At 58.1% G+C, this 50772-nt stretch carries 41 protein-coding genes and 2 tRNA genes; 15 read left to right on the top strand and 28 right to left on the bottom strand.

Features of this window, described 5'->3' with window-relative positions:
* Positions 1–277: 277 nt before the first annotated feature.
* From NE623_RS12520 to NE623_RS12530, 3 genes are all read left to right on the top strand, one after another.
* Entirely contained in the window at positions 278–1057 is a 780-nt protein-coding gene (locus NE623_RS12520) for a type III pantothenate kinase (RefSeq protein ID WP_256272321.1), read from the top strand.
* Between the two features lie 146 nt (positions 1058–1203).
* Positions 1204–3090, top strand: coding sequence for an LTA synthase family protein (locus tag NE623_RS12525; RefSeq protein ID WP_256272322.1), 1887 nt, complete (start codon positions 1204–1206; stop codon positions 3088–3090).
* 28 nt (positions 3091–3118) lie between these two features.
* Positions 3119–5455, top strand: coding sequence for a SpaA isopeptide-forming pilin-related protein (locus tag NE623_RS12530; protein WP_256272323.1), 2337 nt, complete (start codon positions 3119–3121; stop codon positions 5453–5455).
* 175 nt (positions 5456–5630) lie between these two features.
* Here the strand turns inward: NE623_RS12530 and NE623_RS12535 are convergent, their stop codons facing one another.
* The 21 genes from NE623_RS12535 to dnaA all read right to left on the bottom strand — a co-directional run bounded on the left by NE623_RS12535 (position 5631) and on the right by dnaA (position 28294).
* A complete protein-coding gene (locus tag NE623_RS12535; protein WP_256272324.1) occupies positions 5631–6380 on the bottom strand; it encodes a nitroreductase family protein in 750 nt (249 codons plus the stop codon).
* Between the two features lie 73 nt (positions 6381–6453).
* A complete protein-coding gene (locus NE623_RS12540) occupies positions 6454–7884 on the bottom strand; it encodes a lipopolysaccharide biosynthesis protein (protein ID WP_256272325.1) in 1431 nt (476 codons plus the stop codon).
* 51 nt (positions 7885–7935) lie between these two features.
* On the bottom strand, positions 7936–8502 hold the full coding sequence (locus tag NE623_RS12545) for a M48 family metallopeptidase (protein WP_256272326.1): 567 nt from the start codon (positions 8500–8502) through the stop codon (positions 7936–7938).
* A gap of 244 nt (positions 8503–8746) precedes the next feature.
* Positions 8747–8821: transfer RNA gene (locus NE623_RS12550), tRNA-Glu, on the bottom strand.
* Between the two features lie 91 nt (positions 8822–8912).
* Positions 8913–8989: transfer RNA gene (locus NE623_RS12555), tRNA-Met, on the bottom strand.
* Positions 8990–9139: 150 nt separating this feature from the next.
* Positions 9140–10444 carry a serine--tRNA ligase gene (gene serS, locus NE623_RS12560; RefSeq protein ID WP_256272327.1) on the bottom strand — a complete coding sequence of 435 codons (1305 nt, stop codon included), beginning with the start codon at positions 10442–10444 and terminating at the stop codon, positions 9140–9142.
* Between the two features lie 226 nt (positions 10445–10670).
* Positions 10671–11555 carry a ParB/RepB/Spo0J family partition protein gene (locus tag NE623_RS12565; protein ID WP_256272328.1) on the bottom strand — a complete coding sequence of 295 codons (885 nt, stop codon included), beginning with the start codon at positions 11553–11555 and terminating at the stop codon, positions 10671–10673.
* Positions 11556–11567: 12 nt separating this feature from the next.
* Positions 11568–12332 (bottom strand): ParA family protein, encoded by a 765-nt coding sequence (locus NE623_RS12570; RefSeq protein WP_256272329.1) that lies wholly within the window; start codon positions 12330–12332, stop codon positions 11568–11570.
* A gap of 345 nt (positions 12333–12677) precedes the next feature.
* A complete protein-coding gene (locus NE623_RS12575) occupies positions 12678–13541 on the bottom strand; it encodes a ParB/RepB/Spo0J family partition protein (protein ID WP_256272330.1) in 864 nt (287 codons plus the stop codon).
* A gap of 122 nt (positions 13542–13663) precedes the next feature.
* Positions 13664–14368, bottom strand: coding sequence for a 16S rRNA (guanine(527)-N(7))-methyltransferase RsmG (gene rsmG, locus NE623_RS12580; RefSeq protein ID WP_256272331.1), 705 nt, complete (start codon positions 14366–14368; stop codon positions 13664–13666).
* 88 nt (positions 14369–14456) lie between these two features.
* Complete coding sequence (gene mnmG / locus NE623_RS12585) at positions 14457–16325, bottom strand: tRNA uridine-5-carboxymethylaminomethyl(34) synthesis enzyme MnmG (RefSeq protein ID WP_256272332.1); 1869 nt, start codon at positions 16323–16325, stop codon at positions 14457–14459.
* 142 nt (positions 16326–16467) lie between these two features.
* Positions 16468–16827 carry a four helix bundle protein gene (locus tag NE623_RS12590; RefSeq protein WP_370866751.1) on the bottom strand — a complete coding sequence of 120 codons (360 nt, stop codon included), beginning with the start codon at positions 16825–16827 and terminating at the stop codon, positions 16468–16470.
* Between the two features lie 98 nt (positions 16828–16925).
* Complete coding sequence (mnmE, locus tag NE623_RS12595; protein WP_256272333.1) at positions 16926–18320, bottom strand: tRNA uridine-5-carboxymethylaminomethyl(34) synthesis GTPase MnmE; 1395 nt, start codon at positions 18318–18320, stop codon at positions 16926–16928.
* 202 nt (positions 18321–18522) lie between these two features.
* Positions 18523–21102, bottom strand: coding sequence for a DNA gyrase subunit A (gene gyrA / locus NE623_RS12600; protein ID WP_256272334.1), 2580 nt, complete (start codon positions 21100–21102; stop codon positions 18523–18525).
* Positions 21103–21154: 52 nt separating this feature from the next.
* Positions 21155–21658, bottom strand: a complete 504-nt coding sequence (locus tag NE623_RS12605; RefSeq protein WP_256272335.1) for a transposase — start codon at positions 21656–21658, stop codon at positions 21155–21157.
* A gap of 31 nt (positions 21659–21689) precedes the next feature.
* A complete protein-coding gene (gene gyrB, locus NE623_RS12610) occupies positions 21690–23672 on the bottom strand; it encodes a DNA topoisomerase (ATP-hydrolyzing) subunit B (RefSeq protein WP_256272336.1) in 1983 nt (660 codons plus the stop codon).
* 118 nt (positions 23673–23790) lie between these two features.
* Positions 23791–24051, bottom strand: coding sequence for an extracellular matrix regulator RemB (gene remB, locus NE623_RS12615; RefSeq protein WP_256272337.1), 261 nt, complete (start codon positions 24049–24051; stop codon positions 23791–23793).
* A gap of 3 nt (positions 24052–24054) precedes the next feature.
* Positions 24055–25146, bottom strand: coding sequence for a DNA replication/repair protein RecF (recF, locus tag NE623_RS12620; protein WP_256272338.1), 1092 nt, complete (start codon positions 25144–25146; stop codon positions 24055–24057).
* The gene (locus NE623_RS12625; RefSeq protein WP_215692645.1) at positions 25146–25361 is read right to left on the bottom strand and encodes an RNA-binding S4 domain-containing protein; all 216 of its coding nucleotides are present in this window, start codon (positions 25359–25361) and stop codon (positions 25146–25148) included. The genes recF and NE623_RS12625 overlap by 1 nt, the downstream gene beginning before the upstream one ends.
* Positions 25362–25368: 7 nt before the next feature.
* Positions 25369–26478: a DNA polymerase III subunit beta gene (gene dnaN, locus NE623_RS12630; protein WP_256272339.1), complete on the bottom strand. Its 1110-nt coding sequence runs from the start codon at positions 26476–26478 to the stop codon at positions 25369–25371.
* Between the two features lie 493 nt (positions 26479–26971).
* Positions 26972–28294, bottom strand: coding sequence for a chromosomal replication initiator protein DnaA (gene dnaA / locus NE623_RS12635; protein ID WP_256272340.1), 1323 nt, complete (start codon positions 28292–28294; stop codon positions 26972–26974).
* A gap of 415 nt (positions 28295–28709) precedes the next feature.
* Between dnaA and rpmH the strand changes: the two genes are divergently transcribed.
* The 5 genes from rpmH to jag all read left to right on the top strand — a co-directional run bounded on the left by rpmH (position 28710) and on the right by jag (position 32213).
* Complete coding sequence (gene rpmH, locus NE623_RS12640; RefSeq protein ID WP_078785104.1) at positions 28710–28844, top strand: 50S ribosomal protein L34; 135 nt, start codon at positions 28710–28712, stop codon at positions 28842–28844.
* A 275-nt stretch (positions 28845–29119) separates the two neighbouring features.
* Complete coding sequence (gene rnpA, locus NE623_RS12645) at positions 29120–29476, top strand: ribonuclease P protein component (RefSeq protein ID WP_256272341.1); 357 nt, start codon at positions 29120–29122, stop codon at positions 29474–29476.
* Positions 29473–29733, top strand: a complete 261-nt coding sequence (yidD, locus tag NE623_RS12650; RefSeq protein WP_256272342.1) for a membrane protein insertion efficiency factor YidD — start codon at positions 29473–29475, stop codon at positions 29731–29733. Before rnpA ends, yidD begins: the two co-directional genes overlap by 4 nt.
* Before the next feature lie 257 nt (positions 29734–29990).
* Positions 29991–31013, top strand: a complete 1023-nt coding sequence (locus NE623_RS12655) for a YidC/Oxa1 family membrane protein insertase (RefSeq protein WP_256272343.1) — start codon at positions 29991–29993, stop codon at positions 31011–31013.
* Between the two features lie 42 nt (positions 31014–31055).
* Positions 31056–32213 carry an RNA-binding cell elongation regulator Jag/EloR gene (jag, locus tag NE623_RS12660; protein ID WP_256272344.1) on the top strand — a complete coding sequence of 386 codons (1158 nt, stop codon included), beginning with the start codon at positions 31056–31058 and terminating at the stop codon, positions 32211–32213.
* 740 nt (positions 32214–32953) lie between these two features.
* On the opposite strand, the gene NE623_RS12665 is transcribed toward jag, so the two are convergent.
* The 3 genes from NE623_RS12665 to NE623_RS12675 are packed head-to-tail and all read right to left on the bottom strand — an operon-like array spanning position 32954 to position 36629.
* Positions 32954–34381 carry an ABC transporter permease gene (locus NE623_RS12665; RefSeq protein WP_256272345.1) on the bottom strand — a complete coding sequence of 476 codons (1428 nt, stop codon included), beginning with the start codon at positions 34379–34381 and terminating at the stop codon, positions 32954–32956.
* Complete coding sequence (locus tag NE623_RS12670) at positions 34368–35792, bottom strand: GGIII-like transmembrane region-containing protein (RefSeq protein ID WP_256272346.1); 1425 nt, start codon at positions 35790–35792, stop codon at positions 34368–34370. The genes NE623_RS12665 and NE623_RS12670 overlap by 14 nt, the downstream gene beginning before the upstream one ends.
* 27 nt (positions 35793–35819) lie before the next feature.
* Complete coding sequence (locus NE623_RS12675; RefSeq protein WP_367268939.1) at positions 35820–36629, bottom strand: ABC transporter ATP-binding protein; 810 nt, start codon at positions 36627–36629, stop codon at positions 35820–35822.
* Positions 36630–36873: 244 nt separating this feature from the next.
* On the opposite strand from NE623_RS12675, the gene tsaA reads away from it, so the two are divergent.
* Positions 36874–37551 (top strand): tRNA (N6-threonylcarbamoyladenosine(37)-N6)-methyltransferase TrmO, encoded by a 678-nt coding sequence (gene tsaA / locus NE623_RS12680; protein ID WP_256272348.1) that lies wholly within the window; start codon positions 36874–36876, stop codon positions 37549–37551.
* Positions 37552–37848: 297 nt separating this feature from the next.
* Positions 37849–41388 carry a pyruvate:ferredoxin (flavodoxin) oxidoreductase gene (gene nifJ / locus NE623_RS12685; protein WP_256272349.1) on the top strand — a complete coding sequence of 1180 codons (3540 nt, stop codon included), beginning with the start codon at positions 37849–37851 and terminating at the stop codon, positions 41386–41388.
* Between the two features lie 80 nt (positions 41389–41468).
* On the opposite strand, the gene NE623_RS12690 is transcribed toward nifJ, so the two are convergent.
* Both NE623_RS12690 and NE623_RS12695 read right to left on the bottom strand, forming a co-directional pair.
* A complete protein-coding gene (locus NE623_RS12690; RefSeq protein WP_256272350.1) occupies positions 41469–42116 on the bottom strand; it encodes a hypothetical protein in 648 nt (215 codons plus the stop codon).
* Between the two features lie 268 nt (positions 42117–42384).
* On the bottom strand, positions 42385–43143 hold the full coding sequence (locus NE623_RS12695; RefSeq protein WP_256272351.1) for a hypothetical protein: 759 nt from the start codon (positions 43141–43143) through the stop codon (positions 42385–42387).
* 177 nt (positions 43144–43320) lie between these two features.
* Here NE623_RS12695 and NE623_RS12700 point away from each other — a divergent pair, with 177 nt between their 5' ends.
* From NE623_RS12700 to NE623_RS12720, 5 genes are read left to right on the top strand one after another with little or no spacing between them, the layout of a single operon-like run.
* The gene (locus NE623_RS12700; protein WP_256272352.1) at positions 43321–44127 is read left to right on the top strand and encodes a DUF624 domain-containing protein; all 807 of its coding nucleotides are present in this window, start codon (positions 43321–43323) and stop codon (positions 44125–44127) included.
* A gap of 12 nt (positions 44128–44139) precedes the next feature.
* On the top strand, positions 44140–45453 hold the full coding sequence (locus NE623_RS12705) for a hypothetical protein (protein ID WP_256272353.1): 1314 nt from the start codon (positions 44140–44142) through the stop codon (positions 45451–45453).
* 10 nt (positions 45454–45463) lie between these two features.
* Positions 45464–46009: a phosphodiesterase gene (gene yfcE, locus NE623_RS12710; RefSeq protein ID WP_256272354.1), complete on the top strand. Its 546-nt coding sequence runs from the start codon at positions 45464–45466 to the stop codon at positions 46007–46009.
* Between the two features lie 42 nt (positions 46010–46051).
* Complete coding sequence (locus NE623_RS12715) at positions 46052–46885, top strand: MYG1 family protein (RefSeq protein WP_256272355.1); 834 nt, start codon at positions 46052–46054, stop codon at positions 46883–46885.
* Entirely contained in the window at positions 46882–47775 is an 894-nt protein-coding gene (locus NE623_RS12720; protein ID WP_256272356.1) for a GNAT family N-acetyltransferase, read from the top strand. The genes NE623_RS12715 and NE623_RS12720 overlap by 4 nt, the downstream gene beginning before the upstream one ends.
* A 275-nt stretch (positions 47776–48050) precedes the next feature.
* On the opposite strand, the gene trxA is transcribed toward NE623_RS12720, so the two are convergent.
* Together trxA and NE623_RS12730 are read right to left on the bottom strand one after the other, a co-directional pair.
* Complete coding sequence (gene trxA, locus NE623_RS12725) at positions 48051–48371, bottom strand: thioredoxin (protein WP_256272357.1); 321 nt, start codon at positions 48369–48371, stop codon at positions 48051–48053.
* A 13-nt stretch (positions 48372–48384) separates the two neighbouring features.
* The gene (locus tag NE623_RS12730) at positions 48385–50643 is read right to left on the bottom strand and encodes a glycoside hydrolase family 3 C-terminal domain-containing protein (protein WP_256272358.1); all 2259 of its coding nucleotides are present in this window, start codon (positions 50641–50643) and stop codon (positions 48385–48387) included.
* Positions 50644–50772 lie beyond the last annotated feature (129 nt).

Below are 50772 nucleotides of genomic sequence, written 5' to 3' on the forward strand. Positions count from 1 at the left end.
CGGATTTTTTGACAAATTTTGAGGGAGGTATTTGGGCAAGGTGTATATTGCGGAGGCGGGGAAGTATGACTACCAAATGTGGGTGCGGGGCCGAAGGTTTACCGGTAACAGCAGATATTGGGAAACAACCGGGCCGGGTATGCCCGGCCCCTACGGGGTGGCTGCTGGGGAAGCGGCTATGTTTTTCAACATTGTTGGGCGTGCCGTGTGGAAAACTCTTGCAATTTCTACCTTATTATAATAGTATAAAGACAACACATTGAAATGAGGGCTATCCATGATTCTGGTATTGAACATTGGCAACTCCAACATTACGTTCGGCGGGTATATGGCGGACGGCAAGCTGGTATTTTCCTCGCGGCTGTTTGCGGACACCGCGTTGAGCAGTGATGAGCTGCTCTATAAAATGGTAAATATGCTGGCGCTGTACGGCGCGGAGCCGCAGCAGATTACAGGGGTCATCTTCTCCAGCGTGGTGCCGGCGCTGACGCCGCGGCTGCGGGAGGCCCTGCGCAAAATGTGCGAGTGCCAGATTATGGAGGTCGGCCCCGGGCTGAAAAGCGGCGTGCGCATCCGGATGGACAACCCGTCCCAGCTGGGCGGCGAGCTCCTCTGCGCCATCGTGGGCGCGCTGCAGCACTGCACGCCCCCCTGCGTGGTGGTAAACTTTGATACCGCTACCACCCTGCTGGCGGTGGACGCTGCCGGCGCGCTGGTAGGCGGCAGCATCCTGCCGGGGCCGCAGTGCTCGCTGTCGGCGCTGGTGCGCAACACGGCACAACTGCCACAGGTAGAGCTGGAAGCACGCCCGCGGCGTCTGCTGGGAGCCAACACGGCCGACTGCCTGCACAGCGGCATTGTGTACGGTACGGCGGCCATGCTGGACGGCATGGTGGCCCAGATACGCGCCGCGCTTAACGCCCCTGCCGCCCCGGTGGTGGCAACCGGCACACTGCCCGTCAGCGTGCGCACGGCGTGTACGACCGAAATCACCTACCGCGACACCCTTGTTCTGGAGGGGCTGTTTGTGATTTGGCAGAAGAATGTGCGGATGTGACGCGGACGTGATTTTGCCGGGAACGTCCCCTTCCGGCTTTGCAAAGAGGAGTGTATGCTCCTCTTTATTTTTTTTTCGTGCTATGTTATAATATATTATGTATTTTTGTGTACAAATTTATTGAGAAAGGTATTTACGCAAAACCCATGCAGCATTTTAAAAACTTTGACTGGAAAAAGTTCCTGATGCAGGGGGTGCTCCCCTGCTTGCTGGCTGTGGCGGTGGGGTTCATCTCCCGCTACCAGCTGGAGCTCTCTGACGGTGTCACCGAGAGCTTTCTGGCCTTGCAGTGGCCACTGTATGCGCCGCTGAACGCCCTGACGGCCTTCTGCCTGACGTTGATTCTGTTTGCCATGCTGGGCCGATGGTGGCTATCCACGGCGCTGTCCGGCGCGGTATTCACCATCATTGCGCTGATCAACTACTACACCCGCGACCTACACGGCTCGGCGCTGATGCCGCAGGACATTCTGAACCTTGGCACCGCCGCTGAGGTCATGGGCAGCTACACCTTAAAAATCACCCATGACGTCATCAAGATTGCGCTGCTTTTCCTGCCGATTCTGGCTATCGCCTTTGTGCAGCGCCGGCTCTGCAAGGGCGCACCCAAACGCGCCAGCTGGCCCGCCCGCGGCGTGCGGGTGGCGGGCAGTGCGCTGTGCGTCTTTCTGGTGATGTTCTTTGGCTACTTCGGCCCGGTGACCGTCAAGCCCAAAACCACCTACGGCTGGGCGTGGCAGAACACCTACTACACCTACGGATATCTGGCGGGCACGATTGAGGCCACCAGCCTGATGGCCGACCCCATCATTGAGCCGGAGGGCTACAGCGACGCCGCCGCGGTCGAGGCTTTCGCCAAGGCGGACGGCTACACCGGCCCCGCCACCGCTGAAACCGCACAGGACTACCCCGATGTTGTGCTGATTCTGTCCGAGAGCTTCTATGACTTTGACCTTGTGACGGATTTGCAGGCCGACACCGACATTATGCCGGTCACGAAAAACCTGCCCAACTCGGTCTACGGCCACACCATCAGCCCCCACGTGGGCGGCGGCACCAACTCGACCGAGTACGAGATGCTGACCTCCAACTCACTGATTCTGATGCCGAGCATCACGCCGTTCAACTGGCTGAACCTGTACAACGCCAACAGCGTGGTCAGCTACCTGAAGGGTCTGGGCTACTCCACCATGGCCGCCCACCCCTACACCAACTCCAACTACCGGCGCGACTCCGCCTGGCTGGCGCTGGGCTTTGACGAAACTCACTTTGAGGACGACTTCCCCACCCAGGACCGCTACGGCGACCGCCCCTACCAGACCGACTCCGCCACGTATAAGGACTGGGAAAAACTCTACGAGGCCATGCCCGAGGACAAGCCGCGGTTCAGCTTCCTGGTATCCATCCAGAGCCACGGCGATTACGATATGAACGATGCTTCGCTGGATATTGTCCACGCCGCCACCGACTATGGCGAGTATGACGAGCTGATGGACGAATATTTAAGCTGCATCAAGATGACCGACGCCGCCGTGCAGGAGCTGTGCGACTACTTCACCGCGCAGTACGAAAAGACCGGCCGCAAGGTGATTGTTGCCATGGCCGGTGACCACGCGCCCAGCTTTGTGACCCACGTGGCCGACCCCAGCTTTGCCGCCGCGGGCAACGATTTGGAGCTTTTGCAGCGCAGCACGCCGTTCTTCATCTGGGCAAACTACCCGCTGGAGCACACAGACGCCGCCGTCAGCACGGCCGACCCGCTGAACCGTATGGACATGGTCATGCTGACCCCCACCCTGCTGCAGCAGGCCGGTCTGCCGCTGAGCGACTATTACAAGTATCTGCTGGAAATGAAGCAGAACACCCCCGTTGTGACCGCCGCCAATGACTATATGAAGGCGGACGGCACCACGGCCGTGTACGGCGTTGACCCCGCGCTGGACGCCTGGGTCAAGGGGTATCTGAATCTGGAATACAACAACATCGGCGCCCACGCCAAACGGGACCAAAGCATTTTTACCCCCGCCGATTGACCCGCCGAACGCAAGGAGGAAGTCCACAATGACTGGTCTCAAAAAAGCCTTACGCAGCCGCCACGGCTTTACGCTGGTGGAGCTGGTTGTCGTGCTGGTGATTGCAGGCATAACAGCGAGCTTTGCCGTGCCTGCGCTGACCGGGTACATCGACAACACCAAGGAGAAGCAGGCCGTCAGCGAGACGCAGGCGTGTGTGATGGCGGCGACCCGCATTGCCGCGCAGAAGTACGCCTTGGTGCAGAACGCTTCAATAACAGGAAAAAGCGATGGTGCAAATGCTCTGACAAGCTGGGCGGGCGAGTTGAAAAACGAGGCCCCCACCGTGACCGGTGATGTTGCACTGACTGAGGGCAGCGGGCAGTATCTGCTGCATATGGAAAGTGCTCCCATCGGCAGCAAAACGCCTGACGACCTTGCCTCGCAGGCAGGCGTGAGCGGTACAGTGCAATGGATGACCTGCAATGCCAGCGGGCAGGTTTTGTACTTGGTGTACACCAGCAAGGATGGCATCACCGTTGTTTATACCAACAACGGTCGTTCTTCCACTGTAAGCACAAAGGCCGATGCTGTCGTTGTGCCGACACCGGAGCCGGGCAGCAGCGGCGGCGGTACGACCGGCGGCGGGGAAACCGGCGGCGGTGGTACGACCGGTGGTGGTACAACCGGCGGCGGTGGTACGACCGGTGGTGGTACAACCGGCGGCGGGGAAACCGGCAGCACTGCTACCGCAAACGAAAAACAATTCATTATCCATATGCAGGATGTCAGCACTGCAAACTCTGCGCCTTTTGCAAACAAAAAATATCACATTGTAAGCGGTGAAAACTCCTTTGATGTGACCTCTGATAAAAACGGCGATATTCTGTTGAAAATTTCTCCTCATGAGGATGGTCGCCATCTTTCCGATACTGTTATCGGGGATACGGCGACATATATCACCGAAGATGAGGTTCCTGCCGGCTATCAAGTCATTCCCAGTGATACAAAAATCTATATCAATGTTTGCCTTAAAGAGAATGACTATTATCTCAATAGCATAAAGGATGACGGAAATTACAATTCAGGTGTTGTCGATATGGACAACAGGCGGCTTACCATTATGCGCTTTCCCGTTGCCAAATTGAATCTACGCGTCACTGACTCTGAGGGAAAAGCACTGCCCCGTGCTATTTTTGATATCACGAATGGCTCAAATACTGTTGCTACACTCACTTGTAATGATAATGGAGAATGCTCCATTCCTGTCAAACTGCATGAGGGAGATAATATCGGGGAATCTGTTTACCTGACTGCCGGAAGCCAAACTTATGATATAAAGGAAACCTATCCTCCTGCCGGATATCAGGGAGGTATCACCTGTTCTTTTAATTTATATTATGAGCCATATCCCTCTGAACCGAAACCCCACCATGAAACCTGGTTCTATATTAATCGTTTTAACGATAATCATAAAGAATTGGGTAGATATGATCTGGAAAAAACAGTTGGTAAAGACGATTCTTTTCATGTTATAAACACCAAACGCAAGCTATGTACTGTCTATATCCGTAAAATTGATGACGCCGGAAATCCTGTATCCGGCGCCAATCTAAAGCTGACAGCTGACAACAATAACAATGCTATTGTAAACACCAATGTCATGGAAAACTTTGTACAATCCAAAGAGTTCACTACTACAGGCGCTGATGCCGTATTTGAGGTGCGGCAGGGTCAGAACTATACGCTTGAAGAAATAAACGCTCCTTCCGGATACACCAAGGCTGATAACCTGACATTTTTCGTTGAATCTGGCTGTACCACAAAGGTAGTCATCATGACTGACCATAACTCTAGTGAGGATAAATCTGATATAAAGTTCGACAAGGTCACTTTTAATCAGGCAAATAACTGGGCACACAAACTCACTACGGATGACGAAATCAAATTTAGTGGCGGTGAAATTATTTGCTGGAAGGGTATCGCTTACTACAATTATGATAACATTAATACTAAGATTCCAAATAGCAAGCGTAATACCTATGAAAAGAATCCTACCGAACTGAATAACGCTCCCGACCCCATGGAATTCTTAAATGAGCATCTCAAAAAAGCGGCTGACTATATTGTTCCCCTCACGGGTAAGGCTTATCATTATAATGATGAAAATGTAACGCTCCAAAAAGGGGACATTGTTATTCCTGAAGATTATGGGAACGGGGTTCCTGAAGATAATAAGAACAAAAAAGTATATGTCTATATCGGTGATACGGATTCACCTCTTACCGGCCAAAACCTCAGCGATAAAAATAAAAACTTTACTACGCTAGAGCATAAACCACAGGATAAAGACAACAAAACATATAATTTCACCCTCAATCCATAAGAAAGCCCCCACCCAGCTGCAGAACATCTGCACTTGGGTGGGGGTGATTTTATTTGCGAAGTCTTTCCTGCAAAAGGAGGAGGCCGCGTACCTGCCCGGCACCTACAAATGCGTTTTCCATAAATGGGCAGTCGCAACAAACGCGGAGGGGTCAAGACCCCTCCCTACAATACTATCATTCAAACTCGTCCCAATACACATGGGCGCTTCTTGTCATTTCCTTGGAAAAATCGCTTTCGTACTTTCTCTTGCAGAAGGCCTGCACGGCGGTGTTGAAATCATAGTCCGGCTGGCCGTTGGCGGCGGCGCGGGCGGTGAAGTCGGCGCGCAGCTCGTCCGGCGTGCGGTCGCGGTAGGTGTTCTCACACACAATGGCCTGCTCGGCAAAGCGGGCTGGCTTGGGGCGGCGCTGCTGCTGCTCGGTCGGGCGGCCAAACACCAACATACAGGCGGGCACAACGTACTCCGGCAGGCGCAGGGCCTCGCGCATGGGCTCGGCGTTTTCAATCACGTCCCCGATATAGCAGCTGCCGATGCCCATAGATTCGGCGGCGACGACGGCGTTCTGCGCGGCAATGCAGGTGTCCGCTATGGCCAGCATCAAATCGCCGTAGCCGGGCTTGCGCGCATCCGGCATACCGGCCGCATGGTAGGCATTCAGCCAGCGGCGGCAGTCGGCCAGAAACACCAGCACCAGCGGTGCCTTGGCAATGAACGGCTGATGGTCGCACAGGTCGGCCAGTGTGGCCTTCAGCGCGGGGTCGGTGATGTCCAGAATTGTGTACAGCTGCTGGTTGCCCGCCGTGGGTGCCTGAAACGCCGCGTGCAGGATGGCCGCGCGCTCCTCAGCGGTGACGGCCTCGTCCGTGAACACCCGCACGCTTTTGCGGGCAGACAGCGCCGACAGGATTGGATTGTTTTGCATGGTGAACTCCTTTTGCATTATAAAAGTCTGGTTGTAGGGGCGGGCATTGCCCGCCCGCGGCGTTACCGGCTTATCACTTTTTCTTCTTCAAAAACTTGCCAATCAGCGTTTCCAACATACTGAGTACCTCGCGGATGTTCACCACGCAAACCACCGCGGTGATGCCCACCACCGGCACGGCCCAGTGCTCCAAGCGCATCATGCACCAGATTTCGGCCAGCACCAGCGCCAGATTCATAATCAGCCACGCCGGGTGGAAGTCGATTTCCAGCAGCCCCCGCGTGGAGTACGCACGCAGCAAAAACACCAGCAGCAGGCTCAGGAAGCTGGCCGGGGTCACGCCCCACGGCCCCCACAACAGGATAAAGAAGTAGTTCAGCACAAGGTTCAGCACCGCGCCCGCCAGCATGGTAAACAGCGAGCCCGTGCTGCGCTTATACACCACGTAGATGCTGTTCAAGAACTGGTTCAAGCAGGTCAGCATCGAGCAGAGCGTCAAAAACGGCACAAAGGTCCACGCATCAAAATACTCGGCCTTGAAAACCCGCATCAGCAGCTGGCACAGCATAATAATGCCCGCCACGCAGCAGAACAGCACGCTGGCATACACACGGAAAATCTTGGAGAAAAACGCCTCGCGGTCGGTCTCCTCCGTCACGGCGGAAAGCTGCCACGCCTCATAGAAAATGCCGCCCAGAATCGTGATAATCTGCGGCAGGAAGTACCCCGCCGACAGCAGGCCGACCCAGTGGTTGCCGCTGCGGCCGCCGTAGCCCTCGCACATACCCTGCACAAAGAACATATCGCTGGCGTTGATGACCCAGAAGCTGATGGACGCAGGGATCATCGGCAGGCAGTAGCGCAGCATATCCTTCCACAGCGCCATACTGAACGCCTTGGGCTTGAAGTAGCGCCAGCACCCGCCCGCGATAAAGACAAACACCATCGAGGTCAGGTCCGCCAGCGCGTTGGCCAGCAAAAAGCCGGTTGCCCCCAGCTTGAACACACTGAGGAAAATCAGGTAATACGCCAGCAGGCTGAGCGTGGTCAGCACACCGTCAATGGCCACCAGCCGGTTCATCAGCCGCGACCGTATAAACTGGGTACACAGCGTGCGCAGGCAGCTTGCCAGCACGCAGAGGTACAAAAAGCCGAGATATTCCGCGGCGTTGGGTATCAGCCGCACCAGCGGCATGGCCAGCAACAGCACCAGAAAGCCCACGCAGATGGTGGCCGCACCGTTGACAAAGACGCTGGATTTGTCATTTTCCTTATCCAGACCAAACCGGATGACCGCATATGCCACGCCAAGGCTGACCACCGGAATCAACAGGTTGGTGGCCTGCTGCAGCAGGCTGGACACGCCCATAACATCCGGTGAGTCCAGCGCGTAACTAAGATACGGCCGGATAAAGAAGCTGAGCAGCTTGGAGCTGAAGTTGGAAATGGCAAACAACAGCGTATTGCTGACCAGCGTTGTGTATTTTTTTTGTGAAGATGGCAAGGTGGAACCCTCCCTGTGTATGGTTTGTCTTAGTTTTGCCGCCCGCGGGTTTTACCGCATTTTCAACAGCTTTTCCCGCTGCTTGTAGTCCGGCATGGCCCTTTCCACCGCCGCCCAGAACGTGGGGCCGTGGTTGGGGTGGGCAAAGTGGCAGAACTCATGCACAACAACGTATTCCTGCGCGGGCATGGGCATCACGCAGAGCCGCCGCGCAAAGGCCAGCGTGCCGGTGCGCAGACTGCAGGACCCCCAGCGGGTGTTCATATCCCGCACGGCGATTTTAGGCATATGCCCGCCCGGGCAGATGGCCGCGAACTGCGGATAGTATGCCCGGCAAAGCGCCTGCATATGGGCCAGTGCCGCCTGCTTTGTGGGCAGTGCGGGCTGCTCGGCGGCTTCGCGTTCACGGCGAGCGGCGGCCTTGGCCTGCGCGGCGCGCACCCAGTCTGCCCGCGCCGCCACAAAGGCGTCCACGTAGCTTATCGGCACCCGCGCCGACGCACTGGCCGCAACCGAGCCATCGGCCCGGACACGCAGATTTATATTGCGCACCCGCCGCCGCGTGAGCGTATAGCATACGCCGCCCGCGCAGCGCTCCTGCACCTTTTCTGTCGCCAAGCCGCGACCCCTCCCCCATCGTCATTCCCCGGGCAATCCGTTTTGTGCCTGTTTTCTTATTATAACAGGAAATGGTCTGGTTTTCCATATTTGAGAGGAAAAGACTTGTTGGGGAAATGTGAACATTTGCAGGGGCAAAGAGTATGAGATGCCAGACCGGGAATCTCCCGCGGGCGGCCGTCCTGTTCGATTCCTCGTACGGAAGCACGAAAAAGCTCCTCAATCCTGAGATTGAGGAGCTTTTTGGTGACCCGTACGGGAATCGAACCCATGTTACAGCCGTGAAAGGGCCGTGTCTTAACCGCTTGACCAACGGGCCATATAATACAAGATTTCGCTAAAACAGCAAGCAACCTATCGGCCACTATTGCAACCGACCCCCAAGTATTTTAGCGAAACCCTGTATCATGTGGTAGCGGTAACTGGATTTGAACCGGTGACACTTCGGGTATGAACCGAATGCTCTAGCCAACTGAGCTATACCGCCACATTTGTCTGTGCGCTCTCGAGAACGCTATATTATTATAGCGGACGCGTCCCCTTCTGTCAAGTAGTTTTTCCCGAAAAATTTCAAAAAATACAAAAAAATCCCGCATTGGCAAAGAACCAATGCGGGAAAGGTCGGCGTTAATGCCGCTTACTTCTTAGGAATCAGGACTTCCTTGCCGCCCATATAGGGGCGCAGAACCTCGGGGATGGTGACGGTGCCGTCCGCCTGCAGGTGGTTCTCGAGGAAGGCAATCAGCATACGCGGCGGGGCCACGCAGGTGTTGTTCAGCGTGTGGGCCAGCTGGGTCTTGCCGTTCTCATCCTTGAAGCGGATGTGCAGGCGGCGGGCCTGTGCATCGCCCAGGTTGGAGCAGGAGCAAACCTCAAAGTACTTCTGCTGGCGGGGGCTCCATGCCTCGATGTCGCAGCTCTTGACCTTCAGGTCAGCCAGATCGCCGGAGCAGCACTCCAGCTGGCGGACGGGAATCTCCATAGAACGGAACAGCTCAACAGAGTTCTTCCACAGCTTATCATACCAGGCCATGCTGTCCTCGGGCTTGCAGACGACAATCATCTCCTGCTTCTCAAACTGATGGATGCGGTAGATGCCGCGCTCCTCAATGCCGTGGGCGCCCTTCTCCTTGCGGAAGCAGGGGCTGTAGCTGGTCAGGGTCAGCGGCAGCTTGGCGCCGTCCAGCGTCTGGTCAATGAAGCGGCCAATCATCGTGTGCTCGGACGTGCCAATCAGGTACAGGTCCTCGCCCTCGATTTTATACATCATAGCGTCCATTTCAGGGAAGGACATAACACCCTTGACCACATCGCCGTGCATCATGAACGGGGGGATGACATAGGTAAAGCCCTTGTCAATCATAAAGTCGCGGGCGTAGGCCAGCACAGCCTCGTGCAGGCGGGCAATGTCGCCCAGCAGATAATAGAAGCCGTTGCCGGAGACGCGGCCGGCGGCGTCCAAGTCGATGCCGTCGAAGCTCTCCATAATATCGACGTGGTACGGAATGGGATAGTCGGGCACAACGGGCTCACCGAAGCGCTGAACCTCGACGTTGTGGCTGTCATCGGGGCCGATGGGCACGCTGGGGTCAATCATCTGGGGAATCGTGTACATAATCTCCTGAATCTTGGCCTGCAACTCGGTCTCCTTGGCTTCCAGCTCCTTCAGACGGTCAGCCTGTGCGGTGACCTGCTTCTTGATTTCTTCAGCCTCGGCGGCCTTGCTGGGGTCCTTCTTGGCCTGACCCATCAGGGCGCCAATCTGCTTGGACAGCTTGTTGCGGTTTGCGCGCAGGTCGCTGGCCTCGCCGATGGCAGCGCGGTACTCGGCGTCCAGAGCAATGACCTCATCCACGAGGGGCAGTTTTGCGTCCTGGAACTTTTTCTTGATGTTCTCCTTGACGGCGTCCGGGTTTTCACGGACAAAACGAATGTCTAACATAGTGGTACTCCTCTATTAAAATTTCAATAATAGATACATTTAAAAAAGCGTTGTAGGGGCGAACATTGTTCGCCCGCTGCAACTTTGCGGCTGCGGGTACTTTGCGGGTCGATGACGAGCATCGACCCCTACATGTAGGGGCGGATTCCATATCCGCCCGCGAAATCGTGCGGTTGCCGCAGCTTTTCCGGGCGAACAATGTTCGCCCCTACAAATCCAACTTGCATTACCCCTCCGGGTCATACATACCCAGCAGGCTGACGAACTTCTGCAGCATCTCATCACTGTAGAAATCAATCTTCAGCGAGCCCCTGCCGTCCTTGTAATCCACGTGCACCTCGCTGCCGGTGACCTCCTTCAGGGCGGCCTCGACCTCGATGGCACGCTTCGGGCGGGTGAAGTTATCGTCCTTCGGCTTGGGCGGCTTGGCGGGCTTGGCCAGCTTTTTGCAGAGGGCCTCGGTCTGGCGGACGTTGAGATTCTGCTCCACAACCGCCTCGGCTGCCTGCAGCATCAGCTCCTCACTGGGCAGGCCCAGCAGCACCTTGGCATGGCCGAAGCTCAGCTTGCCCTCGCTGACCATGCGGCGCACGTCCTCGGGCAGGGCCAACAGGCGCAGGCTGTTGGTCACGGCACTGCGGCTTTTGCCCAAGCGCTTGGCCGCGCTTTCCTGCGTCAGGCCGTACTTTTCAATCAGTTGTTTGCACCCCTCGGCAACCTCAATCGGGTCAAGGTCCTCACGCTGCAGGTTTTCAATCAGCGCCAGCGCGGCAGCCTGCTCATCGGTCACGTCCTTGATGATGACCGGCACCTCGTCCAGACCGGCCAGCCTTGCGGCACGCCAGCGGCGCTCACCCGCAATGATGATGTACCCCGGGCCAACCTTTTTGGGCCGCACCGCAATAGGCTGCAACAGGCCGTTTTCGGTAATGCTGTCGGCCAGCTGGCTCAATGCATCATCATCAAAGCGCTTGCGGGGCTGCTCGGGGTCGGGCTCAATCTCCCGCAGCGGCAGTGTGGAGCTTGACGCCTCACTGCCGGTATCCTCAGGCAGGTCGGCAAACAGGCTGTCCAGTCCCTTGCCAAGCCCGCCCAGCTTCTTTTTGGCCATTGGCGTCCCTCCTTATCGCTCGTTGCTTGCTAAAAATTCCCGCGCCAGCTCCATATAAGCGTCACAGCCCTTGCCGTTCGGCTCATAGAAGTTGATGGGCATACCAAAGCTCGGCGCCTCGCTCAGGCGCACCGTGCGGGGAATGACTGCGCGGTAGACCTTATCGCCGAAGTATTTTTTCACCTGCGCCACCACCTGCATCGTCAGGTTCAGCCGCCCGGAATACATCGTGAACAGCACGCCCTCAATGTCCAGATAGCGGTTGTACTTTTTGCGCACGGTCTTGAGGGTGGTCATAAGCTCACTCAAGCCCTCGAGCGCAAAGAACTCGCACTGCATCGGGATGATGACCGTGTCGGCTGCGCAGAGCGCGTTGACGGTCAGCAAATCCAGCGACGGCGCACAGTCGATGAAAATGTAGTCGTACAGTGGCACGACCGGGGCCAGCACGGTGCGCAGGCGCATTTCACGCCGCGGCACGGAGACCAGCTCAATCGGCGCGCCTGCCAACTGGGTGTTGGACGGTAGAATGTCGGCGTTGTACTCGGTTTTGATGATGGCCTCGCGGACGTCATCATCGTCAATCAGGCAGGTGTAGGTGTCGGCTTCGACCTTATTTTTGGCGACACCGTAAGCGGAGGTGGTGTTGCCCTGGGGGTCAAGGTCCACGATCAGGACCTTTTTGCCCAGTGCCGCCACACAGGCGCTCAGGTTGACGGCGGTGGTTGTTTTGCCAACGCCGCCCTTCTGGTTTGCTATTGCGATGACTTTTGCCACGCCGTACCTCCTCTTTTTTTTGCATTTTTTGCGGCCAAAGGGCCGCTTGTTTCTATTATAGCACAAAGAGCATGGATAAAAAAGGGTTATTTATAAAAATGCCCCCGGTAAATGTTCCACGTGGAACATTTACCGGGGGATAAAAGCGATATAGAAGCGGGCGGGCAATGCCTGCCCCTACAAAACGTCATATTGTAGGGAGGGGTCTTGCCCCCTCCGCGCACACCAGCATACGCCGTTTTTATTCTGCTGCACGGTAGGGGCCGGGCAGCTGCGGTGAGATTGACCCTCATCCGGCCCTGCGGGGCCACCTTTTCCCACAGTAGAGGGCTTTGGGGCCAAACCCTACAACTTCACCGCAAATTCTTCCTGCTTTCCTGCCTCGCCTTCCTGCTTGCCGACTGTTCCGTCGCTGCTGACCGGTATCCGGACGATGTATTCCAGACACCCATCGTGCTTATCACACCGCGTTGTGGCGGCTATCCCCTTCTGGGTCATTAAATCCACCGCGTGCTGCAGCGTGTTCACGAAAAATCGCACATCCCGCACCATCGGTATTGTGCGGCGGCAGGGGCTGGGCGCGTTGGGTGCGGCCAGCATCTGGTCCACCAGCTTGTCGGCCTGCCGCACACTCAGCTTATCGCGAGCCATCTTTTCCAGCGCGGGGGTGCGGCGGCCTTCCGGCAGGCGCAGCGCAGCCCGGGCGTGGCGCTCGGTCAGATGGTTGGCGGTGCAGAGCTGCTGTTGTTCCGGCGTTAAGGTCAGCAGCCGCAGCTTGTTGGCCAGTGCGGGCTGGCTCAAGCCCAGACGCCGGGCGGCCTCTGCCTGCGTGCAGCCCCACAGCCGGATAACCTCCTTGATGCCCCGCGCCGTGTCAAATGGGTCAAGCTGGCTGCGCTGCAGATTTTCCAAAAGTCCCAGCGCGGCGGATTCGCTGTCATCATAGTCCGCCAGAATGGCGGGGACCTTTTCCAGCTTGGCCAGACGGCAGGCGCGCAGACGGCGCTCCCCTGCCACAAGCTGGTATTTGCGCAGCCCCACCCGCCGCACGCTGATGGGTTGTAATAGACCGTTCTGCAAGATGCTGACCGCCAGCGCGGCAATTTCGGGCTCGTCAAAGGCGGTGCGGGCCTGATAGGGGGACGGCTCAATGGCGTCCACCGGCAACATCAGGATGCGGCCCTGCTTTTGTATATCATTCTTAGGCAATTCTGATTCCTCCCCACAGGACAAATAAAATATGCTACGCTTCTTTTCTACAAAAAGCATAGCATATTTTGCATCCCCGGGAAAGAAAAATCGTTCGCCCGGATATTCATTTTTTCGCGTTATTACAGCGGTTTTTTTGCAATTTTACCGCCATTGCGGGGGTAAACCGTCGGAGTTTGCGATATTTTTCTGCACAGCACCAGCCCGCGGGCGCTGCTGTCGGGCAGGGTGAACTGCCGCGTTTCGGCATACTGGCCGCCCAGCTTTTTCAGCGCGTTGGCCGCGGCCTTGGCTTCGGCGTCCGCCTCGGGGCCCTTCATGGCGATGAACCAGCCGCCCACCTTGACCAGCGGCAGGCAGTATTCGCTCAGTACCGGCAGCGCCGCCACAGCGCGGGCGCTTGCAACATCGAACTGCTCACGCCAGATTTTGCGGGCGGCCTCCTCGGCGCGCTCCTTGGCAAATTCCACGCCGGTCAGGCCCAGCTCCGCGCAGGCGTAGCGCAGAAAATCCACCCGCTTGCCGGTCGGCTCCATCAGGGTCAGCTCCAAATCGGGCTTGTAGATTTTGGCCACAATGCCGGGAAAACCCGCGCCGGTGCCCACATCCACCAGCTTACCCTGCACCTCCGGCTGGGCGGCAAACAGCAGGCTGTCCGCAAAATGGCGGTCCTCGATGCCTTCCGGGCTGGTGATGGCCGTCAGGTTGACCTTTTCATTGTAGCTGACCAGCAGCTCCGCATATTTGTCCAGCAGATCCAGCTGGGTGCCAGTCAGGGCAATGTTCCACGTAGAACATTTTTCGGATAAGCGGTTTTTATCAATCATCGGTTTCTCCTACTCTGTTTGGGTAAAGGGGCGGATTTCGGGCGGATATGGAATCCGCCCCTACGGTGTGCACGCCGCCAAAGCTATTTTACTTGCCCTGCTTCAGCAGCACAATGCTCAGCTGGGCTAAATCGCTGGGCGACACGCCCGGTATGCGCCCGGCCTGCGCCAGCGTGCGGGGGCGGATTTTTTCGAGCTTTTCGCGGGATTCCAGCGTCATGGTTTCGATGGGTGCGTAGTCAAAGTCCTCGGGTATTTTTACATTCTCGTGGCGCTGGATGTCCCGGATGATGCGCTCCTCGCGGGCAATGTAACCCGCGTAGCGGATTTCCGTCTCGATGCGCTGTGCCATAGCGGGGGTCACGCCCTCGCCGCGGCCGATTACCTTGGCCACCAGCTCATAGCTGATGTAGGGCCGGCGCAGCAGCTCGATGGCCGTGCCGCCGATTTCGCCCAACTCGGCACCCATGGGTGCGGCGGCACGCAGGTCTGCCAGCTTGATGGAGGTTGTCTCCAACCGCTTCAGCTCGGCCTGCTTGATTTCACGGTCCCGGCAGAACAGCGCCCACCGCGCATCGTCCACCAGCCCGAACTCCCGGCCAATCGGGGTCAGGCGCTCGTCGGCGTTATCCTGACGCAGGCTCAGGCGGTATTCGCTGCGGCTGGTCATCATGCGGTAGGGGTCCATCACACCCTTGGTTACAAGGTCATCGACCAGCGTGCCAAGGTAGCTGGTATGCCGCGCCAGTACCAGCTCTTCCCTGCCCAAGGCGTGGCAGGCGGCGTTCAGGCCCGCCAACAGACCCTGCGCGGCGGCCTCCTCATAGCCGGAGGTTCCGTTGAACTGTCCCGCGCCGTAGATGCCAGCCACAACCTTGCTTTCCAGCGTGGGCTTGAGGGTGGTGGGGTCAACGCAGTCATATTCAATCGCATACGCCGGGCGCATAATTTCAAGGTGCTCAAAGCCCTTGATGGTGCGGTACATCTCGTTCTGCACCGACTCTGGCAGGCTGGACGAAAGTCCCTGCAGATACATTTCCTCGGTGTCCTCGCCGCAGGGCTCCACAAAGACCGGGTGGCGCTCCTTTTCTTTGAAGCGCACCACCTTATCCTCAATCGAGGGGCAGTACCGCGGCCCGATGCCCTGAATGTCGCCGCCATACAGGGGTGAACGGTAGAGATTATCCAGAATCACCTTGTGGGTTTCCGGGTTTGTATAGGCAATATAGCAGTTGACCTTGTTGTGCATCGGCACACGAGTCATAAAACTGAACGGCTGCAACTCGGCGTCGGGGTCACCGGGCTGACATTCGAGTTTGGAAAAATCAATGCTGCGGCGGTGGACGCGGGCGGGCGTGCCGGTCTTGAACCGGCGCAGCGTAAAGCCGTGCACCACAAGGCTTTGGGTCAGCGCCGTGGCGGCGTGGGTGCCGTCGGGGCCGCTGTCATAGTGGGCGTCCCCCACAAAGATGCGCCCACCGAGGTTGGTGCCGGTGGCCACCACCACCGCCTTGCAGGCGTAGTAGGCGTGCAGATTGGTGATAACGCCCACTATCCTGCCGTCCTGCACGTCCACACCGACGATTTCACCCTGATGAATGTCGAGGTTTTCGGTCTTTTCCAGCGCGTGCTTCATCCAGATGTGGTACCGCTTGCGGTCGGTCTGCACGCGCAGGCTGTGCACGGCGGGGCCCTTGCCGCGGTTGAGCATCCGACTTTGCAGATAGGTTGCATCCGCAGCGATGCCCATCAGCCCGCCCAGAGCATCGACCTCCCGGACCAGATGCCCCTTGGCTGTGCCGCCGATGGACGGGTTGCAGGGCATATTGCCGATGAAATCCAGCGACAGTGTAAACACCGCCGTTTTTGCCCCGACCTTTGCCGCCGCATGGGCCGCTTCAATCCCCGCGTGCCCCGCGCCAATGACAATGACGTCATAGGTTCCTAGTTTGTCCATAGTTGTTTTTTCCCTCTTGCGTAATTTATCCGTGAGTGGTTTGCAAATAAAAAATAATAAATAAGAAATAATAAATGTGGATGCGCGCCGCGCGCGCAATTTAAAATTACCTTACATTCTTCTTTAAGGTATTCTTATTTTTTTATGTTTCTGCTTTCTTTGCTTTATTTAAGGTAGAGATAAGAATTTTCTTTATTTCGGTGCAGTCTTTCAATAAAGACTTGCTCTGTGTACTTGTCAGGTACTCTGTCTTGGTCAACAGAATAATCCAATATTCCGTTTCTGAGGCTTCCTTCAGTGAGATGTGCAGCTTTGAAATAAAATCCTGCCTGCTGGAACCATAAACTGCCTCATGTGCATTTGCTCCAATGGAAGTTCCGCTACGCAGCAGCTGTCTGGACATAATATCTTCCTTCTTTTCCTTCACAAGATACTGGCAGCTTCGCACAATTCTGACGGAAAAATTCACTGTTTTATCCAGAAGCACATTGTTCTGTATCACAGCAAGCCTCCCGCCGCAGAGTATTTTGTTTGCGCCCAAAGGCGCAAACTCCACCATTTTTATTATTTATTATTTTTTATTTCTTATTTGCTTGGCTATTATTTCCCCACACAAAACGTCTCAAACACTTCATCAATCGTTGCCGCTGTCGCATCCTCGCCGGTCAAATCGAACAGTGCCTGCAGAGCATCGGTCAGGCAGACGGCGGCGGCGTCAAGGCCAAAACCGTTCTGGCGGGCGGTGATGGCCTCGGTCAGGGCGTCCCGGGCGCGGGTAGCGGCGGAAAGCTGGCGGGCACTGCACAACTGTGCGGCGGTAGGGTCAAGCCGGGCAGTTCCCAGCAAATCCGCCACGGCATCGGTCAGCGCCTGCAGGCCCACGGCATCTTTGGCACACATCGGAACAATTTTTTTGAAATAAGTCTCCAATGTTCCACGTGGAACATCGCTGCACTCCCCTGCTAAATCCTGCTTGTTCAGCACGGCAATGGCCGGGCGGCCCTTGCATTTGCGGGCCAGCTCTATATCATCCTCGCCAAGCGGCTGCGCGGCATCAAACACGGCCAGCACAAGCCCGGCCTCGTCGAGCTTTTTCCAGCTGCGGCGGATGCCCTCGGCCTCAATCGCGTCACCGTCATCACCCACATCCCGCACACCGGCGGTATCAAACAAGTTCAGCCGGACATTGCCCAGCTGCACCGCCTGCTCCACAATATCGCGGGTCGTGCCCGCCACCGGCGTGACAATGGCCCGGTCAAACCCGGCCAGCAGATTCAGCAACGTGCTTTTGCCCACGTTGGGGCGCCCCAGCAACACACAATCCACGCCGTGGCGCAGTACCGCGCCCGCGCTGTAACCTTGAATCAGTGCATCCAACTCGGCCTTCTGGTCGGTCAGAGTCTTTACAAAAGCCTCGTCGGACAGCTCCGGCACATCCTCCTCCGGGTAATCAACCCAGGCCGTCAGGTGGGCGTTCAGCGTCTGCAGGGCGGTCTGTATTTTGCCAATGCGCTTAGCCAGTCGGCCATCCAGCGCGGATTTTGCCAGTGCGGCCCCCTGCCGCCCATTGGCCGCGATAACCTCCATCACCGCTTCGGCCTGCGTCAGCGACATACGGCCGTTTTCCAGCGCACGGCGGGTAAACTCTCCCGGCCCGGCCGGGGCACAGCCCACGTCAATCAACGCTTCCAACAGGCCGTCCGCCATGGCGGTGCCGCCATGCACCGACAGCTCAATCACATCCTCGCCGGTGTAGGAGTGCGGCGCACGGAAAAACAGTGCCACACACTCGTCCATCTCCGCGCCGTGCAGCAGATAATGCCCCAGCATAGCGGTGTAGCCCTTTGCATCGGCCACGCGCTTTTCCTTGCGGATGGGCGCAAAAATCCTGCCGACAACGGCATAGCTATCCGGCCCGGAAACGCGGACCGTTGCAATGCCGCCCTCGCCCGGTGGCGTTGCCAGCGCGCAAATTGTACTGTGCAGATGTTCCATGTGCGGGTGCTCCTTTATTTGTTCTAACACTTTAGCATAGCATGATTCGGCGTTCTTTACCAGCCTTTTTCCGGCCTTTTTTATAAAAAAGGCCTCGGCGAAAAAATTTCAAACCACCAAAAAGGAGAGGCCGCCATAGCCTCTCCTTTTCTGGAAATATATTGAAAGTTTCTTTGCTTACTTTCTTTTCAAAGAAAGTAAGTTATTCGTCGTCGTTGGTGTCGGTGGCGGCGTCCTCGGCAGCCTCCTGAGCCAGCTCCTCGGCTTCAATCGCAGCCAGCTCCTCGGGGGTCGGGTCGGTTTCACCTACATCCTCGATTTTCGCGGTCTCGGCCTCGTTGTCGCGGTCAACACGGGCCACAACGGCCACCTTGTCATCCTCCACAAGGCGCATCACGCGGACACCGCTGCCGTAGCGGCTCTGGACGTTGATGTCAGCGGCATGAATCCGAATCAGAATACCGTTCTGGCTGATCAGAATCAAATCGTCGGTGTCATCCACAATCTTGATGCCCGCCACGTTGCCGTTGGAATAGTTGCGGATGCCCAGACCGCCGCGCTTGGTAATGCGGTAATCGTCAATGCGGCTGCGGCGGCCCTTGCCCTCCTCGCTGATGGTCAGCACAGTGGCACCCGGGCGGCAGACGCCTGCGCCCACAACATAATCGCCCTCGCGCAGCTTAATCACGCGGACGCCGTGGCCGGTACGGCCCATCGAGCGCGCGCCGTCCTCGGTAAAGTGGATGGCAGCACCGTCATGGGTGGCCACGATAATCTCATCGTCACCCTTGGTCAGGTGGCTCCACACAAGGCTGTCGCCCTCGTTCAAAGCAATGGCGATCAGGCCCGCCTTGCGGATGTTGCGGAACTGGGACAGCGGGGTGCGCTTAATCAGACCCTGCTTCGTCACCATCGTGGCGTAGGTGTTGTCCTCGTCCACGTCCGCCTTCTGTTGCAGCATCAGGGTTACCTTTTCGCCCTCCTGCAGCTGCAGCAGATTCACGATATGGCTGCCCTTGGCGGTGCGGCTGCCCTCCGGCACCTGATAGCCCTTCAGACGGTAGACGCGGCCCTGATTGGTGAGGAACAGCATATAGTCATGGGTGGAGCCTACATACATTTCCTCGGTAAAGTCCTCGTCCTTCTGGGTCATACCCTGCACGCCGCGGCCACCGCGGTTCTGTGCCTGATAGGTGTCCAGCGTGGTGCGCTTGATGTAGCCCTCATGGGTCAGCGTAAAGACGCAGGTCTCCTCGGGAATCAGGTCCTCAATGTCAACCTCGCCGGAGACTGCCTCAATCGAGGTGCGGCGCTCATCGCCGTACTTGTCGGCCAGCGCGGTCAGGTCCTCCTCGACAATGCGCTTCACGTGCGCATCGTTGGCCAGAATGTCCTCATAATCGGCAATCGCGGTGCGCAGCTCGCCCAATTCCTGCTCGATTTTCAGAATTTCCAGACCGGCCAAGCGGCCCAGCTGCAGCTTGACGATGGCATCCGCCTGCGGCTCATCAAAGCCGAAGTTGTCCATCACAGCCTGACGCGCCTCGGCAAAGCCTCCCTTGCAGGCGCGAATCGTGGCGATGATTTCATCCACGATGTCAACTGCCTTGCGCAGGCCCTCCAGGATGTGCTCGCGCTCCTTCGCCTTCTTCAGATCAAACGCCGTTCTGCGGCGGATAACCTGCATCTGGAACTCGATGTAGCGCTCCATCATGGTCTTGAGACTCATAATTTTGGGCACGCCGTCATCCAGCGCCAGCATAATGACACCCACGGTGTCCTGCAGCTGTGTGTAGCGGTAGAGCTGGTTCAGCACGACCTGCGGGTTGGCATCCTTCTTGATTTCGATGACGATCTTCATGCCGGTACGGCTGGAGGATTCATCGTTCAGATCGCTGATGCCCTCAATGCGCTTGTCTTTCACAAGGTCCGCAATCGACTCAATCAGGCGGGTCTTGTTGACCATATAGGGGATTTCGGTAATCAGGATTTCATAGCGGCCGTTTTTCTTCTCGACAATTTCGGCGCGGCCGCGCAGGGTGATTTTGCCGCGGCCGGTCGCATAGGCGGCGCGGATGCCGCTGCGGCCCATAATGATGCCGCCGGTCGGGAAGTCCGGGCCCTTGACGTACTCCATCAGGCCGGCCAGGTCGATTTCGGGGTCATCCATCAAGGCCACCATGCCGTTGACGATTTCCCGCAGGTTGTGCGGCGGAATGTTGGTGGCCATACCGACCGCAATGCCCTGGCTGCCGTTGACCAGCAGGTTCGGGAAGCGGCTGGGCAGTACATGGGGCTCCTTCTTGGTTTCATCAAAGTTGGGGTCCCAGTCGATGGTGTCCTTCTCAATATCGGTCAGCATCTCGCAGGCCATCTTAGACATACGGGCCTCGGTATAACGGTAAGCAGCCGGGGGGTCACCGTCCACGGAGCCGAAGTTACCCTGACCATCTACCAGCGGGTAGCGCAGGCTGAAATCCTGTGCCAGACGAACCATCGCGTCATAGACGGAGGAGTCACCGTGGGGGTGGTAGGAGCCCAGCACCGCACCGACGGTATCGGCCGATTTGCGGTAGGGGTGCTGCGGGTCATTGCCGCGCTCGTGCATCGTGTACAGAATACGGCGGTGCACGGGCTTGAGGCCGTCACGCACATCGGGCAGAGCACGCGCCACGATAACAGACATCGAGTAGTCCAAAAACGCCGTCTCGATCTCCTGCTTCACATCGCGCACAATGACCTTGGTACCGGACCCCGGCACCATGATGATGTTTTCTTCCATTGTATCACCTTAACTAACTTATCTTGTTGTGAATTGAATGCTTCGCTGTTCTCTACTTACTGTTTTTTCCATCCAAAACCCACTGTAACGGATTTCGGTCAATATACTGCCAAATTTCCTCAAAATCATGCTGGTTGCGGATGATGTGGTCGTAATAGGACCTCTGCCAAACCGGACGTCCGCATTTACGGCTGACGCCGGATTTATATTGCCCTATAATGGTTGGCACTGTAGGGAGGGGTCTTGACCCCTCCGCAGCAACCTCCCGGCAGCCCAAAGCCAATAATATATGCAGATGGTCCGGCATAAACACATAATTCAGAATTTCTACTTGCGGAAAATGCTCTGGTATCTGCAACAAATCATACTCCGCAATGTTCCCATACGGCGTCATACTAATTTCTGCCTGCACGGAGGGGTCAAGACCCCTCCCTACAATCCTGCAAAACAAGGGTTCCCTATTTTGTGTGCAAATCGTTATGAAATACACCTTTTGTGATGCGTAATCAAATTCTTGAAGGCGCATCCACCTGCGTTTTTGCCATTTGTCATCCATACAACCACCGCATAATGTTCCACGTGGAACATTACACATCCAGATTCGCGTACTTGGCGTTTTTCTCGATGAACTGGCGGCGGGGCTCGACCTGCTCGCCCATCAGGATGCTGAACGCCTCGTCGGCACGCTCGGCGTCCTCAATCTTAATCTGGACAATCACGCGGTTGTCGGGGTTCATGGTGGTTTCCCACAGCTGGTCGGGGTTCATCTCGCCCAAGCCTTTGTAGCGGTTGACCTTTGCGCCGGGCATTTCGGCGCTCAGAATCTTCATTTCCTCGTCATTATAGGCGTACTTGACGGTCTGGCCCTTCTGCAGCTTGAACAGCGGCGGCTGTGCCACGTAGACATAGCCGTGGTCAATCAGCGGGCGCATATAGCGGAAGAAGAAGGTCAGCATCAGGGTGCAGATGTGCGAGCCGTCGACATCGGCATCAGCCATAATGAAGATTTTGTGGTAGCGCACCTTGGTGATGTCAAACTCATCGCCAATGCCGGTGCCCAACGCGGTCACAACCGGCATCAGCTTGTCATTGCCGTAGATGCGGTCGGCGCGTGCCTTCTCGACATTCAGCATCTTGCCCCACAAGGGCAGAATGGCCTGAATGTTGGAGTCTCGGCCCATCTTGGCCGAGCCGCCTGCAGAATCGCCCTCCACGATGAACAGTTCGGTCTTGGAGGGGTCTTTTTCGTGGCAGTCTGCCAGCTTGCCGGGCATACGGTTGGATTCCAGCGCACTCTTGCGGCGGACCAGCTCGCGGGCCTTCTTGGCGGCGGCGCGGGCACGGGCGGCCTGCGTGGCCTTCTCCAAAATTGCCTTCGCCACAGCGGGGTTTTCCTCAAAGAATTCGGTCAGTGCCTTATAGACCACGTTGTTGACAAGGCCCTTGATGAAGGTGTTGCCCAGCTTTGCCTTGGTCTGGCCCTCAAACTGGGCCTCCTGCAGCTTGACACTGACCACCGCAATGATACCCTCGCGGGCGTCCGGGCCGGACAGGTTCTCGTCCTTATCCTTCAGAATCCCCTTGGCGCGGCCATACTCGTTCAGCACGCGGGTCAGGGCCAGTTTGAAACCCTCCTCGTGGGTGCCGCCCTCGGGGGTGTGGACGTTGTTGGCAAAGCTCAGCAACAATTCATTGTAGCTGTTGTCATAATATTGCAGCGCAACCTCGGCCACGGCGCCCTGGCCTTCCCCCTTCATATACATAACCTGGGGGTGCAGGGGCGTAAGGTCGCGGCGCTCGCACAGATAGCTGACGAAGGAACGGATGCCGCCCTCATAGCACATCGTTTCGGCGCGCATTTCACCGTTCTGCTCGTCCTGCGGGCGGTCGGCATCGGGGCGCTCGTCCGTCAGGGTGATGCGGACACCGGCGTTCAGGAACGCCTCCTCCCGCAGACGCTTGAGCAGCGTTTCATAGCGGTAGAGCGTGGTTTCCTGGAACATCTCCGGGTCGGGCTTGAAGGTGACTGTCGTTCCGGTAGAAGCCGCCGCGCCGATTTTTTTCAGCTCGCCGTCCGGCTTGCCGCGCTTGAAGCTCTGCTCGTACTCGGCTCCGTCGCGGCGCACGCGGACAGTCAGCCACTCGGACAGGGCGTTGACAACCGACGCGCCGACGCCGTGCAGACCGCCGGCCACCTTGTAGCCGGAATCCTCGCCGCCGAACTTGCCGCCTGCGTGCAGCACGGTGTAGACAACGGTCACAGCCGGGATGCCCAGCTTGGGCTGGATGTCCACCGGGATACCGCGGCCATTGTCCGATACCTGAATGATGTTGCCGGGCTTGATGGTAACTTCGATATGGGTGCAGTACCCGGCCAGTGCTTCGTCAATCGCATTATCGACGATTTCGTAGACCAGATGATGCAGGCCGGAGGGGCCGGTGGAGCCGATATACATACCGGGGCGCTTGCGCACAGCCTCCAGACCCTCCAGAACCTGAATCTGCGCACCGCCGTAAGCGTGGTCGGTAGCCGTTTCGCGGTTGGTTTCGGTGATGATTTCTTCTGCCATGAAATGATAGCCTCCTGTCATGGGTGGGTATCTCTGCTTTACATCGCACGGTAGGGGCCGGGCACACCCGGCACGCCATTCTGCGATATTGCCCCTTGATTGGGCGATAACTTACAATTTAAAAATCCAACTTTTCAGCGCGCTTTTTCAGTGCTGCGGGGGAAAGCTGGCTGATGTAGACTGTCTCATCGGGGAAGTCTGTGACCATAAAACTCTTGGGCAGCGTGCCGGGTGCGCACAAATCGACCACGGCCCCCTCCGCCTCTGCGTGGCGGAAATATTCCTCTGTCCTGCGCGAGGCACCGGCTGTGTCCAGATCGAACACCCCGATAACGTCCCGCGTATTCAGTACAAAGTCCTGCCCTGCGTGAAAATACATAGCCTACTCCGTCACTTCTCCGTTTTTGACCATCACAATTTTACCGTTGGTACGCGCAAAAGCAGCGGTGTCGCAGGTTGTCACAATGGTCTGGTGCTCCCCCATGCGGGTGAGCAGATAGGTCTGGCGCTCATCGTCCAGCTCGCTCAGAACATCGTCCAGCAGCAGAACCGGGTGCTCGCCGAACAGCTCCCCTACCACGGTGGCCTCGGCCAGCTTCATAGCCAGCACGCAGCTGCGCTGCTGGCCCTGGCTGCCGTAAATCCTAGCGGGTTGGCCGTCCAACAGAATTTCCAAATCCTCGCGGTGGGGGCCCGCAAGGCAGAACCCGGCGCGCAGCTCCGCGGGGCGCATAGCGTGCAGCTTGGCCGCCAGTGCCTCCGGGGTGGGCGCGTCGGTGCACATCAGATAGCGCAGTTCCAGCGTTTCCGCCCCGTGGGAGATATCCCGGTAATTCTGCGCCGCCACCGGGGCTGCCTCGGCCAGAAATTTGCAGCGGTGCTCCATAATCAAGGCACCGTATTCCGCCAGCTGTTCATCGTAGGTGTCCAGCAGCATCCCGCCGTTTGGCGTTATATCGTAGCTTTTCAGCAGCGCATTTTTCTGGGCCGTCAGCCGCATATACCGCCGCAGCGCCACCAGATACGGCCTGTACACCTGGCACAGCGCCGAATCCAGAAACCGCCGCCGCCCATCCGGGCCGCCCTTGACAAGGCTCAGCAAATCCGGCTCAAACACAACGGCCTGAAAATTCCCGGCCAGTGCCGCGGCACGCCCAATGTCCGCGCCGTTCAGCCTCCCGGTACGCCCGGGCCGCTGGCTGCCTTTGCTGCCCACGGTCAGCCGGATGCTTTTTTCGACGTCCTGTGTCTCAAATGCGCCCTCCAGCACAGAAAATTCCTCGCCGCGCTTTATGAGCTCTGCATCCTTGGCACCGCGGAAGCTCTTTCCGCCGGTCAGCAGCCAGACAGCCTCCAGCAGGTTCGTTTTGCCCTGCCCATTGGGGCCGCACAGCACGGTCAGGTGGGGGTCAGGGTTCAACTCTGCGTGCGCAATATTACGATGATTCGTTAATTCAAGATGGGTCAAGCGCATTACGCGCCCTCCGCGACCTGCACGGTCTGGCCGTCCAGCTCCACGGTATCCCCCGCACGGCATTTTTTACCGCGCATGGTGCAGACCTCGCCGTTGACCTTGACCGCGCCGCCCTGAATCAGCTCCTTGGCTTCGCCGCCGGTCTCGCACAGGCCCGCAAACTTCAGCAGGGCGTCCAGCTTGATAAATTCCGTGTTGATACGTATTTTTTCCATAATTCTATCAACCCTCGTTCTTGAAGCGCACCGGCAGCACCAGATAGATGAAGTCCTTGCCGTCCTCGGGCAGGAGCTTGACCGGGCTTAAAGGGCCGTTGATTTCCAGCACCATGCGTTCACATTTGGAGTAGCGCAGCGCATCCAGCAGATAGCGGTTGTTGAAGCCAATTTCCACCGGGTCGCCGGTCATTTCGACCGGGGCAAACTCATCCAGCACCTTGCCAAGCGGCGTCTGGCAGCGCACCGTGACCTTATCCTCGCTGAAGGTAATGCGCAGAGGGTTTTTCAGTCGCTCGGTGATAACCAGGGATGCACGCTCAATCGTATCGATGAAGGTCTTGCAATCAACGGTAATACGTGTTTTTTTATCCTTCGGGATAACGCTCTCGTAGTTCAGGAAGTCGCCCTCAATCAGGCGGCTCATAATCGTGTAGCCGTTGGAGGTAAACACGACATAGCGGCGGTTGGCGTCGATTTTCACATCGTCATCCGCGCCGCCCATAATTTTCAGCAGCTCCTGCAGTGTCTTGGCCGGGATGATGATGCGGATATCACGGGTGCACTCGACATCGCGCTGAATGATGGCCAGACGGTAGCCGTCCAGTGCAACAATCGTCAGGCTACCCGGCTCAATGACGAACAGTTCGCCGGTGTGGGCCGGCTTCTTGTCATCCTGGCTGACGGCGTAGATGGTTTTTTCAATCATCTCGCGCAGCATACCGCATTTTACGGTCATGGTATTGTCTGCGCCGGTCACGGGCAGGCTGGGGTAATCGCTGGCGTTCAGCGCGGGAATCTCAAATTCTGCCACACCACCGCTGATTTTTGCCTGACCTTCATCGTTCAGCTCAATGCAGACATCGCCCGCGGGCATACGGTTGACCATCGCGCTCAGCAGTTTAGCGTCAAGAACGGTTTCACCAGGTACAAGAACGTTACATTCAATCGTAGTGGTGATGCCCATTTCCATATCGTAGCCGGTCAGGGTCAGGTTGAAGCCCTCGGCCTTCATATAGATGCCTTCCAGCACAGGGATGGCTGCGCGGTTGGTGATAGCGCGGGAAACACCGTCGATGGCGCTGGCCAGCAGCGTTTTTTCACATTCAAATTTCATAGTATCTCCTCGAAGCCGCTTTTTTGTAAAAAAGCGGCGCAAAAAACTTCAATAATCTCGGTTATCTTTACTTTTTTCTGTTTTCCACAAGGTTCGTGCTGATTTTATGGGTAGCAGAGGTTTCTTTTCAGCCTTCTGGCTGAAGAAACTATTAACTTTGGTAGTAGTAGTAGTAGGGGCTGTTAGTTTCGTGGAAAACTCTGCCGCGCTTGATTCCACCGCGGAAAATCAGGCGTTCAATGTTTTGAACAGGCTGTTGACTTTCTTGTGGAAAATTCAAAACCCGCTGTTTTTCAACACCCTTCGTGGAATACCTCACGTTGAAAACTAAAAACTCCGTTGAAAGCTTACTTTCTTTGAAAAGAAAGTAAGCAAAGAAACTTTAAAGCCACAACCCGGGGACGGGATTGCTCGATGTTACGCTTCTTTTACAGCCCTGCTCGCGGGAAAAGGCATGAAAAGTTCTTTGGGTCCTTTCTTTAAAGAAAGGACCTTAGGCGCGGACGTTTTTCATGATGTCGCTGCACATTTCTTTCAGGTGCTGATCGCGGTTGATGTTTTCTTCCATCGTTTTGATGGAATACACCACGGTGGAATGGTCGCGCTGGAATTCCTGCCCGATTGCCTCCATGCTCATGCCGGTCACCTCGCGGATGATGTACATTGTCATCTGCCGTGCGGCGCTCACATTTGCGTTGCGCTTCTTGCCGCGTATATCCGCAGGCATCACATTGTAGGTGCGCGCCACCTCGTTGAGGATTTTCTCAATCGTAACCGGAATCGGCTGGCTGTCGTTCAGCGTATCTTTGATGGCGGTCGTCGTCACGCCGATGCAGGGCTCAATGCCCTCCAGCATATAATAGGCGTTCAGCTTTTTGACCGCGCCCTCCAGCTGGCGGATGTTCTGCTTCAGATGATTGGCAATGTATTCGGCCACATCGTTCGGCAGATCAAGATTCAGCAACTCTGCCTTGCGCTTGACGATGGCCACGCGGGTCTCAAAATCCGGCGGCTGAATGTCGGCGGTCAGGCCCCACTCAAACCGGGTGCGCAGACGCTCCTCCAGCGATTTGATTTCCTTGGCCGGGCGGTCGGAGGCAATCACAATCTGGCGGCCGTCATTGTGCAGCGTGTTGAAGGTGTGGAAAAACTCCTCCTGCGTGCTCTCCTTGCCTGCCAGGAACTGGATATCGTCAATCAGCAGCACGTCTGCCTTGCGGTATTTCTGACGGAACTGCTCCATCGTTGCCGTCTTGATGGCGGAAATCGTCTCGTTGGTGAACATTTCACAATCCACATAGACAATGTTGAAATCCGGATGGTTTTTCTTGATTTCAAACTGGATGGCGTTCAGCAGATGGGTCTTGCCCAGACCGGACGGCCCATAGATGAACAGCGGATTGTACGCGCCGGACGGATTGGCCGCAACAGCCTGCGCTGCCGCAAACGCAAACTGGTTCGAGGGTCCCTTGATGAAATTCTCAAAGGTGAAATCATACCGCCCGCTGGGCAGGGACTTCTCGTCCATCTTCGGCTCGCTGCCATCGGACTTCTCGCCGTCCTCCGGCGGGGCCGCTACATAGAGAATCTCAACATCAAAGCCGAGGATGGCCTTGAAGGCCTCCTTCAGCAGCGCCGTGTAGCGGTCCGATACAATTTTCATAACGAACTCACTGCGCAGCTCCAGCGTGATGGTGTTGGAATTTTCAAAGCTGACCGCCCTGATATCCTTGATGTAAAACGCATAGGTGGCGTCGGAGGTCTTTTCCTTGCAATAGACCTTGACCGCATCCAATACCTCATTGATGGAATCCATGAATGTCGATACTCCCCACTTCCTGTTATAGATGAACGCCCAAAAACAGGGCGCAAAAATACTACATACAGTATACCACAAAATCGGGTTTTAAACAACAGCTATATATAATAAAGTAGGAATTTTTTTAAAAAGCCGAATTGTTGAAAATTTTCCCGCAGGGACGGCAGATAAAAAATTTTACCGGAAAGTTTTCCACAAGAAGTGCGATTTTCAACAGTAAATAGTACAAAATGTAGTGGATAACTTTCTGTAGCGGCAATTCTTTGACGCGGGAGCGAAAAATTCTAACAAAAAACCCTTGACAAATGGGGGTCTTATCGCGTATAATCTAACTCTGCAAGGCTGCCCCAGTGTATGGGCGAAGCCCTGAGCAAAACAGCCCATACCGGGATTTCAACAGGAGGAATGAAAAATGAAGCGTACTTTCCAGCCCAAGAAGCGTCAGCGCAGCCGCGTCCACGGTTTCCTGAACCGCATGGCTACCAAGAACGGCCGCAAGGTCATTGCCCGCCGCCGTGCGAAGGGCCGTAAGAGCCTGACTGTCTGATTCACTTCAGAAATTATGTGAACAAAAGGGCTGCCGAAGCAAAAATCGGCAGCCCTTTTTTCAAATTCACTTTACAGACGCAGAGAAAAAAGGTATTATTAGATAAATAAGCAAATAATAAAGAATAAAGCTGGTGTGCCGCCCGCGGCGGCACATTTTAAACAATGGGAACCCCTTTTGTTGAAAACGCTTGTTATTTTAGTTTTCGCCCCCGGGCGAAAACTCCACCAAATTTATTATTTCTTATCTAGTATTTAAACAAAGGATTTCCACCCATGCGTTATCGCACCTTAGATAAAAACTGGCAGTTCAACCGGGTATACGGCCGGGGCAAAAGCTACGTGCACCCGCACTGTGTTTTGTACGTGGCCAAAAACCGGCTGGGGTATACTCGTATCGGGCTGACCGCTACCAAAAAGGTGGGCCATGCCGTGCAGCGCAACCGCGCCCGCAGGGTGATGCGCGCCGCATTGTCGGAGCATCTTGCCCAGAATATCGGTGGCTATGATATCATTCTGGTGGCCCGCGGCCAGACCCCGCACCTGAAAAGCACCCAGCTCAGCAAAACGCTGGGCAAGCTGTTTGCCAAGGCGGGCCTGCCCGACAAGGCAGCCTCCGCCCCGCAGGTATGATTACAAAAGCGCTGATTGCCCTGCTGCGGGGCTACAAGCGGTACATCAGCCCGCACCTCGGGCATCACTGCCGCTTTGTGCCCACCTGCAGTGAGTACGCCATGCAGGCCCTTGCCACCCATGGCCTGTGCAAGGGACTGCTGCTTACCATCTGGCGGCTGCTCCGCTGCCAGCCCTTTGCAAAATTCGGCTATGATCCGGTGCCGGAAAAGGGCCGGTGGGTCAACCCGGAGAGAAGGCTGACGAAAAGCAAATAAGGCAAATAAGAAATAAAAAATAATAAATAATAAATAAGGAGCGCCGCCCGCGGCGGCGCGTTTTAAACAATGGGAGCTCCCTTTGTTGAAAGCACTTGTTATTTTTGTTTTCGCCCCCGGGCGAAAACTCCACCAAATTTATTATTTATTATTTATTATCTATTATTTATTCCCCGCTTCTCATGTCTTTGCCCTGCGCAGCAGAGACCTACATAAAAATAAAGGTCCCGGGCGCAGACGGGGCAGAAGGAAAGGCTATGTCTTTTATGTATTTCCTGGCCATACTGATTGGCCCGCTGGTGAAGATCCTCTACAGCTTCATCGGCAACTACGCGGCAACAATGATTGTTGCCACCCTCATTCTTAAACTGCTGCTCTTCCCCCTGAGCATCCATCAGCAGAAGTCCACGGCCAAAATGTCCGTGTTCCAGCCGCTGATTACCGAGATTCAGCAGAAGTACAAGAATGACCCCCAGAAGCAGCAGGAAGAGCTGATGAAGCTCCAGCAGGAGCACGGCTACAACCCGATGGGCGGCTGCCTGCCCATGCTGCTGACCATGCTGGTGCTGTTCGGCTTCCTGGGTGTTGTGTACTACCCTGTGCACTACATTTTCGGCGTCAGCAATGATGCCGTCAAGGCCGCGTGCGAGGCCATCGGTCTGGCCACCACCAACACCTCCACCATGCAGACCGCGCTGATTCAGGCCATCCACAACGGCGCGTCCATCGACCCCTCCATCATTTCTGCCAGCGTTGTGCAGGAAATCCAGAACTTCAACACCAGCTTCTTCGGCATGGATATGTGCGACATCCCCGGCTTCCACCTGACGCCGATTGCCATCTTCCCCGCCATCGCCACGGTTACGATGTTCGTCAGCTACTTCCTCACCCAGAAGCTCTCCGGCATGGACGCCCAGATGCAGGGCAGCATGAAGATTATGATGCTGGTTATGAACCTGATGTTCGTTACCTTCTGCTTCAATGCCCCTGTCGGCTTCTCGCTGTACTACGGCGTTTCCAACGTGTTCCAGATTTTCCAGTCCTTCGTGACCTACAAAATCTACAGCCCCGAAAAGTTCAAGGCGCAGTATGAGGCCGAGCTGGCCGCCAAGCGCGCCGAGAAGAAGAAAAAGCGCACTGTCACCGTCGAGCAGGACGGCAAGAAGGTGGAGAAGGAGGTCACCCTGGGCGAGGCCAACAAGCTGCGTCTGGAGCTGGCCCGCCAGCGTGAGGCGGAGCTCTACAAGGACGAGCGTACCACCCCGCTGAACAAGGACTGATTGCCCGCGTAAAAATGACAAAGTAAGAAGGAGGTTTCCCATATGCGCAGTATGGAAATGAGCGCCAAGACCGTTGAGGCCGCCGTGCAGGCCGCCTGCGACGCGCTGGGCGTTGATCGTGACGATATCAACGTCAGCTATGAGGTGCTGGAATTCCCCGCCCGCAAGCTGTTTAAGACCATCCCTGCCAAGGTTCTTGTGAAGGTTGAGGAGCCGGAGGCCGCCCCCGCACCCGTTGCGGAGGAAAAGCCCGCCGAGGTTTCCACAAAACCCGCCGAGGTTGTTGAAATCTCTGACGAGACTGCCCCGGCCATCGAGAAGGCCGTTGTCGAGGAGATGGTCGAGGATGCCGAGCTGGCCCCTGTTGCCGAGGATGAGGTTGAGATTCCGCTGGATATCGCCACTGACCCCCGCCTGCAGGCCGCTGTGGACTACCTGACCCCGATTTTTAACCTGATGGGTGTGGAGAACTTCACCTTCAGCGCTGTCAAAAAGGGCGCTGCCACCATCCTGAAGGTCTCCGGCGAGCACATGGGCGCCCTGATTGGCCGCCGCGGCGAGACGATGGAGAGCCTCTCCTACCTTGCCAGCCTCGTTGTGAACCGCATGGAAGGCCCCTACGTCAAGCTGGGGCTGGATGTCGGCGGCTACCGCAACAAGCGCGAGGATGACCTCTCTGCCCTTGCCAAGCGCATTGCAGACCGCGTCATCCGCACCGGCTGCTACTATGAGATGGAGCCGATGAACCCCTACGAGCGCCACATCATCCACACCGCCATCGCCGAGATTGACGGCGTGCGCAGCGAGAGCAAGGGCGAAGGCCCGGCCCGCCACGTGGTGCTCTACTCCACCGACCCCGATGCCTGCAACCTGCCGGATCGTGACAACGCCCGCAACCAGCGCGGCGGACGCCGTGAGGGCGGCCGTGGCCAGCGCCGGGATGGTGGCCACGGCTACCGCGGAAACGGCTCCAGAGGGCCCCGCAGTGGCCGTGACGGTGTCCGTGGTGGCTACCGTGGCCAGCGCAGTGACCGCGGCCCCCGCTACGGCGGCCCCCGCTACGGCGGCCCGCGCTCCAGCGTGCCCGCCCGCGAGTTTGCCGATACCCCGCGTGACCCGGACGCCAAGCCGATGGCACCCAAGACCACCGAGCGCATCCATGACGGCGATGATTTCGCCTTCGGCAAGATTGAATTTTAACCCCTGATGTTGAGAACCGCCGCCCGCTTCAAGCCGGGCGGTGGTTTTATTTTTGCTGTGCTTTTCCACATGGTTTTCCACAGGCGTGTGGAAAACTCTTGTTTTTCCACCGCCTACAACCGGGGGTATCCGGGGCGGTTGGACACAGTTTTGTAACAATATATAGGTCTGCGGCAGCGGCAGTACCCCTACAGATACGGTTTTTCCACAGGAAAACTGCTTTTCCACACTTTCCCGGGGTTTTCCATGTGGAAAACTCGTGAAAAATGTTGAAAATTATAAAATGACGATAATACGGTAAAAATTGTCCGGCGTCGCCGTGGGAAACCGCCCGCCGGCCCGATTTTTCTGTGGAAAATGTTGAAAACTTCCTTTAGTTGTGGAAATCCGCGGTGGAAAAATCCAGAATGTTGTTAAAAACCATATTTAACATCATTTTGAGGTGAAAATGGGGGTAAAGATAAGCCTTCCCCCTCCGGGGGCAGGTGGCCCCGCAGGGCCGGATGCGGGGGCAGTTACCCGGGAAATGCAGTTAGCCGGTAACGTGCGGGCCGGGCGTGCCCGGCCCCTACAGAGCAGCGAATAATAAACGGCATATAGCAATAAACCGCGGAGGGGGCAAGACCCCTCCCTAGAGGGTAAAATGAAAATTATGCCCGAAGATAAACCATAATCAATCTTTACACAAAAAATGGGCACCTCCCTTCCGGGAAGTGCCCATAGTTACATATAAAATCCAATCAATCGTGCCGGATGGCTTCCAGCGCGCTGATTTTTACGGCCTTGTTGGCGGGCAGGATACCGGCCACAAGACCCACCAGTGTGGCAAATACCAGCGCCGCCAGCATCAGCCACGGCGGAATAATCGAGATGGTGTTGCCGCCGCTGCCGTCCATCATATAATAGCCGCCGCCACCCATCATACCGGACAAATCCAGCCCGCCGCTTTGCCCGAACATCGCCAGAATGGTGGAAAGATTGTTCAGCACAAAGCTGGCCAGCAGGCTTATCAACAGGCCAATCAACCCGCCGATGAACCCGATGGTGGAGCTTTCCAGCAGGAACATGGTGCGGATGTTGCCCAGCTCACAGCCCAGCACCTTCATAACGCCAATCTCGCGGGTGCGCTCATAGATAGCCATGGTCATTGTGTTGATGATGTTGATGGCCGCAACCAGCAGCGAAACCGCTGCAATGCCGCCAAAAATCATCTGGCTGTTCATGACCTGCTTCTGCATTTCCTCGCGCTGCTGGTTCATCGAATAGGTGTTGGAGAAGCCCAGCTCATGGATGGCCTCCTCTACGTCCGAGACGTTCTTCAGGTCATCGACCTTGACGTAAACCTGATCGTAGCTCTTGTTCTGCTCCTTGGTTTTCGTCATATCGTCGTAGACCTTCTGCAGCATCTTCATATCCTGGATTCGCAGCACAATGCCGCTTTGCGTCCAGTAGCCCTTGGCACCGTCCGGCTCCAGCACGCCCACAATCTCCAGCTCCCATGTGCGGGTCTTTTCGGTCGAGCCGTCGCCGGTTTTTAAGGTCAGGGTCATTTCGTCCTTGTTGATGTCCACAAAGGGCGGCAGAGTCTTGCCGGAGGCGTCGGTCTGGCCCTCATAGCGGTAGCGCTTGGGGCTGTTGTAGCTCTTGCGGGAATCCTCAAAGCCGTACCCGGTCGAGGCACCGACCAGCACTTGCAGCTTGGTGGATTTCTCGCTGGCGGGGGTGTTTGTGGGCCAGCTGCCGCTCTGCAGGGCAAAGCCCATCGGCTCCAGTGCGGTGGGGTCGATGCCGATCAGATTAGAAATATCCATCGTGTAGCGGTCATTGCGGCCCGCCGTGATGGTGCCGCTCATAGTATACCCCTGCGCGTAGGGCGTTGCCGCCAACACATGGGGTATCTGCTTGATGCTGGCAATGGCTGCATCGTCCAGATACAGCGGCTTGCCGTCACTGCCCATCATCGTGCCGTAGCCGTAAATCTGCACCTGTGTCAGGTCGCCCCAGCTCTGCAGCATTTCCTCGTTGGTCTTGGTCTGGGCAATGCCCAGTGAAATCATCAGCACCACCATACAGGTGCCTATGACAACACCCACCAGCGTCAGCGCGGTGCGGCCCTTGCGGCGCAGCAGATTGCGCGCCGACAGGCTGATTTCATCAGATATCTTCATCGCTGTCCTCTTCCAGTGCAGCCAGAGCCTTGGCCTTTTTGCGCTTGCGAACTACCACAACCACAATCACGATGATGACCACCGCGCCGCACACGCCGATGAGCACCCACGCCCAGACCGGCATACCGGTCTGCTCGGGCTGGACATCGTCCATCGACGGGTCGTAGTAGGAATCGTCCATATTCATTTCCTCGGCGCTGACCGAGAAATCTTTGGAGATGGTCTGCGGATTGCCGGAGGCATCCTCATAGCTCAGCGTGATAACGCCGGAGACGGTACCGGCGGCATCGGGGGCAATGTCAAAATCCACGCTGCCCTCGGTGCCCGCATTCAGGTTGCCCAGATACTGGTAGCCGCCCGCACCCAGATTGCTGCCGGTCAGGCGTGCCTCCAGGTTGCTGATGGCGTTCTTGCCCTTGTTGACATAGGTCAGCGTGACGCTGCCGGTATCGCCCACATAGATGGTGTCGCTGGACAGCTCCAGCTGGCCGACCTCAAAGCGATTGGGCTGGCTGACCGGCACGGAAATCGTGGTGGTGGCGGTCACAGCCTTGCCGGTCACGGCACCGGTGCCGGACATATTTACGGTGATATCGGCCACAGTACCGGCAAAGCCGGCGGAGGGCATAATGTCAAACGAAACCTCGCGGGTCTGCTTGGGGGAGATGCTGCCCACATAGCTGGACAGGCTGCCGCTCTTCAGAGAGATATTCTCCGGCAGGGTCAGCGCAATAATCACATCGTTCAGCGCCTCGCTGCCATCGGTTGCATAGACGCCCAGCGAGAGGGTGAAGGCGGTGCCGGCCGTGACGCTGTCGCCATAGCTGGAGCTGCGCACCAGCAGGTTGGGCGAGGTGGTCTGGTCTTTGTCCACACACTGGCCAATAGTCACGCTGAACTGCTGCAGCGGCTTGGAGGTGTCCATATAGCTGAGGTTGATGGGCAGCGTGTTGCCGCCGCCGTTGTAGATAACGTCACGGAAAAGCAAAACGTAGCTGTAATAATTATACTGTGCATTGTCAGCTGCATCGGTGCCCGTGGGGTTGCCGCTGCGCACACGCTGCAGGCGCTGCTGGTCAGGGTCATCGTTGCTTGCAAACAACTGGCCGACCTCACCGATGCCGGTGAAGGTAAAGGCGGAGGAGTTGATGCGGGCGGAGATTTCCTCCGCCTTGACGTTGTACCGCGCCGAAGCGTGGTCCACAACCTTCAGCACAATGTTGATTCTGTCGCCGACCTCAATCTTGCTGATCTCACCGCCCGCGGCGTCGGTGACGGTATAGGCGGAGACGTAGGCATCTTCGGAGCTTGCAGGAGTGGGGGTAGAATTGTCCTGGTCATCGGCCATAGCCGGGGCGCACAGCGCCACCGCCAGCACCAGAGCGGTAAACAGGGAAAACAGGCGTTTCATGGGTTGTATGTACCTCCAAATTTAAAATCAGGCTTTTTCCGCGGGGGCGGGCTTTTCGGTGGTGTGTTCTTTTGCGGCCTCACCGCCGATGTTCAGATCGCCCTTCAGGTCGGCAAACAGCGCGTCGCGGTTGCGCTGCTTGGCTTCCTCGTCCTGCACCACGTTGGAGCAGACCTTGCCGTCCAGTATCGTCACAATGCGGTCGGCACACTCGGCCAGTTCCGGCTCATGGGTGACCATAACAAACGTAACAGAGTTATTTTTGGACAATTCCAGCATACGGTACAGCACCTGTTTGCTGGTGCGGGAGTCAAGGTTGCCGGTGGGCTCGTCCGCAAAAATGACCTTGGGGCTACTGACGAAGGCGCGGGCAATACCCACGCGCTGCTGCTGGCCGCCACTCATTTCGGTGGGCAGGTGGTTGGCGCGGCCCAGCAGGCCCATGGCCTTCAGCTCCTTGCGGGCTTTGGCAAGGCGGGTCTTTTTGTCCACGCCCTTGAACATCAGCGGCAGGGCCACGTTCTCCGCCGCCGTCATGGTGGGCAGCAGATTGTAGCTCTGGAAAATGAAACCGAGGTGCTGCTGGCGGAACTCGGCCAGCTCGTTCTCGGTCATTTTGCTGATTTCGTGGCGGCCGATGAACACCTTGCCGGAGGTGGGCTTTTCCAGCCCGGCCAGCTGGTTGAGCAGGGTGGATTTACCGCTGCCCGATTGGCCGACAATACAGCAGAACTCGCCCTTCTCTATTGACAAATCGACATTGTTCAGCGCCACCACGCGCTCCTTGCCGACTGCATAGACCTTGCGCAGCTTCTCTGTATGAATAATGGGTGCCAATATCATACCCCCTTTTACATTATATAGTCTACTATAGCATATTCCGACATAAAATAGAAGGGCGGAAGGTTGTAAAATTTTGCCCGGGAAAAATGGCAATGTTTCCGAAAACAGAGCCGCCCCTCATCACGTTGCAACTCATTCACGGGATTTGCATCGGCCCGCAGGCGGCCTATATGCCGCCCCCTTCCCTTTTCCCTCACTTTCTTATATAATAGTAGGCAAAAAGGGGGTTGGTGTTACGATGGACTATGTAATTCATCCCATTGCACATATTCATACCGATTTTACCGATAAATTTGGGATTCCGCGCCAGAGCGGGCTGGTGCCGGAGCTGACGGCACGCATTGTGTTTGAGCCGGAATACCGTGACCCGAACGCCCTTGTGGGCATCGAGGGCTATGACCGGCTCTGGCTGATCTGGCAGTTTTCCACGGTGGCGGCGGAGTATGCCGCGGGCAAAAGCTGGCGGCCCACCGTGCGCCCGCCGCGCCTTGGCGGCAACGAGCGCCGCGGCGTCTTTGCCACCCGCAGCCCCTACCGCCCCAACGCGCTGGGCCTTTCCTGCGTGGAGCTGGCCGGGGTGGAAAACGGCGAGCTGATTGTCCGCGGCGCGGATTTGCTGGACGGCACGCCGATTTTTGACATCAAGCCCTATCTGCCCTATGTGGACGCCCACCCCGAGGCCCGCGGCGGCTTCACCGACACCACAAAGGAGTACGCTCTGCAGGTACACTGCCCGGACGCCCTTTTGTGCAAGGTGCCAAAGGACAAGCGCGCCGCCCTGCTGGGCGTGCTGAAAAACGACCCCCGCCCCGCCTACCAGCATGACCCCGGCCGGGTGTATGCGCTCGACTTCGGGCAGAATAAAATACGCTTTACCGTGGATGGCGCGGTGCTGACCGTCACCGAGATCCTATGAAATTCCACTATGCGGAACACTGTACTATAAACTGTACTGCAAAACGGCCTTAAAATGGGCCGGTTCGTCAAAATGGTCAAAATGCACACAACGAGTTTAAAAATCTGTGCAACTTTCTGAACAAAACCCCTTTACGAAAAGGGGTGTTTTTTGGTACAATAAAGCTATGCAAAAGCGTTTATCTGGAACTGTGCCCGGAGCAACATTGGGGCGCGTGCCAGACAGACGCGGGCTTTGTGCGGCCCTGACACCCGCACAGCTTTTATGCAAAACTCTAATAAAAACGGAGGAAAGAAAATGCCCAGAGCTAAACAGTCTATGGACGGCAATACCGCTGCGGCGCACGTAGCTTATGCGTTCACCGATGTGGCTGCCATCTACCCCATCACCCCTTCCAGCCCCATGGCCGATACTGTTGACCAGTGGAGCGCTGCAGGCCTGAAGAACATCTTCGGCAACCAGGTCAAGGTTGTTGAGATGGAGTCCGAGGCCGGTGCCGCAGGCGCCGTGCACGGTTCTCTCGGTACTGGTGCTATCACCACCACCTTTACCGCTTCTCAGGGTCTTCTGCTGATGATCCCCAATATGTACAAGATCGCCGCTGAGCAGCTGCCCTGCGTCTTTGACGTTTCTGCACGTACCGTTGCTACCCAGTCCCTGAACATCTTCGGTGACCACAGCGACGTTATGGCAGTCCGCCAGACCGGCTTTGCCATGCTGTGCGAGACCAACCCGCAGGAGGTCATGGACCTCTCTCCCGTTGCTCACCTGTCCGCCATCGAGGGCCACGTTCCGTTCGTGAACTTCTTCGACGGCTTCCGTACCTCCCACGAGATCCAGAAGATCGAGAAGTGGGACTACGAGGACCTGAAGGAAATGTGCAACATGGAGGCTGTCGAGGAGTTCCGTGCCAAGGCCCTGAACCCCGAGCACCCCAAGATGCGCGGTTCTCACGAGAACGGCGACGTCTTCTTCCAGCATCGTGAGGCCTGCAACCCCGCTTACGAGGCTCTGCCCGCCGTTGTTGAGAAGTACATGGCCAAGATCAACGAGAAGCTGGGCACCAACTACGACCTGTTCAACTACTATGGCGCTGAGGACGCTGACCGCGTCATCATCGCTATGGGCTCCATCTGCGACGTTGCAGAGGAGGTTGTTGACTACCTGACCGCCAAGGGCGAGAAGGTTGGTCTGGTCCTGGTCCGCCTGTATCGTCCCTGGGTCTCTTCCGCTCTGCTGAAGGTCCTGCCCAAGACGGTCAAGAAGATTGCCGTTCTGGACCGCACCAAGGAGCCCGGCTCCCTGGGCGAGCCCCTGTACCTGGATGTCGCCACCACCCTGCGTGAGGCCGGCATGAACGACGTCGTCCTGACCGGCGGCCGCTACGGCCTGGGTTCCAAGGACACCCCGCCGTCCAGCGTCTTTGCTATCTACACCGAGCTGGAGAAGGATGCCCCGAAGCCCCGCTTCACCATCGGCATCACCGACGACGTGACCAACCTCAGCCTGCCTGAGGTCAAGCCCGCCCCCATCACCTCCGCCCCCGGCACCAAGGAGTGCAAGTTCTGGGGTCTGGGCGGTGACGGTACTGTCGGCGCCAACAAGAACTCCACCAAGATCATCGGCGACCATACTGACAAGTACATTCAGGCTTACTTCCAGTATGACTCCAAGAAGACCGGCGGTGTCACCATCAGCCACCTGCGCTTCGGCGATAAGCCCATCCGCAGCCCCTACTACATCAACCAGGCTGACTTCGTGGCCTGCCACAACCCCGCTTACATCCACATGGGCATGAAGATGGTCCAGGATGTCAAGCCGGGCGGCGTCTTTATGATCAACTGCCAGTGGACCGATGCCGAGCTGGATGAGCACCTGAATGCTGCCGACAAGAAGTACATTGCCGACAACAACATTCAGCTGTACACCATCAACGCTATCGACAAGGCCATTGAGATTGGTATGGGCAAGCGCACCAACACCATCCTGCAGTCTGCCTTCTTCAAGCTGGCTGACGTCATGCCCATCGACGATGCTGTCGAGTACATGAAGGCCGCTGCCAAGAAGAGCTACGGCAAGAAGGGCGACGCTGTTGTCCAGATGAACTGGAAGGCTATCGACGCTGGTCTGGACGCTGTCCACAAGGTCGAGGTTCCCGCCTCCTGGTCCAACCCCGCTGCTGACCCGGCTCCGAAGGCCCTGAAGGGACCCGAGGCTCTGGTTAAGCAGATTCGCGACGTTATGGAGCCCATCGCCCGTATGGACGGCGACAGCCTGCCTGTTTCCGCCTTCGAGGGCAACGTCAACGGCGAGTGGGAGCAGGGTGCTTCCGCCTACGAGAAGCGCGGCACCGCTGTCATGGTTCCCGAGTGGAACGCTGAGAAGTGCATCCAGTGCAACCAGTGCGCCTTCGTCTGCTCTCATGCTACCATCCGTCCGTTCTGCCTGACTGCTGCTGAGGCTGAGGCTGCACCGGCTTCCACCAAGCTGGCCGACACCAAGCCCAAGGCAAGCGAGTACAAGTTCACGATGGCTGTCTCTCCGCTGGACTGCATGGGCTGCGGCGAGTGCGTCACCGTCTGCCCGACTGCTGCTATCGAGATGAAGCCGCAGGAGAGCCAGTCCGAGCAGCAGGCTGCTTTCGACTACTGTGTCGAGAACATCCGCAAGAAGGACAACATCCCCGGCGTTATGTCCGAGGTTTCCGTCAAGGGTTCTCAGTTCAATCAGCCGCTGCTTGAGTTCTCTGGCTCCTGCGCAGGCTGCGCCGAGACCTCTTATGCTCGCCTGATCACTCAGCTGTTCGGCGAGAAGATGTTCATCTCCAACGCTACCGGTTGCTCCTCCATCTGGGGCGGCACCGCTTCCATCAGCCCCTACACCACCAACAAGGCTTCCGGCCACGGCCCCGCATGGATCAACTCCCTGTTCGAGGACAACGCCGAGCATGGCCTGGGCATGCAGATTGGTTATGAGACCGTCCGCGCCAACCTGATCACCAAGGTTGAGGCCCTGAAGGGTAAGAATGCTGAGCTGGATGCAGTCATCGACAAGTTCCTGGAGACCAAGAACAACACCAAGGCAAACGATGAGCCCGCAAAGGCCCTGATTGCTGCCCTGGAGGCTTGTGGCTGCGAGGAGTCCAAGGAAATCCTGAAGGACAAGCAGTATCTGGCCAAGAAGAGCTTCTGGATCTTCGGCGGCGACGGCTGGGCATATGATATCGGTTACGGCGGTCTGGATCACGTTCTGGCTTCCGGCCACGATGTCAATGTTATGGTCTTCGACACCGAGATGTACTCCAACACCGGCGGACAGGCTTCCAAGGCCTCCAACATCGGTGAGGTCTGCCAGTTCGCTGCTGCTGGTAAGGAAATCAGCAAGAAGTCTCTGGCTGAAATTTGCATGACCTACGGCTACATCTATGTTGCTCAGATTGCTCTGGGCGCCAACATGGCTCAGGCAGTCAAGGTCATCGCCGAGGCCGAGGCTTATCCCGGCCCGTCTCTGATCATCGGCTACGCTCCCTGCGAGCTGCACGGTGTCAAGGGCGGCATGACCAACTGCCAGAACGAGATGAAGAAGGCTGTTGCTGCCGGTTACTGGAACCTGTTCTCCTTCAACCCTGCCAACAAGGCTGAGGGCAAGAACCCGTTCACCCTGACCTCCAAGGCTGGCGATATGTCCAAGTACCAGGAGTTCCTGGCCAACGAGACTCGTTACAGCCGTCTGGCTCGTGCCTTCCCGGATCGTGCCGAGGCCCTGTTCAAGAAGAACCAGGAAGTCGCCGATGCCCGCTACGAGCACCTGACCAAGCTGGTCGACCTGTACAAGTAATTTGTGCAAGTGCCGCGTAAAGGCTAAATAAAAGTGCCCCCTGCCGCAAGGCAGGGGGCACTTTTGTTTTTGAAAATCTTTTACACCGGCCGCAGCACCAGCTCTAATCCGTCCTTGCCCCAACCGAAATCTCCGGCGGCGTAGCCGCGCTCCAGCACGCGGGGCAGGGCCGGGTCACACAGGCGGCAACGGCGCAGCGGGTCGCGCCACTGCGCAAGGCCCCGGGCCGAAAAAATCAACATCTGCGTGGCCCCGGCCATCGGGCGCATCCCCCGCAGCGTCAACCCGGCCGAGAGATACTGCGCACAGATGTCATCACACGTTGCCGGGTGTTCAATATCCAGCGGCAGCACAGCCCAGACGTGGTAGCTTGCGTAGCGCTCGGTGGCCCAGCGCAGCGCCAACCGCAAAAAATGACGCAGCTGTGTGTAATCGCCGCGCAGCACCGGCGGCGTCAGCACAGCGCCCTGCCCGTCCGCGCCGTACCCGGCCGCCCGCAGGCTAGTGGGCAGCGGGTCCTCGGCATACAGCGGCAGCAGCGCGGCGGCGGCCTGTAGTTCCTCCTGCCCGGCGTAATCGCCCACGATCTGCCCCTCCTCCAACGCCGGGTGCAGGCAGGGCAGCAGCGGCAGTCCGCTCGGCCCGGTCAGCGCGCGCAGGGCTGCGGCGTGGTCTGCGTTCAGCACGCGGGCGTCAAAGGTTTGGGTGCGTTCAAGAGTTTGCAGCATAAGTAAAATCCCTCCGTAAAAATGTCATTACAAAACCTATTGTAGCGGCGGGAGGGCATAAAAAATGTCGCATCCCGGTGGGGTGCGACAGAAAAAGTATGACGAAAAACGCCGCTGCAGCGTTATAGCCTGCGCTGGCGGGCCAACTCCTCAAAGCTGCGGTTCTTCGTGAAAAAACGCTTGTACGGATTCTCCGGTAGCGGCGGCTGCTTGGGCTTGGGTTGAATTTTGCGGCGCAGATGCCCCTTCAGGGGCGGCAGTGCGCGGCTCATTCGGCGGCGGTGGAGACAGCCCCGGCCGTCAGGGCGTCCCACAGCTCGGCGCAGCTGGCGTAGGTCTCCACCTGGTTTTCATCCCAGACGCCGCGGCGGCCCACATACAGCCCGGCCAGCACACTCTGGTTGGTGCCGGTGGTGCTGTCCATCGCGGTGTAGCCGTAGTAATCGCCCAAATCCAGCCCGGCCAGCACCGGGCAGTCCGTCCAGCGGTAGACCATCTCGTGCCAGTCGGGGTTGGCGGTGGTGGGGTCATCGTCCACGGTGCCGTCCAGATATTGCAGCGCGCCGGTCTGCTTCTCAAAGCCCTCGGGGTCCTCCAGCAGGAAGAGGTAGGTCTTGCCGCCGCTGGCCAGCTCGGCGCTCAGCCGGGTGACACCGGCCATCTGGTAGTAAGCGTCGGTGGAGGTGTTCTCGGCATCGAAATCCACGGTGTAGCTGTCCACCTGCACCACCACCTTGCCGTCGCCGTTCACGTCGGTGCAGTAGGGCGTCAGCGCGTCCTGCAGGGCAGTCACGGTGTCGGCGGGCAAATCGTGAAGGCCTACATAGGCAATCTGTACATCGGGCCGGGTCTGAAAGACCGTGTCCTTGATAATCCAGGCGGCAAGCAACACGGCAACCACGCCAATGACCACCCACATCCAATGGTAATGCCACCAGTTGGCGGCATTTTCCTGCTTGGTATATTCGCGCGGGGGCTCCGGCGTCTGATTGTAGGTTTCTGTGCTGTCTTTCGTGACCCAAGCCATTGAGGAAACACTCCTTTGATAATATCCTATTTATTATACCACAAATCCGGCAGAATAATTGTAAACTTATTTTGACCATACCTTGCAAGCGGGCGGCAAACAGGGTATGATAAAGTAGTATAGTTGCATACAAAAGGCACGGCCCGCCGCGCTGTAAAATAAGAGGGAGAACAACCAATGTCCAATCAACCTGAAACCAACGAAACCGCCGCCCCGGTGCAGGGGCGCAAGGTGGGCCTGCCCCGCTTTTTTGAGCTGATGGGCCGTGACCTGTGGCCGCTGTACAAATCCAGCTTTCTGTGCGTGCTGGGCTTTCTGCCCGGCACGGTGCTGGCGGTGCTCGGTATGATGGGCCACTCGGCGCTGCTTACCGTTGTGGGCGGCGTGCTGGCCGGTCTTGTGGGCGGGCCGTTCCTGTCCTGTATGATGGATACCGTGCTGCGCGCCCTGCGCGATGAGCCGGGCTACTGGTGGCACACCTACAAGCACGCATGGAAGCAGAACTGGAAACAGAGCCTTGTCCCCGGCGCGCTGCTGGGCCTGTTTGTGGGCAGCTGGGCATGGATGCTGCGTGTGCAGGCCGAAAGCGGCAACACTGACACCAAGATGTGGGTGGCCAGCCTGGTGGGCATTTTTGTCTGCACCGGCTTTTTCAGCTGGCTGCTGGCGCAGGTGCCGCTGGTGGATTTGCCGCTGCCCCAGCTGGTCAAAAATGCCGGGCTGATGTTTTTTGCCTTCTTCCCGCGCACGGCCGCGGCTGCACTGGTGCTGGCGGCGTACTGGGGGCTGACGCTGCTCTATCTGCCTGCCACGATTCTGGTGATTGTGGTGTTCGGCTTCTGGCTGCCGGTGACCGTGGCAATGATGATTCTCTACGAGGGCCTGAACAAGGTCTTTAAGCTGGAGGAAACCCTTGCTGCCCGCCGCGATGCCGAGATTGAGGAGCGTATGGCACAGAACGAACCCAACTTTGACCACAAGTAAGGGGGAGCCGGTATGGAGAAAAACACCGTTCTTTTGCAGGATACCGAGGCCTTTATGCGCGGGGAGCTGGACAATGTGACCGTCCAGCAGAACAGCGTTGTGCTGGATCTGGTGCAGGGCAGCTATGTGCCCTACGGCTGCTACACCAGTGCGCCGCTGCCCATGCCGCTGTTTGACGCGCTGCGGGTCAGCTGGAACGCCGCCGCGCCCGAGGGTACCGCCGTGGAGGCGCAGGCCCGCGTGATGGTGGATGGCAACTGGACGCAGTGGAGCAGCTTTGGCAAGTGGAGCCCCTATCTGCACCGAGAAAGCCCGCCCTATCGGGAGCGCGGCCCGGTGCAGCGCTGGCCGGACTCTCTGCAGCTGGACAGCAAATGCGGCACGGCGGTGCAGCTGCGCATTTATCTTTATACAAAAAATGAAAAAGTGTCCCCTTTCGTTACGCTGCTGGGGGTCAGCGTCCGGATGGTGGACGTTATCCCGGCGCACGGGCGGCCCATCAATGCACGGCTGCACCTGATGCCCTACGCGCTGGCCCGCCGCGCCCCGGTACTGCGCCCGTGGATGGATATGGCGATTGCGCTGGCCAGCCTGACCAACCGCTGGGGTGCGGATCTTCTGCCGGAAGAATTTGCCCAGGTTTTGCGGGATTGGCGCCCTGCCGATGACTGCGACCCCCGCAACCTGAGCTTTGCGGCGGCTGCTGCCGCCCAGTGGGGCTTCCCCACGTGGGTGGCCTACGGCAATCTGGGCCTGCTGCGTGCCGAGGTGCGTGCGGGGTACGGCGCGGTGGTTATGCTGCAGGCCGCCCCGGCGCAGGTGGAGGCGGGCCTCCCGGAGCGCCGCTGTGTGGCGGTACGCGGCTTCTCGACCGAGGGCGGCACCCCGCAGGTGCTGCTGTGCGACCCCTGTGCGGGAGAGAATGATTTTGACTGTGAGACCGCCATGCCGCTGGATGAGTTTATGGTTGCGTGGGACAACGTGGCTCTGCTGATGCGCCAGCGCAAGACCAACACCCCGCCGTTGGGCCGCACCCGCTGCAGCACATGGATACGTCCGCTGGGCAGCGAGGCTCCCGGTGTTTACCGGCTGTACATCAACGGCACAGAGCATCTTCTGCCGGACGATTTCTGTGCGGAGGGCGGTGTTCTTGCCTGTAGCCTGCCCGATGAGCACCCCCACGCCACCACAGCCCACCGGCATTTTACCTTTGTGGAGCCAGTGCAGGGCGGCGTGGAGCTGGCCCATGGTGACACCCCGCGCAAGTACACGGTTTACGCCATCGACACCGCAGGGCGGATGATCGTGGGCGATGTGACGGTATGAGGTACGGTTTATGAAATTGCTGATTGCATCCGATATACACGGCGCGGCGGATTGCTGCCGCGCACTACTGGACGCGTGGGACCGCGAGGGGGCTGACCGCCTGCTTCTGCTGGGCGATGTGCTCTACCACGGCCCGCGCAACGATTTGCCGCAGGGCTATGCCCCGAAGGAGGTCATTGCCCTGCTGAACGCACGCAAAGACCGGATTTTCTGCGTGCGCGGCAACTGCGATACCGAGGTGGACCAGATGGTGCTGGAATTTCCGGTGCTGGCGGACTATGCGGTGCTTACCGCAGGGCCGCGTCTGGTCTACGCCACCCACGGCCACGTCTACAACACGGCACATCTGCCGCCGCTGCAGCCCGGGGATATTCTGCTGCACGGCCACACCCACGTGCCTGCGTGGGAAAAATTCGGACAGGATAATTATTACCTCAACCCGGGCTCGGTCTCCATCCCCAAAGAAAACAGTCCCCGCGGCTATATGACCGTCGAGGACGGCGCGTTTGCCTGGAAAACACTGGCGGGCGAGGTATACCACACGGAAAATTTCTAACAAAATTCAACAATTTGTCATAACAGAAGTAGGAGTACACCCATGAAAATCCCTGCAAAAGGCTTTACCCACGGCGGAAAATTCCACGCGGATGATGTATTTTCGACCGCGCTGCTGCAGATTCTGCGCCCGGATATCCAGATAACCCGCGGCTTTGTTGTGCCGGACGGCTTTGACGGCATCGTCTACGATGTCGGCGGCGGTATGTTCGACCACCATTCCGAACCGCGGGAGTGCCGCCCCAACGGCGTGCCGTATGCGGCGTTCGGCCTGCTGTGGCGGGTGCTGGGCGCGCAGCTGGTCGGGGAGCATCAGGCCCGCCTGCTGGATGAAAACTTCATCCAGCCGTTGGATTTGAACGATAACACCGGTGAGCAGAACTCTCTGGCGGACGCCATTGGCAGCTTCAACCCGCTGTGGGACTCCAAGGATGACCCGGATGCCTGCTTCTGGCGCGCCGTGCCGGTGGCCAAGCAGATTCTGGAAAACGAAATCGCCGCCGCCAACGCTGTCAACCGCGCCGATGACACAGTGCGCAAGGCCTACGCCAATATGCGGGACGGCATTGTGGTGCTGCCCGCCTATATGCCGTGGAAGAATGGCCTGTACAAGACCGACGCAATTTTTGTTGTCTACCCCAGCCAGCGCGGCGGCTACAGCGCCCAGTGCGTCAATGACCACCGCACCAAGCGCAGCAAGCAGCCCTTCCCGGTGGCGTGGGCCGGCAAGCCGGAGGAGCAGCTGCGCCAGATCAGCGGTCTGGGCCTGCGGTTCTGCCATCCCAGCCGGTTTTTGATTACCGCCGATGACAAGGCCACGGCCATTGAGGCCTGCCGCCGCACGCTGCGTGCCGCGGGAAGGCCGGTGAGCGAATGACTCCGGAAACGCCTGCCTACGGCCCCACGCCCAGCACCGCCGCCGACTGTGCGCCGGTGCCCGCGGCCGCGTGGGTCTATCTGCTGCGCTGCCCGGATGGCAGCCTGTACGGCGGCTGGACGAACGATCTGGCCCGCCGCCTGAAGGCCCACCAAAGCGGCAAGGGCGGCGCCAAGTACACAAAAAGCCATGGCCGTGCGGCGGTGCGCCTTGCCTACGCCGAGAAATGCGCCGACAAGAGCGCGGCACTGAAGCGCGAAGCAGCGATAAAAAAGCTGCCAAAGGCCGAAAAGGAGGCGCTGGCCGCCAAGTGGGCCGCTGACAATGCCATCACCCTGCGTATGGCCACGCCGGACGATGCCGCCGCCGTCTGTGCGCTGTACAACTGGTACGTGCGCCACGGTGTGCAGACCTTCCAGTATGCGCCGTCCACCGTGGAGGACTACCGCGTCAATATAGAACAGGTGCTGCAAAACGCGCCGTTTCTGCTGGCCGAAAGCGCCGATGGTCGGCTGCAGGGCTTTGCCTGCGCCCATCCGTGGCGCACCCGTGAGGCCTTTGCGTGGGACGTGGAGACAACGGTCTACTGTGCGCCCGGCTGTGTCGGGCAGGGCGTCGGCGGGCGGCTCTACCGGGCACTGCTGGCGCTGCTGAAGCAGCAGGGGTACCATCAGGCGTATGCGCTGGTGACCGGCTGCAACACCCGGAGCAAGGTGTTCCACAAGGCGCTGGGCTTCAAAAAAATCGCAGTGGAACGTCATACCGGCTACAAGTTCGGCCAGTGGCTGGATTTGGAATACTGGCTGCTGCCCCTGCGCGCCCCCGACGCCACCGCCCCTGCCCCGGTGCGCAAAACGCTGACTGCGGAGGAAATCGCGAGGGTGCTGTGAGGGCAAGCCTTCTGCAATCGGGTCCCTCCCTACAGAGCAAGGAAAAACAACCTCGCAGTAGAGGCGGGGCTCTGCTCCGCCCGCAGGGGTTACCCGGAAACGTCCGCTCGCCGGAAAGCTGCGGGCCGGGCGTGCCCGGCCCCTGCGGACATCCCAATTTTGTAAAATGCAATAATAAAAGGCTGCTGTCACAAACCGACAGCAGCCTTTTTGCATTTTATAGGATTGGAATTTCTTCGGTTCCTTCTTTGCAAAGAAGGAACCTCCGCGCGCTTTTAAATCGCGCCGTTCTCGCGCAGCCAGGCTTCCAGCTCGGCGGCGGGGCGGTAGCCGACCGAACGGCTGACGACCTCGCCGTTCTTGAAGAGCAGCAGCGCCGGGATAGCGTCAATCTTGTAATCCAGGGCAATCTTCATATTCTCATCGGTGTTCAGCTTGCCGACCTTCACGGTGGGGTGCGCGGCGGCAACCTCCTCCAGCACGGGGCCCATCATCTTGCAGGGGCCGCACCAGTCGGCCCAGAAATCCACCACCACGGGCAGGGCACTCTGCAAAACCTCGGTGTTAAAATTCTGTTCGGTAATCTGGATAGACATAGTTGTTCTCCTTTTATTCTACGGCTTTTTTCAGGGCGTCCAGCATCGGCAGCAGATTTGCTTCCGCCTCCGGCCCGCCAAAGTTAATCATATTGCGGATGGTCAGGCCGTCCAGCATCTGGGCCATTGCCTCGGGCGGCATCAGGCCGTCCCCGCCGCCGTTCTCCGCCGCCTTGGCATTGGCCTGCATGGCGGCGCGGATGATGGGTGCGGTGCGCTCGTCTGCCAGCAGAACGCCCAGCGGCGTAGTCTCGTCCACCGCCAGGGGCAGCGCGGCGCTGCCCGCATAGTGCAGCTTCAGCGTGGCGCGGATGTCCCGGCTTGAATGTCCGATGCGGACTTCATACTTGCCAGGCGCGGCATACCAATCGTGAATCTCCGCGCTGTAACGGCTTAAATCGCGGGGTGTCAGAGTGAACGTGATCTCCTGCTCCTCGCCCGGCTCCAAGAACACTTTTTGGAATCCGCGCAGCGCCTGCGGCACGCGGCCGCCAGGCACCGGCGTGCCGGTGGCGTCCGTCACATACAGCTGCACGACCTCGGCACCGGCCATCGCGCCGCTGTTTTTCACGGTCACGCGCACGGTCACGCTGCCGTCCGCCGCCATCGTGTCGGCGCTCAGCGCGGCGTCGCGGTAGACGTAGCCCGTGTAGCTCAGGCCGTGGCCGAAGGGCCAGCGCACCGGCATTTTGCGCGCGTCATACCAGCGGTAGCCCACGTAGACGCCCTCGCGGTAGTCGGCGGTCACGCCGTCACCGGGAAAATCCAGATAGCAGGGCGTGTCCTCCAGCCGCAGGGGCCACGTCTCGGGCAGGCGGCCGCAGGGGTTGGCCTCGCCCCACAGCAGGGCATCCTCGGCCTCGCCGACGCCCTCGCCCGCCAGATACATACACAAAACCGACGATACATCGTCAGCCCACGGGCACTCTACGGGTGCGCCGGTGTGCAGCACCACCACGGTGTTCTTCTGCACGGCGGCCACACGGGCAATCAGGTTGTTCTGGCAGTCGGGCAGGCGCATATGCTTGCGGTCGCCGCCTTCGCTCTCAAAGCTGTCGGGCAGGCCCGCAAAAATCACGGCCACATCGGCGTCCTCAGCGGCGGTCACCGCCCGCAGGAACTCCTCCTCATCGCGCTGGTCGCGGTCGGCGGGGAAGCCCTCCACATAGGTCACGCGGCGGTCGTTCATAACAGCAGCGTCCATCGCACTGACCGCCGCGGTGTTCACGTGACTGGAACCGCCGCCCTGGTAGCGTGGCCGGTCGGCATATGCGCCGATGTAGACCACCTTCTGCCCCTTGCGCAGCGGCAACGCGCCCAGATTGCGCAGCAGCACGCCGCTCTGCTTGGCCAGCTCGGCGGCAAGGCGGTGGTCAGCGGTGCGGTCAAACACAGCGGGCTGGCGGGCTAAATCGGCGGCGCGCAGCACAATGTTTAAAATCCGCGTCACAGCGCGGTCCAGCACGGCCTCGTCCAGCGTGCCGGCCTGCACGGCGGCCACCAGCTTGCGGTCATTCACGCCGCCGGAGCCGGGCATTTCCAGTTCCAGCCCTGCGGCCACGCCCTTGACGCGGTCATTCACCGCGCCCCAGTCGGACATCACAAAGCCGTCAAAGCCCCACGCGTTGCGCAGCATATCGGTCAGCAGAAATTCGTTCTCGCTGGCGTAGGTGCCGTTCACGCGGTTGTAGCTGCACATCACGGTCCACGGCTGGGCCTTTTTCACGGCTGTCTCAAAAGCGGGCAGATAGATTTCATGCAGGGTGCGCTCGTCAATGCGGCTGTTGCAGGAAAGCCGCCGCGTCTCCTGATCGTTGGCGGCAAAATGCTTGATGCTGGTGCCCACGCCCTCGCTCTGCACGCCGTCAATGAAGCCCGCGGCCAGCTCCCCGGCCAGATACGGATCCTCGGAGTAATACTCAAAGTTGCGGCCACACAGGGGGCTTCGCTTGATGTTGACGGCGGGCCCCAGCAGAATCTGCACGCCGCTGGCGCGTGCCTCCCGCCCAAGCGCCGCGCCCATGCGGCGGGTCAGCGCCGGGTCAAAGGACGCCGCCGTCGCGCAGCCTGCGGGGAAGCAGACGGCTTCGATGCTGTCATTCGGGTTGGCGCTGCCCTCCTTCTGGGTGCGCAGGCCGTGGGGGCCATCGCTGACCTTGATGGCCGGGATGCCCAGCCGTTCCACCGCCTTGGTGTGCCAGAAATCCGCGCCGGAGCACAGCCCGGCCTTTTCCTCCAGCGTCAGGGATGCTACAAGCTCTTGCACAGTCATACCTTGGAGTCTCCTTTACTACGGCAATACCGCACAATTCCCGCCTAACGGCTTAAGCACCGCTGCCGCGGCTACGAAGCACAATCTGCGTTGCAAAAATGCTCGATAATGTCGGGTTGCGGTACCCGC

The organism is Gemmiger formicilis (assembly GCF_024462815.1).
In the GTDB taxonomy this organism is placed as follows: Bacteria; Bacillota; Clostridia; order Oscillospirales; family Ruminococcaceae; genus Gemmiger.

What these genes read in the sequence shown, in the direction of transcription:
- NE623_RS12520 (WP_256272321.1), top strand. Translation starts at nt 278, where the DNA reads ATGATTCTGGTATTGAACATTGGCAACTCCAACATTACGTTCGGCGGG.
- NE623_RS12525 (WP_256272322.1), top strand. Translation starts at nt 1,204, where the DNA reads ATGCAGCATTTTAAAAACTTTGACTGGAAAAAGTTCCTGATGCAGGGG.
- NE623_RS12530 (WP_256272323.1), top strand. Translation starts at nt 3,119, where the DNA reads ATGACTGGTCTCAAAAAAGCCTTACGCAGCCGCCACGGCTTTACGCTG.
- NE623_RS12535 (WP_256272324.1), bottom strand. Translation starts at nt 6,380, where the DNA reads ATGCAAAACAATCCAATCCTGTCGGCGCTGTCTGCCCGCAAAAGCGTG.
- serS (WP_256272327.1), bottom strand. Translation starts at nt 10,444, where the DNA reads ATGTTAGACATTCGTTTTGTCCGTGAAAACCCGGACGCCGTCAAGGAG.
- NE623_RS12565 (WP_256272328.1), bottom strand. Translation starts at nt 11,555, where the DNA reads ATGGCCAAAAAGAAGCTGGGCGGGCTTGGCAAGGGACTGGACAGCCTG.
- rsmG (WP_256272331.1), bottom strand. Translation starts at nt 14,368, where the DNA reads ATGATTGATAAAAACCGCTTATCCGAAAAATGTTCTACGTGGAACATT.
- mnmG (WP_256272332.1), bottom strand. Translation starts at nt 16,325, where the DNA reads ATGGACAAACTAGGAACCTATGACGTCATTGTCATTGGCGCGGGGCAC.
- mnmE (WP_256272333.1), bottom strand. Translation starts at nt 18,320, where the DNA reads ATGGAACATCTGCACAGTACAATTTGCGCGCTGGCAACGCCACCGGGC.
- gyrA (WP_256272334.1), bottom strand. Translation starts at nt 21,102, where the DNA reads ATGGAAGAAAACATCATCATGGTGCCGGGGTCCGGTACCAAGGTCATT.
- NE623_RS12605 (WP_256272335.1), bottom strand. Translation starts at nt 21,658, where the DNA reads ATGGATGACAAATGGCAAAAACGCAGGTGGATGCGCCTTCAAGAATTT.
- gyrB (WP_256272336.1), bottom strand. Translation starts at nt 23,672, where the DNA reads ATGGCAGAAGAAATCATCACCGAAACCAACCGCGAAACGGCTACCGAC.
- remB (WP_256272337.1), bottom strand. Translation starts at nt 24,051, where the DNA reads ATGTATTTTCACGCAGGGCAGGACTTTGTACTGAATACGCGGGACGTT.
- recF (WP_256272338.1), bottom strand. Translation starts at nt 25,146, where the DNA reads ATGCGCTTGACCCATCTTGAATTAACGAATCATCGTAATATTGCGCAC.
- NE623_RS12625 (WP_215692645.1), bottom strand. Translation starts at nt 25,361, where the DNA reads ATGGAAAAAATACGTATCAACACGGAATTTATCAAGCTGGACGCCCTG.
- dnaN (WP_256272339.1), bottom strand. Translation starts at nt 26,478, where the DNA reads ATGAAATTTGAATGTGAAAAAACGCTGCTGGCCAGCGCCATCGACGGT.
- dnaA (WP_256272340.1), bottom strand. Translation starts at nt 28,294, where the DNA reads ATGGATTCCATCAATGAGGTATTGGATGCGGTCAAGGTCTATTGCAAG.
- rpmH (WP_078785104.1), top strand. Translation starts at nt 28,710, where the DNA reads ATGAAGCGTACTTTCCAGCCCAAGAAGCGTCAGCGCAGCCGCGTCCAC.
- rnpA (WP_256272341.1), top strand. Translation starts at nt 29,120, where the DNA reads ATGCGTTATCGCACCTTAGATAAAAACTGGCAGTTCAACCGGGTATAC.
- yidD (WP_256272342.1), top strand. Translation starts at nt 29,473, where the DNA reads ATGATTACAAAAGCGCTGATTGCCCTGCTGCGGGGCTACAAGCGGTAC.
- NE623_RS12655 (WP_256272343.1), top strand. Translation starts at nt 29,991, where the DNA reads ATGTCTTTTATGTATTTCCTGGCCATACTGATTGGCCCGCTGGTGAAG.
- jag (WP_256272344.1), top strand. Translation starts at nt 31,056, where the DNA reads ATGCGCAGTATGGAAATGAGCGCCAAGACCGTTGAGGCCGCCGTGCAG.
- NE623_RS12665 (WP_256272345.1), bottom strand. Translation starts at nt 34,381, where the DNA reads ATGAAGATATCTGATGAAATCAGCCTGTCGGCGCGCAATCTGCTGCGC.
- NE623_RS12670 (WP_256272346.1), bottom strand. Translation starts at nt 35,792, where the DNA reads ATGAAACGCCTGTTTTCCCTGTTTACCGCTCTGGTGCTGGCGGTGGCG.
- tsaA (WP_256272348.1), top strand. Translation starts at nt 36,874, where the DNA reads ATGGACTATGTAATTCATCCCATTGCACATATTCATACCGATTTTACC.
- nifJ (WP_256272349.1), top strand. Translation starts at nt 37,849, where the DNA reads ATGCCCAGAGCTAAACAGTCTATGGACGGCAATACCGCTGCGGCGCAC.
- NE623_RS12690 (WP_256272350.1), bottom strand. Translation starts at nt 42,116, where the DNA reads ATGCTGCAAACTCTTGAACGCACCCAAACCTTTGACGCCCGCGTGCTG.
- NE623_RS12695 (WP_256272351.1), bottom strand. Translation starts at nt 43,143, where the DNA reads ATGGCTTGGGTCACGAAAGACAGCACAGAAACCTACAATCAGACGCCG.
- NE623_RS12700 (WP_256272352.1), top strand. Translation starts at nt 43,321, where the DNA reads ATGTCCAATCAACCTGAAACCAACGAAACCGCCGCCCCGGTGCAGGGG.
- NE623_RS12705 (WP_256272353.1), top strand. Translation starts at nt 44,140, where the DNA reads ATGGAGAAAAACACCGTTCTTTTGCAGGATACCGAGGCCTTTATGCGC.
- yfcE (WP_256272354.1), top strand. Translation starts at nt 45,464, where the DNA reads ATGAAATTGCTGATTGCATCCGATATACACGGCGCGGCGGATTGCTGC.
- NE623_RS12715 (WP_256272355.1), top strand. Translation starts at nt 46,052, where the DNA reads ATGAAAATCCCTGCAAAAGGCTTTACCCACGGCGGAAAATTCCACGCG.
- NE623_RS12720 (WP_256272356.1), top strand. Translation starts at nt 46,882, where the DNA reads ATGACTCCGGAAACGCCTGCCTACGGCCCCACGCCCAGCACCGCCGCC.
- trxA (WP_256272357.1), bottom strand. Translation starts at nt 48,371, where the DNA reads ATGTCTATCCAGATTACCGAACAGAATTTTAACACCGAGGTTTTGCAG.
- NE623_RS12730 (WP_256272358.1), bottom strand. Translation starts at nt 50,643, where the DNA reads ATGACTGTGCAAGAGCTTGTAGCATCCCTGACGCTGGAGGAAAAGGCC.